This is a genomic window from uncultured Marixanthomonas sp. (assembly GCF_963974425.1).
Lineage (GTDB): Bacteria > Bacteroidota > Bacteroidia > Flavobacteriales > Flavobacteriaceae > Marixanthomonas.
On sequence record NZ_CAXBCK010000024.1, the window covers coordinates 1 to 52,174 of the forward strand.

54 protein-coding genes are annotated in these 52,174 nt (G+C 34.8%); 24 read left to right on the forward strand and 30 right to left on the reverse strand.

Annotated elements, in window-relative coordinates; translation table 11 throughout:
• The 21 genes from AACZ92_RS08505 to lptB form a co-directional block, all read left to right on the forward strand.
• The coding region (locus tag AACZ92_RS08505) for a DUF748 domain-containing protein (RefSeq protein WP_339699742.1) at positions 1–789 on the forward strand (789 nt) is incomplete at its 5' end.
• Positions 790–802: 13 nt separating this feature from the next.
• The gene (locus AACZ92_RS08510) at positions 803–1,243 is read left to right on the forward strand and encodes a GNAT family N-acetyltransferase (RefSeq protein WP_339699745.1); all 441 of its coding nucleotides are present in this window, start codon (positions 803–805) and stop codon (positions 1,241–1,243) included.
• 52 nt (positions 1,244–1,295) lie between these two features.
• Positions 1,296–1,973 (forward strand): tRNA (guanosine(37)-N1)-methyltransferase TrmD, encoded by a 678-nt coding sequence (gene trmD, locus AACZ92_RS08515; RefSeq protein ID WP_339699747.1) that lies wholly within the window; start codon positions 1,296–1,298, stop codon positions 1,971–1,973.
• Positions 1,974–2,077: 104 nt separating this feature from the next.
• The gene (locus AACZ92_RS08520) at positions 2,078–3,964 is read left to right on the forward strand and encodes a tetratricopeptide repeat protein (RefSeq protein WP_339699749.1); all 1,887 of its coding nucleotides are present in this window, start codon (positions 2,078–2,080) and stop codon (positions 3,962–3,964) included.
• The gene (locus AACZ92_RS08525) at positions 3,964–4,713 is read left to right on the forward strand and encodes a response regulator (protein ID WP_339699752.1); all 750 of its coding nucleotides are present in this window, start codon (positions 3,964–3,966) and stop codon (positions 4,711–4,713) included. The genes AACZ92_RS08520 and AACZ92_RS08525 overlap by 1 nt, the downstream gene beginning before the upstream one ends.
• A 197-nt stretch (positions 4,714–4,910) precedes the next feature.
• On the forward strand, positions 4,911–5,345 hold the full coding sequence (locus AACZ92_RS08530; RefSeq protein WP_339699755.1) for a hypothetical protein: 435 nt from the start codon (positions 4,911–4,913) through the stop codon (positions 5,343–5,345).
• A gap of 67 nt (positions 5,346–5,412) precedes the next feature.
• Positions 5,413–6,993, forward strand: coding sequence for a discoidin domain-containing protein (locus AACZ92_RS08535; protein WP_339699758.1), 1,581 nt, complete (start codon positions 5,413–5,415; stop codon positions 6,991–6,993).
• A 34-nt stretch (positions 6,994–7,027) separates the two neighbouring features.
• Entirely contained in the window at positions 7,028–7,582 is a 555-nt protein-coding gene (locus AACZ92_RS08540; RefSeq protein ID WP_339699761.1) for a nuclear transport factor 2 family protein, read from the forward strand.
• A 17-nt stretch (positions 7,583–7,599) separates the two neighbouring features.
• Positions 7,600–8,544 (forward strand): NAD-dependent epimerase/dehydratase family protein, encoded by a 945-nt coding sequence (locus tag AACZ92_RS08545; RefSeq protein ID WP_339699764.1) that lies wholly within the window; start codon positions 7,600–7,602, stop codon positions 8,542–8,544.
• Between the two features lie 62 nt (positions 8,545–8,606).
• Entirely contained in the window at positions 8,607–9,377 is a 771-nt protein-coding gene (locus tag AACZ92_RS08550; protein WP_339699767.1) for a hypothetical protein, read from the forward strand.
• Positions 9,378–9,474: 97 nt separating this feature from the next.
• Complete coding sequence (locus tag AACZ92_RS08555; protein WP_339699770.1) at positions 9,475–9,810, forward strand: hypothetical protein; 336 nt, start codon at positions 9,475–9,477, stop codon at positions 9,808–9,810.
• A 19-nt stretch (positions 9,811–9,829) separates the two neighbouring features.
• Complete coding sequence (locus AACZ92_RS08560; protein ID WP_339699773.1) at positions 9,830–10,345, forward strand: hypothetical protein; 516 nt, start codon at positions 9,830–9,832, stop codon at positions 10,343–10,345.
• Between the two features lie 29 nt (positions 10,346–10,374).
• Entirely contained in the window at positions 10,375–10,899 is a 525-nt protein-coding gene (locus tag AACZ92_RS08565) for a RidA family protein (protein WP_339699776.1), read from the forward strand.
• Positions 10,900–10,925: 26 nt separating this feature from the next.
• On the forward strand, positions 10,926–11,399 hold the full coding sequence (locus AACZ92_RS08570; protein ID WP_339699779.1) for a nuclear transport factor 2 family protein: 474 nt from the start codon (positions 10,926–10,928) through the stop codon (positions 11,397–11,399).
• A gap of 195 nt (positions 11,400–11,594) precedes the next feature.
• A complete protein-coding gene (locus AACZ92_RS08575) occupies positions 11,595–11,765 on the forward strand; it encodes a hypothetical protein (RefSeq protein ID WP_339699782.1) in 171 nt (56 codons plus the stop codon).
• 61 nt (positions 11,766–11,826) lie between these two features.
• Positions 11,827–12,570: a DUF6090 family protein gene (locus AACZ92_RS08580; RefSeq protein WP_339699785.1), complete on the forward strand. Its 744-nt coding sequence runs from the start codon at positions 11,827–11,829 to the stop codon at positions 12,568–12,570.
• 1 nt (position 12,571) lies between these two features.
• Entirely contained in the window at positions 12,572–13,321 is a 750-nt protein-coding gene (locus tag AACZ92_RS08585) for a DUF6090 family protein (protein WP_339699788.1), read from the forward strand.
• A 186-nt stretch (positions 13,322–13,507) separates the two neighbouring features.
• Positions 13,508–13,750, forward strand: a complete 243-nt coding sequence (locus tag AACZ92_RS08590) for a hypothetical protein (protein ID WP_339699791.1) — start codon at positions 13,508–13,510, stop codon at positions 13,748–13,750.
• Between the two features lie 46 nt (positions 13,751–13,796).
• Positions 13,797–14,681, forward strand: coding sequence for an APC family permease (locus tag AACZ92_RS08595; protein ID WP_339699794.1), 885 nt, complete (start codon positions 13,797–13,799; stop codon positions 14,679–14,681).
• A 162-nt stretch (positions 14,682–14,843) separates the two neighbouring features.
• Positions 14,844–15,194, forward strand: coding sequence for a 50S ribosomal protein L19 (gene rplS, locus AACZ92_RS08600; RefSeq protein WP_117159128.1), 351 nt, complete (start codon positions 14,844–14,846; stop codon positions 15,192–15,194).
• 724 nt (positions 15,195–15,918) lie between these two features.
• On the forward strand, positions 15,919–16,662 hold the full coding sequence (gene lptB / locus AACZ92_RS08605; RefSeq protein ID WP_339699802.1) for an LPS export ABC transporter ATP-binding protein: 744 nt from the start codon (positions 15,919–15,921) through the stop codon (positions 16,660–16,662).
• A gap of 129 nt (positions 16,663–16,791) precedes the next feature.
• On the opposite strand, the gene AACZ92_RS08610 is transcribed toward lptB, so the two are convergent.
• Complete coding sequence (locus tag AACZ92_RS08610) at positions 16,792–17,841, reverse strand: NAD(P)-dependent alcohol dehydrogenase (RefSeq protein ID WP_339699804.1); 1,050 nt, start codon at positions 17,839–17,841, stop codon at positions 16,792–16,794.
• Positions 17,842–17,976: 135 nt separating this feature from the next.
• Entirely contained in the window at positions 17,977–18,717 is a 741-nt protein-coding gene (locus tag AACZ92_RS08615; RefSeq protein WP_339699807.1) for a CDP-alcohol phosphatidyltransferase family protein, read from the reverse strand.
• 126 nt (positions 18,718–18,843) lie between these two features.
• On the opposite strand from AACZ92_RS08615, the gene AACZ92_RS08620 reads away from it, so the two are divergent.
• Positions 18,844–19,911, forward strand: coding sequence for a PorV/PorQ family protein (locus tag AACZ92_RS08620; RefSeq protein WP_339699809.1), 1,068 nt, complete (start codon positions 18,844–18,846; stop codon positions 19,909–19,911).
• A gap of 133 nt (positions 19,912–20,044) precedes the next feature.
• On the opposite strand, the gene AACZ92_RS08625 is transcribed toward AACZ92_RS08620, so the two are convergent.
• On the reverse strand, positions 20,045–20,191 hold the full coding sequence (locus AACZ92_RS08625; RefSeq protein WP_339699811.1) for a hypothetical protein: 147 nt from the start codon (positions 20,189–20,191) through the stop codon (positions 20,045–20,047).
• Positions 20,192–20,207: 16 nt separating this feature from the next.
• Between AACZ92_RS08625 and AACZ92_RS08630 the strand changes: the two genes are divergently transcribed.
• A complete protein-coding gene (locus AACZ92_RS08630) occupies positions 20,208–21,266 on the forward strand; it encodes a DUF4105 domain-containing protein (RefSeq protein ID WP_339699813.1) in 1,059 nt (352 codons plus the stop codon).
• A 585-nt stretch (positions 21,267–21,851) separates the two neighbouring features.
• Here the strand turns inward: AACZ92_RS08630 and AACZ92_RS08635 are convergent.
• From AACZ92_RS08635 to AACZ92_RS08705, 15 genes are all read right to left on the reverse strand, one after another.
• Positions 21,852–23,237, reverse strand: a complete 1,386-nt coding sequence (locus tag AACZ92_RS08635; protein ID WP_339699815.1) for a sugar transferase — start codon at positions 23,235–23,237, stop codon at positions 21,852–21,854.
• A gap of 92 nt (positions 23,238–23,329) precedes the next feature.
• A complete protein-coding gene (locus tag AACZ92_RS08640) occupies positions 23,330–24,274 on the reverse strand; it encodes a glycosyltransferase family 2 protein (RefSeq protein WP_339699817.1) in 945 nt (314 codons plus the stop codon).
• Positions 24,275–24,343: 69 nt separating this feature from the next.
• A complete protein-coding gene (locus AACZ92_RS08645) occupies positions 24,344–25,369 on the reverse strand; it encodes a glycosyltransferase family 4 protein (protein ID WP_339699819.1) in 1,026 nt (341 codons plus the stop codon).
• Positions 25,332–26,630, reverse strand: coding sequence for an O-antigen ligase family protein (locus AACZ92_RS08650; protein WP_339699822.1), 1,299 nt, complete (start codon positions 26,628–26,630; stop codon positions 25,332–25,334). Before AACZ92_RS08650 ends, AACZ92_RS08645 begins: the two co-directional genes overlap by 38 nt.
• Positions 26,631–26,692: 62 nt before the next feature.
• On the reverse strand, positions 26,693–27,841 hold the full coding sequence (locus tag AACZ92_RS08655; protein ID WP_339699825.1) for a glycosyltransferase: 1,149 nt from the start codon (positions 27,839–27,841) through the stop codon (positions 26,693–26,695).
• A complete protein-coding gene (locus AACZ92_RS08660; RefSeq protein WP_339699828.1) occupies positions 27,805–28,869 on the reverse strand; it encodes a glycosyltransferase in 1,065 nt (354 codons plus the stop codon). Before AACZ92_RS08660 ends, AACZ92_RS08655 begins: the two co-directional genes overlap by 37 nt.
• Positions 28,866–30,200 carry a glycosyltransferase family A protein gene (locus tag AACZ92_RS08665; protein ID WP_339699831.1) on the reverse strand — a complete coding sequence of 445 codons (1,335 nt, stop codon included), beginning with the start codon at positions 30,198–30,200 and terminating at the stop codon, positions 28,866–28,868. The genes AACZ92_RS08660 and AACZ92_RS08665 overlap by 4 nt, the downstream gene beginning before the upstream one ends.
• On the reverse strand, positions 30,201–31,286 hold the full coding sequence (locus tag AACZ92_RS08670; protein WP_339699833.1) for a glycosyltransferase: 1,086 nt from the start codon (positions 31,284–31,286) through the stop codon (positions 30,201–30,203).
• A 19-nt stretch (positions 31,287–31,305) separates the two neighbouring features.
• Complete coding sequence (locus tag AACZ92_RS08675; RefSeq protein WP_339699836.1) at positions 31,306–32,235, reverse strand: FkbM family methyltransferase; 930 nt, start codon at positions 32,233–32,235, stop codon at positions 31,306–31,308.
• Positions 32,236–32,295: 60 nt separating this feature from the next.
• A complete protein-coding gene (locus tag AACZ92_RS08680; protein ID WP_339699839.1) occupies positions 32,296–33,174 on the reverse strand; it encodes a hypothetical protein in 879 nt (292 codons plus the stop codon).
• Positions 33,174–34,490, reverse strand: a complete 1,317-nt coding sequence (locus tag AACZ92_RS08685; RefSeq protein ID WP_339699842.1) for an MBOAT family O-acyltransferase — start codon at positions 34,488–34,490, stop codon at positions 33,174–33,176. The genes AACZ92_RS08680 and AACZ92_RS08685 overlap by 1 nt, the downstream gene beginning before the upstream one ends.
• 127 nt (positions 34,491–34,617) lie before the next feature.
• Positions 34,618–35,631 carry an exostosin family protein gene (locus AACZ92_RS08690; RefSeq protein WP_339699845.1) on the reverse strand — a complete coding sequence of 338 codons (1,014 nt, stop codon included), beginning with the start codon at positions 35,629–35,631 and terminating at the stop codon, positions 34,618–34,620.
• A 175-nt stretch (positions 35,632–35,806) separates the two neighbouring features.
• On the reverse strand, positions 35,807–36,976 hold the full coding sequence (locus AACZ92_RS08695; RefSeq protein WP_339699848.1) for a glycosyltransferase family 4 protein: 1,170 nt from the start codon (positions 36,974–36,976) through the stop codon (positions 35,807–35,809).
• Position 36,977: 1 nt separating this feature from the next.
• Positions 36,978–38,030 carry a glycosyltransferase family 4 protein gene (locus tag AACZ92_RS08700; RefSeq protein WP_339699851.1) on the reverse strand — a complete coding sequence of 351 codons (1,053 nt, stop codon included), beginning with the start codon at positions 38,028–38,030 and terminating at the stop codon, positions 36,978–36,980.
• Positions 38,023–39,411, reverse strand: a complete 1,389-nt coding sequence (locus tag AACZ92_RS08705) for an asparagine synthase-related protein (RefSeq protein ID WP_339699853.1) — start codon at positions 39,409–39,411, stop codon at positions 38,023–38,025. Before AACZ92_RS08705 ends, AACZ92_RS08700 begins: the two co-directional genes overlap by 8 nt.
• A 354-nt stretch (positions 39,412–39,765) precedes the next feature.
• Between AACZ92_RS08705 and AACZ92_RS08710 the strand changes: the two genes are divergently transcribed.
• The gene (locus AACZ92_RS08710; protein WP_339699855.1) at positions 39,766–40,071 is read left to right on the forward strand and encodes a GIY-YIG nuclease family protein; all 306 of its coding nucleotides are present in this window, start codon (positions 39,766–39,768) and stop codon (positions 40,069–40,071) included.
• 488 nt (positions 40,072–40,559) lie between these two features.
• Here the strand turns inward: AACZ92_RS08710 and AACZ92_RS08715 are convergent, their stop codons facing one another.
• The 12 genes from AACZ92_RS08715 to AACZ92_RS08770 form a co-directional block, all read right to left on the reverse strand.
• Complete coding sequence (locus AACZ92_RS08715; protein WP_339699857.1) at positions 40,560–41,753, reverse strand: glycosyltransferase family 4 protein; 1,194 nt, start codon at positions 41,751–41,753, stop codon at positions 40,560–40,562.
• A 10-nt stretch (positions 41,754–41,763) separates the two neighbouring features.
• The gene (locus AACZ92_RS08720) at positions 41,764–42,582 is read right to left on the reverse strand and encodes a hypothetical protein (RefSeq protein ID WP_339699859.1); all 819 of its coding nucleotides are present in this window, start codon (positions 42,580–42,582) and stop codon (positions 41,764–41,766) included.
• A gap of 4 nt (positions 42,583–42,586) precedes the next feature.
• On the reverse strand, positions 42,587–43,606 hold the full coding sequence (locus AACZ92_RS08725) for a glycosyltransferase family 4 protein (RefSeq protein WP_339699861.1): 1,020 nt from the start codon (positions 43,604–43,606) through the stop codon (positions 42,587–42,589).
• Positions 43,607–43,608: 2 nt separating this feature from the next.
• A complete protein-coding gene (locus AACZ92_RS08730) occupies positions 43,609–44,754 on the reverse strand; it encodes a glycosyltransferase (RefSeq protein WP_339699863.1) in 1,146 nt (381 codons plus the stop codon).
• Entirely contained in the window at positions 44,744–45,880 is a 1,137-nt protein-coding gene (locus AACZ92_RS08735) for a glycosyltransferase family 4 protein (RefSeq protein ID WP_339699865.1), read from the reverse strand. The genes AACZ92_RS08730 and AACZ92_RS08735 overlap by 11 nt, the downstream gene beginning before the upstream one ends.
• 2 nt (positions 45,881–45,882) lie before the next feature.
• On the reverse strand, positions 45,883–47,001 hold the full coding sequence (locus tag AACZ92_RS08740; protein WP_339699867.1) for a polysaccharide pyruvyl transferase family protein: 1,119 nt from the start codon (positions 46,999–47,001) through the stop codon (positions 45,883–45,885).
• Positions 47,002–47,008: 7 nt separating this feature from the next.
• The gene (locus AACZ92_RS08745; protein ID WP_339699870.1) at positions 47,009–47,932 is read right to left on the reverse strand and encodes a DUF6625 family protein; all 924 of its coding nucleotides are present in this window, start codon (positions 47,930–47,932) and stop codon (positions 47,009–47,011) included.
• Between the two features lie 20 nt (positions 47,933–47,952).
• Positions 47,953–48,738, reverse strand: coding sequence for a glycosyltransferase (locus AACZ92_RS08750; RefSeq protein ID WP_339699873.1), 786 nt, complete (start codon positions 48,736–48,738; stop codon positions 47,953–47,955).
• Positions 48,738–49,496: an FkbM family methyltransferase gene (locus AACZ92_RS08755; RefSeq protein WP_339699876.1), complete on the reverse strand. Its 759-nt coding sequence runs from the start codon at positions 49,494–49,496 to the stop codon at positions 48,738–48,740. Before AACZ92_RS08755 ends, AACZ92_RS08750 begins: the two co-directional genes overlap by 1 nt.
• Positions 49,493–50,416 (reverse strand): glycosyltransferase family 2 protein, encoded by a 924-nt coding sequence (locus AACZ92_RS08760; protein ID WP_339699879.1) that lies wholly within the window; start codon positions 50,414–50,416, stop codon positions 49,493–49,495. The genes AACZ92_RS08755 and AACZ92_RS08760 overlap by 4 nt, the downstream gene beginning before the upstream one ends.
• Position 50,417: 1 nt before the next feature.
• On the reverse strand, positions 50,418–51,377 hold the full coding sequence (locus tag AACZ92_RS08765; RefSeq protein WP_339699882.1) for a glycosyltransferase family 2 protein: 960 nt from the start codon (positions 51,375–51,377) through the stop codon (positions 50,418–50,420).
• 126 nt (positions 51,378–51,503) lie between these two features.
• Positions 51,504–51,710: a hypothetical protein gene (locus AACZ92_RS08770; protein WP_339699885.1), complete on the reverse strand. Its 207-nt coding sequence runs from the start codon at positions 51,708–51,710 to the stop codon at positions 51,504–51,506.
• Positions 51,711–52,174 lie beyond the last annotated feature (464 nt).

Sequence of the window (52,174 nt, forward strand, 5' to 3'; positions counted from 1 at the left end):
CTAGAAATAAACAACTTTGAAGTGTACGATGGAAAATTGGCTTTTGTACAATTACAAGCAGACCCGAATATTGATTTACATATAAATCAGCTTAATCTAAAGGCTAAAAATCTTCGTAATGTGGTAGAAAAGGGACGAGTACTCCCCTCACCTATTACTGCCAGCGGAGTTTCTATAGGACAAGGTAAAGTATCCCTTGACGGAAATATGAACCTCATCAAGGAAATTCCCGACATGAATATTGAGTTTTCGCTAGAAGATGCTAATGCCACAGCACTCAATGATTTTACCCGTCATTATGCAGGTTTAGATTTTGATAAAGGAACGTTCGGCCTATATAGTGAAATCGCCATTGCAGATGGATATTTAAAAGGGTATGTTAAGCCGTTATTGACAGATGCCAAACTAATAGGAAAAGACGATGGGTTTCTTGGCGTTTTATGGGAAGGTTTTGTGGGTATTTTTAAATTTATCTTGAAAAATCAAGGTACCGATACCCTTGCCACACGAATACCTCTGGAAGGTAATTTAAATAATGTAGAGTCTGGAGTTTGGCCAACTGTGTTCAGTATTTTTGAAAACGCATGGATAAGTGCTTTTAAAGGTGAAATAGATGATGATATTGACTTTGAAGATGCGTTTAACGATCCAGATCTTACCAAAGAAGAGAAAAAAGAACTTCGTAAAAAAAGGAGAGAAAAGCGCCGTGAAGAACGAAAAAATGACACTACCGACGGTTTTTTAAAAAGGCTTTTCGATGGAAAAGAAAAAGAAGAGGATGACAATTAATTAATTTCATATAATGAAAATTCTAAAAGCAACCGAACAACAACTAGATCAGTTAGTACCGTTATTTAATGGATATCGTATATTTTACAAACAACCCGACAACTCCGAAAAAGCAAAAGCATTTTTAAAAGAGCGTTTCCGTCAAAACGATTCGGTTATATTTATGGCGTTTTCTTTAGATGATGAAGCCATTGGTTTTACACAATTGTATCCTATTTTTTCATCTGTTCGAGGAAAACGTGCTTATATTTTGAATGATCTTTTTGTTTCAGAAAAAAGCAGAGGAATGGGAACTGGCGAAGCATTGCTAAAACAGGCCGTGGCTTATGCAAAACAAGAAAACTGCATTGGACTTTCCCTTGAAACCGAAATAGATAATCCTGCACAACATTTATATGAAAAAATGGGTTGGGTAAAAGATGAACACAAGTTTCATTATTCCCTGAAGGTTTAATTCTTCATAATTTACTGTATTTTTGAAGTCATAAATAGCTAAAGTTTCAGAAATGCGTATCGATATCCTCACAGCAGTCCCAGATTTATTACGAAGTCCTTTTGAAGCCTCTATTCTACAGAGAGCTATTGATAAAAACATTGTTTCTGTACACTTGCATAACCTGCGAGACTACTCTAATAACAATTACAAACAAATTGATGATTACCAGTATGGCGGCGGTGCTGGAATGGTCATGATGATTGAACCTATTGATAAGTGTATTACCAAATTAAAAGCCGAACGAGAATACGATGAAGTGATTTACATGACACCCGATGGCACTACTTTTAATCAAAGCATCGCAAATGAATTGTCTTTGAAAGGAAACATCATTATCCTTTGTGGTCATTATAAAGGTGTTGATCAACGGGTTCGTGATCAATTTATCACGCGAGAAATTTCAGTAGGTGATTTTGTTTTAAGCGGTGGTGAGTTAGGAGCAGCTTTGGTGGCCGATGCAGTTATACGTCTTATTCCCGGTGTATTAGGCGATGAAACTTCCGCTCTAACCGATTCGTTTCAAGATAATCTCTTAGCGCCTCCTGTTTACACTCGCCCGGCAGAATATAAAGGCTGGAAAGTCCCCGATATTCTAACCAGCGGAAATACCCCAAAAATTGAACAATGGCGGGAAGACCAAGCGCTGCAACGTACACAAAAATTACGTCCAGATCTTTTGGATAAATAATTAAAGCCATTATTTTTTTATAGTATTCTGAAATTTAGGTGATTATACCTAGGGTAGTTTTTAAAAAGAAGCTATCTTTATAAGTAACTAACAATCACCATACAATGAAACCACTACTACTGTTCGCGGTATTAGCTTGCGTTTCTTGGAGAAGTCTCCCCCAGGATTCTTCCAAAACACAAGGGGATACAATTAACTTAAATATTGGCAATGGCGACATTCAAGTTCCCATTATCAGCGATTCCATTTTGGAATATGAATCTTTCCAGAAATCCATAGCGGTTTCAAAAAAGAACAACAATCCTAAAAAACTTGCACGTGCTTATATCGACTTGGCAACTTGGCACGAAAACCATACGGTACTCGATTCTTCCATAGCTTACCTTAATAAAGCCATTACAGTTTATAAAAAACAGGGGTTAGATAAAGAGCTAGCCGAAACCTATCTTTTACTAAAAGCGAATTATGGCAGTACTGCTGCCTACGAAAAAGCTTCAGAAGCTGTATATAAAGCTTTAGATCTTTATGAAAAAATGGACGATCAACAAGGTATAGCAAGGTGTTATACTTCTATCGGAGATCTATTTTATTATTCAAATAGGTATACAGAAGGAGCAGAATATTGTAAGAAAGCCATTGCAATACAAGAAAAATACGGCTATGAAAAAGATTTAGCTCTCTCCTACCGAAGGTTAGCAGAAAATCAATTGTTCCTTTCTAGCTTAGAAGAAAGTTTAAAAAACATGAACAAAGCTATACAAACCTATAAAAAGGTTGGTGAAACTGGTACTCCACTTTTAGCATGCTACAATGGGCGTGGAAACATTTATAAGTATCTAGAAGAATATGATAAAGCGATTGCAAACTACAACCTTTGTTATGAAGGCGCTAAAAAAATGGGGTTAGAGCAATACACCATGCCTCCTACAGCAAACATAGGTCATGTGTTTTTACTTCAAGGAAAGTACGCCGAAGCCTTGCCATACAACCTAAAAGCCATAGAAATAATGAAGCGTACTGGCAATACTAAAAACCTTTGGGAAAACTATATGCACGTTTCAAATATATACCGGCAGTTAGGTGATTATAAAAATGCTTTGGAGTATCATGAACTCTATGAACGAGGCCACGCTGATTATTTAACCTCAATCACATCCAGAATTGAAAGCGAACTTCACGTTAAATATGGAACAGCTCAAAATAGGATTGAAATTGAAAATCAAAAAATTAAAATTGAAAATCAGAAAAGAACACAAATTCTCTATGTAAGTCTTGCTGTTCTTCTTGCTATTATTCTCTTCGGAATGTATTTCACCATGAAAAATATTCGTAAAAAACGAAAAGCCCTTTCCCTTCTAAATGCCGAACTAGACACCAAAAACAAACAAAATGAACTCTTACTAAAAGAAATACACCATCGTGTAAAAAACAACCTAGAAATGGTAAAAAGTCTTATTGCTTTACAATCCGCTCAACTTACCGACAAGGCCAGTAAAGAAGCCATGTTAGCCAGTCAAAACCGAGTGCAAAGTATGGGAATAATTCATCAAAAACTGTATCAAGGTACAAACCTAGGTTCTATTGAAATGAAAGACTATTTTATCAATTTGAGTGAAGGGGTATTAGACACGTTTAACGCAGAGGATAAAGTAAAAATAGAATGTGCTATGGAGGAGTTGAACTTAGATGTAGATACCGCAGTACCCATTGGATTAATTGTAAACGAATTATTAACCAATGCGTTAAAATATGCTTTTCCAGAAGGAACTCAAGGAAAAATAAACATTAGTCTTAAAAAGGAAAACAATGATTTGCAGTTAAAGGTGTCAGACAACGGAATTGGTAAAACTGAAAGCTCAACACCTAAAGGAACTGGGTTTGGAACTCAATTAATACAGTTATTAACACAACAGCTCAATGGAACTCTTTCTGAAGAACACAAAAAAGGTACTACCGTTTTTTTTAACTTCAAAAATTATAAAACAGCCTAATGGCACAACCTGTTAAAATATTAATCGTCGAAGATGAAATGGTCATCGCAGCTAACATTTCGCTACAATTGAGTGATTTGGGTTACGAAGTAACAGGTATTTTACCCAGAGGAGAAGAAGCACTGCACCACATTCAAGAAGGAGTCCCCGATATTGTTTTAATGGATATACAGCTAAAAGGTGAATTAGATGGAATTGAGACCGCACTTTTAATGCAGGTGGAACACAATATACCCATCATTTATCTTACTGCAAATGCCGACGAAACCCATTTTAATCGTGCCAAAGAAACCCATCCTTACGGTTTCGTTTCAAAGCCTTTTAAAAAATTGGATCTACAACGTGTGATTGAATTAACGGTGGAACGTATTAATTATAAGAACCTCTCAGAAAATGGTCAAATTTCAGAAAAAAAACAACCTGATCCTTTTATTTTAAGCGACCGTATTTTTGTACGCCATCAAGAACGAATGGTAAAAATAGACACTAAAAATATTTACTATATTGAAGCCGATCGTAATTACTGTCGTATTTTTTCAAAAGACCGAGAATACCTTTTGGTGATGCCTTTAAAGGATGTAGACCAGAAACTTCCAGCAAAACACTTTTTGCGTATCCACAGATCCTACATCATCAACCTTACCTGCGTAGATGAAATTGCCGGCACCCACGTAGTCATTTCAAAAAAAGCCATCCCGATGAGCAAAGCCATGCGAACGGAACTACTAAAACGCTTGCAGACCCTATAAACAAAAGTACTCCATAATATTATAGTGTTTTATCTACAATATTTGCATTTTCTACTTCAAACATCATTTAGCTTCGGCAACTAAAAGCTTCCCTTCGGAAAGAAAAGAAGCCTCTTCGTCCTAACCCACTTGTTTTCAATGTATTTGTATCGTTACTTCGGTAAACAATTCAATACAAACCATATAAATCAAAAATTATGAAAACAACTAAACTACATGTAGCAATCTTTTTATTCATTGCTTGTTTTGCATGGCAAACCAATTATGCTCAAGAAGGTCCAGTTTACACAGTAACCACTTGGAAAGTAACGATTCCCGAAAGTGGCAGCAATGCAGAACTCAACACATTACTAAAAGAATTTCAACAAAAAATTTCGGTTCCAAACAGCAAGGTTGTGAGCGAACGTGTGCTGCGTCATCTGTCTGGCACAGATTCACGAGATCTTACATTCATTACCGAATATGCCAACTGGAACGATATTGATGAAGCTGCAACCATTCAGGGAGAACTCATGCAAAAGGCATGGCCAGATGAAGCTAGCCAAAAGGAATTCTTTAAAAAATTCAATAAATATTTCTTAATGCATTCCGATGAAATCTATGCCGGAATTCCTGAAATGGATAAAAATTAATTAACAAAATCAATTAGCCTCTCTGTTTTCATGAAATAGCAAATGGGGAGGTTTAAATAAAATAATCATGAAAAATATATTTCTCTTACAGTCAAAAGCAATTATTCTATTTGTTATTTTTTTGTGGATTCCCTTAACCCTTTTCGCTCAACAACAATGGACCTCTTTAGACCCTAGTAATATTGCCCAATTTAAACCCACCAAACAAAGTAGTGTTCATGATGGTGGAGCTGCAAACCGTGCGGTAGATGGCAATACTAATGGTAATTGGGGAGCTGTTTCTGTAACACATACCCAAGGAGAGGAAAACCCGTGGTGGGAGGTTAATCTCTTGGCAGAATATGAAATTTCTTCAATCACTATTTATAACCGAACGGATGGCTATTCAGATAGACTTAAAAATTTTACTATTAGAGTTTCAAACCAACCCTTTAGTGGGAATTATGGAGGCGAAGTATTTGCTAATGAAAACCAATGGTTCCAAAATAGCAAATCGTACACTGGCAATAAGACCGCGCAATATATTCGTATTCATTTAAACGGTCGTGATGCTCTCAGTTTGGCTGAAGTGGTAATAAGGGGCAAACCAATTTTAGAATTACGCGATGGTGAATGGGTAACTCCAGCCATTAGTAAAAACGATAACCTTGCACTCGGAAAAAGCACCAGACAATCCAGCACACACAACTTTGGGGTTTCAAGTAGAGCAAATGATGGTGTTACTGAGGGGCATTGGGCTTATGGATCGGTAACACATACCCAAGGAGAGCAACGACCTTTTTGGGAGGTAGATTTGGGTAAAAATTTCTTAATCGACGAAGTTGCCCTATATAATAGAACCGACTGTTGTAGCGATAGATTAAATAATTTTGATATATGGGTTAGTAATAGACCAAAGGATCAAACAACGAGAAGATTAAAACCTTTTGCTGAAGAACCTGAAAATTTTCTTCCTGAAAGAAATAAATCATACACTGGTAAGCAAGTGGGGCGTTATGTTAGAGTACAACTTAAAAATGCGAATGCTCTCAGTCTAGCCGAAGTAAAAGTTTTTGGAACTGAGATTGGAGATTTAAGTGAAGGGGATGCAGAATCTAACGTAATGTACAAGGTAAGTATATTTAGAAATGTACAACCTATGGAGAGTTCCATAAAATCATCTGTTACCACAAGTATTTCTGAAGGTATGAATTTTAGGCGTACCGTTAAAAAAGAAGATGAGACCCATTGGTCCTTATCTACAACGGCAAAAGCCGCACTCAATTATGCGATTGTATCTTTTGAGTTATCGGTAACAGCTGGAGGTGGCGGATCAACAAGAAATAGTGAAGAAAACTCCCAAGGCAATAATATAACGCAATCTTCAGAGCAGAGTACAGAAATTACTCAAACAGTTCCTGGAGGTTGTACACGGTATGAGTTCCACAAGTTTATAATTAATCAATCTCCTGTAAACTACAAGTTTAACAAACAAAACTATTCTTGGTTTAGAATTAATGATAAGGCTAAACCAGTGGGAGATATTACCGTGATGGTATTTCCAAATGATGTTAAGCCCGATTTAAAAGCCTCAGATGATAACTGGGTAATTGCTTCTAATTATGAAAAAGTATTACAAAGCCACCCAAATTATGTTCAAGCAGAATAGTCAATAAATAGTAATCAAATTAAAATTTTAAACTATGAAAAACATATTTCTTTTAGGATTTGCAATAGTCCTTATCACAAGCTGTGAAAGCAATGTAAAAGAACGCTACACTCAGCAATCACCTGAAATTGAAACTTATAAAAAAGTGATTTCAGATTATGAGAATCAAAACTGGGAAGCATTAGCAAGTCATTATGCCGATACAGCTAAAGTATTAAACAATGTAACTGAGGATGACGCCACGAGCGTTTCAGAAATGATAACGATAAACAAAGAAGATGCTTCTATTTTCAATTCTTGGGGTTTCATAGATAAAGAATCTGAATACGAAATGGTAATAACAGACGAAAACCAAACATGGGTAAACTTTTGGAGTGTTTGGGAAGGCACCTTAAAAGAAAATAATAAAACATATACCATTCCCGCTCACATAACAGCTCGTTTTGTAGATGGAAAAATTGTAAGAGAATTGGGCTATTGGGATATTTCTAAAATCGTAGCAGATATGATGCAATTAAAAGAGAAAGCTAATCAAGAAGCGATGAAAGATTCAACAATGAATGCAAAAACCAGTATGAAAGAAGAATAAATTTAATCTCAAAAATCATGAAAACAGTAGGAATCATAGGTGGGTCGGGATTTATAGGAAGTCACATCACCAAGAAATTTTTGCAAAAAGGTTTCAATGTAAAAGTATCGGTAACCGATATAAAAAAGAGTGAAAAGTACGAGCACTTATTCAATCTTGGAAATTCAGACAACCTCAACATAAGCCCATTAAAGGTCGAAAACCTAGAGGCTTTTGAAGATTTTATCAGTGACTGTGAGATTGTCATTCATGGCGGCACCCCTTTTCAGTTAGACGTTACAGATCCCCAGTCCGAACTTTTTGATCCCACTATTAAAGGAACCGAAAATTTTCTAGAAGCAATAAGTAAAACACCAGGGATTGAAAAAGTGGTTTTTATAGCTTCGGTAGCGGGATGGAATACAAACTTTCCTATGCCAGCTGGAACAAAAAGTTTTACAGAGCCTTTTGATGAAACAGAAAAACGATTTACTAGCTCAGAAAGCCACCCCTATGCACAAGCCAAGTTTATCGCCAACCAGACTGTAGAAAATTTTATGAAAAAAAATCAGTCTTTACATTTCGAAATCACTTCGGTTTCACCAGTTGCAGTTATGGGGAATTCACTAAGCAATCGCAAAGATTCCACCTCAACAGGTTTACAATTTTTGATAAAAAACAAACTTGCACCCAATGATTTCACACAAGCCCTTTACGACAACGATGTGCCTTTCGCCATCGTGGATGTGGAGGATGTAGCCAGCGCTATTTTTAAAGCAGCCACTACAAATGGATTACATGGCAAAGATTATTTATTAAGCAGCGAAACCTATAAAGTATCAGATATGCATGCTATGCTAAATCAAGAATTACCAAAAAACAAACCAAATATCATTTATAAAAACAATTTGGCAAAGACCGATTTGGGTATTCAGTTTAGACCAGTACAAGAAACATTGAATAATTATTCCGAACAACTATAGAAGATAATACCAAGTAAATCAATTTTAACCAGCTAACCATCCGTTGGCACAACACTAACATTATGAAGAAAATATTTTTTTTAATGCTTTTATTGCCACTATTGGCACTATCGCAAAACAATACAGAATACGGCGTATTCGAAAATGCACTTTTAACGCCAAACCCAACTCAAATTAATCAATTTGAAAAGGGGATTACAGCGCACAACAAAAAATATCATGGTGATGGTCCTCACGGCGTACGTGTGTATTGGATAGCCAATGGCCCCAATACTGGTAGCTATGTATGGGTTATGGGACCATTTCCTTGGAGCTCACTAGATAACGGACCCGCCCAAAAGGATGGTCACGACACCGATTGGAACACGAATATAGCCCCGTATATGATGCCTGGTAGTGGAGAACAATCATACTGGCGTGGACAAACGGAACTCTCTAGATTTCCAAAGGATTTTACCATTAAAAAAATGGCCGTGGATACTTGGGATATTAAAAGAGGTAAATACGAAGATGCGATGAAACTGGTAAAAAAAGTGCATGATGTCTATGCAGAAAAATCTCCTAATGAAACATTCGGTATCTACACCAATGAATTTGGGAGCACCAAGGAAGGTAAAGACTTATCTGTCATTTCATATTTTGAAAAATCAGCTTGGCTAGGCGAAGATCATAGCATAGCAAAAAAATATGACGAAATGTACGGCTCAGGAAGCTGGGGACAATTTTTAGAAGATTGGATGGAAATCACCAACGGTGGCGGAACCGAAATTTGGATTTATCGCGAAGACCTCAGTGGCATTAGTGGTGATGTAAAAGTTTCTGAAAGACAATAATTAAATGTCTATTCGAGAGTAGTCGAATCCTCTAAAAACACATCGGCTGCTCTCAATTAGACAAGCAAGTTAATTTTATTATTCAAAAATGAAAACCATGAAACCTGAACAAGAACAATGGAATAAGTTAGAACTTAAAACCTATATCCTGTTGCTCTGTGCAAAAGCAGATCAAGTGGAAGCAGAAGAAGAGCTTACTTTAATTAAATCAAAAACTTCTTCCAAAACATTCAATAAAATGTATAAAGAATTTTGCAAAGACGATGAAAATGAAAGTCTTGAAAAAACACAAGATGCAATTGCATACCTTGATTACTCTAACCAAGAATTGGCTACTCTAAAAATGGAAATCCAGCAAGTTTTTTCAACGGACAGCAATGTGAATATGAAAGAGCGAAATCTAGGTTGGGTTTTGGACAATATCCTCTATTGAAAATTGAATACTAAAAACCATGAAAACAAATACACATCTCTTTCTTCTCTTTTTTTTCTTCGGAATTGTTTCTGCAATCGCCCAAAACCCAGATCCACACGGAACTGATGAATCTGCTGTTACGGGAATGGTTTCTTTGCAATTGAGTCAAGAAAAATTAGTCCCCAATAACATTATTTATAAAACAGGAAATCCAGCTGATTGGCCTGCCGAACTGGATGCCGTTCTTGCCGCGCCCAGCAACCACAAAGTGGTATTGGAAAATGATAAGGTAAGAGTCTTGGAAGTTACACTTAAGCCAAATGAAATAGAGCCCTTGCACCACCATCGTTGGCCAAGTGTACTCTATATTCAGGAAGCCGGTGATTTTACAGATGCTGATTCTAATGGCAACATCATTTTTGATTCGCGAAAACTAGAAGAACCCTTAACATTTCCATTAACGATGTATAAAGAACCTGAAGCACCACATTCGGTTGTAAACTTAAGCGATACCAAACCTATAAGGCTTATTCGCGTTGAAATAAAGCAGTAAAAATTAGAAACCAAATAATTCAAATAAAAATGAAGACAACAAAGCTTTTAACATTAGGAATTGCTTTAGTAGCAGCAATTTCAATCTCCAGCTGCAATGAGAAAAGCAAAGCAGAAACAACAACAGTAGAAAAATCGGAACCCACCGAAACCGTTTTTGCAGATGAAACCCCAGATTATTTTCTATTGCGTCCAGAAGTTGAAAAAGCCTATGGCTATTCGCACGCTGTAAAAATTGGCAATGATATAAAAATCTCTGGCGCTGTGAGTATGGACGATGAAGGAAACCCAACAGCTGTTGGCGATTTTGAACAGCAAATGAAAAATTGTTATGCCGATTTGGAGAAAATACTGAAACACTACGGCTGCACTTTTGATGATGTAGTAGTAGAAAATATATTTACTACCAACATGCCTAAGTTTTTGGAGGTTGCCGCATATAGAGCTGAAATCTATAAAAACCATTTCCCTACAGGTTCCTGGCTGGGTGTAAAAGAATTAGCTATACCTGAGTTTATGATTGAAATTGAATTGGAAGTGCATAAAACAAAGTAAAAAATTAACCATTAAATAATAGCATTATGAAACATTTTAAAACCTCGTTAGTAATCTTACTCATTTTGAGTATTACATCCCTAACATTCCGCGCAACTGCCCAGGATAAAGCAGTAGAAAGCATGCATCAATTGTATACAACTATGATCAATACGGGGAATCCTACCAATCTAGATGCACTGTATGCACAAGATGCTACCATTAGAAATTCTGATGGAAGCATGGTCATGGGTCTAGAAAATATAAAAGGACAATACAAAAACACATTTTCATCTGGAAAATTCAACATCGTTTTAAAAACCAACGAAGTAACGACGTTAGGTAAAGATCACATGTTTGTCAGCGGTTCTTTTGTCTACAATAAAATAGACGAACCCAAAATGGGTTTGGTAGGTGAGTTTGTGAACACCCTAAAGAATGAAAAAGGAACCTGGAAAATTCAAAAAAGCTATCGCTACCTCACAAATAAAAATAATACTGCTGTTGTGAATGGATTATAGAAAGCTTTTGCTGTTGGTGATATTCCTGGAGCTTTAGGGGCAATGGACGCAAAGATTGTATGGAATGAAGCCGAAGGCAACGCCTTGGCTGCTGGCAATCCCTAAATTGGTCCAGATGCGGTCTTACAAGGTGTTTTTGCAAAGCTTCCTATAGATTTTGACGGTTTTAAACTCACCAATATAAAGCTACACGAAATGAGCAATAATCAAGTGTTAGCAACACTTCGGTATAACGCAACATCAAAACATAACGGTAAAAAGCTAGATGCGCAAGCAGCACATTTATGGACTGTGAAGGATGGAAAAATAATAGCTTTTCAGCAGTATGCAGATACCAAACAGCTGGATGAAATGCTGAAGAGATAGTGTGATTACTACCAAAGCCAACTTTCAACATTGGGAGTTGGCTTTTTAACTTTTATGAATTGTGATAAAACTCTTCCGAAACATCCGCCAAAACCTTCTTAATGAAGGTAAAACCACCAAATATTTAAAATACGCCATTGGCGAAATCATTCTCGTGGTTATTGGAATTTTGATTGCCTTAAGCATCAACAATTGGAATCAAAACAGATTAGATTCATTAGAAAGAAAAGCGTTGATTACGAAACTGCACGTAGAATTTAAAGAGAATAAAAAAGCAATTAATAACTACAGAATGGCTGAAGAGCAAGCTATGAATTCCAGCATAGCATTAATGAATTTAATAGGTCTCCCTGAAGAAGAGCTTTTAAAGCATAATCTAGATAGCCTACTCTTTCAATCGTTCCCATCAAACGAAATAGCTTTTGCCAATAATGCAGTCAATAATATTCTTCAAAATGGACGATTGAATCTTTTTAAGGACGACACCATAAGTACACTTCTCTATCAATGGAACTCCTTAGCAGAAATTCGAAAAATAAGATTTGAAAAACTTGATTCGTGGAATAACGACATCTTCTTACCCTATTTACTTCCTTTCATTTCCTTTAAAGAAATGGATGCAAATGCAAACCTCCGTTGGGGTGGAAAATCTAAGGTAAAACCTAATTATTATCCATTATTCCAAAATGTGGCATTTGAAAATTTATTAGATAATTCATTATGGTTACATAAAGAAGTTGTTGTAAGGCTTGAAGAAACCGATAGGTTGATAGATAAAATAATTGAAGCAACAAAGCCTGAATAATATGATTAAACTCTTCCGAAATATCCGCAAAAACCTCTTAGCACAAGGCAAAACCACTAAATACTTCAAATATGCTATTGGCGAAATAATACTTGTGGTCATTGGTATTTTGATTGCCTTGAGCATCAACAACTGGAATCAAGAACGGGTTAATAGGACCCAAAGCAATGAGCTGTTAAGAGGCATTAATAAAGATCTTGATCAAGATATTGCAGGCCTCAACCGATCCATCGATTTTACGGTGTCAAGGTTGGCCTTTTTAGAACGTCATATGCGGAAATCAGACTTCTCCACCACTGCCACAGACACCTTGTTCAAGCTATTCGATGGTACAGCACGTCCATTTACAATGACCGTCCTGAGTTATGAGAAAGCTAAGAATCTAGGTATCTCCGAATTGTGCTCGAATGATTCATTGGCATTTCGGATTAATAAGTACTACACCCATACCTTGGATTGGAGTACGCTCTTGTACAAAGTTCAATATGACGAGATGACATCGTTGAATGCTTATTGGGTGAAAGAGTTGGAAGGACTTGAGTTCGAGTTCAACATATCTTTTCCAATCCCCTACTTGCAGAACTCTGTTGAAAGAAGAAACAATGCAATAGCTGGCATTATGAGCCCAAAAGGAAGAAATCATATCCGGTTAGAGTGCAATTCACATGAGATTGTGATTAGAAACCATAGGAAGTACCTTGAAATAGCTCAAGGATTAAGAAAGGACATTAAAGATTATTTAGCTCAATAAAATGGCTGTTTCATGATTAAATTTTTCAGACATATAAGACAACGTATCATAAAAGCGAATGAAACTAAATAAAATCAATCAGTATGAAAACCATATTTAACATTCCTCTTTTCAAAAACTTATTTCGCAGGATTGATAAAATTTATAAAAGATGTGGATAATGGTTCTTTCAAATAAAGAGAAATTATGATTAAAAAAGACGAAGGTTTAAAAAGAAGGGTTGGGGTATTCGGTCTTTCGGCCAACATCATTAACATTATCATTGGCTCAGGTATTTTTGTACTGCCTGCAATTGTAGCCAGCTATTTGGGAGCATCCAGTATAATTGCTTATCTTTTTTGTGGTTTGTTAATGGCAATGGTTATGCTTTGCTTTGCCGAAGCTGGTAGTAAAGTTAAATGTTATTGCTTCGGCATACCCAGTACTTGAAAACGGATGGCCTCGCTTTTTATTTTTATTTATTCTTTTTTATGGCTTGGTTTACATCAATGTGATTGGCTTAAAACAAGGGATGGGCTTGGTAAAGTTCAATACAATTGTTAAGCTAATACCATTGCTTTTACTCATCGCTATCGGCTTCAAGTATGTTTCCTTGAGTAATCTGTATTTTGAACATTTTCCGAGCGTTAAAACTTTAGGTGAAACGTCACTTATTTTATTTTTTGCTTTTCAGGGTTGTGAAACGGGCATTATTGTTGGTGGAGAAGTTGTTAATCCAAAACGTACAATTCCTAGAGCTATTTTAATAAGTATTACAGCAGTTGTAGTTGTTTACGTTTTAATTCAAACAATTTCTCAAGGTGTATTAGAAGATACGTTACCAAATTTTAAAGCGGCTCCCCTAGCTGAAACTGCCAAAGTGGTTTTTGGCAATTTTGGATACGCACTTTTAATTATTGGCGCCGTTATCTCTATGTTTGGATATATGAGCGGCACCATACTTAATAGTCCAAGAATAGTTTATGCACTTGCCAGAGATAAGGTAATCCCTATAAAGGCACTTTCTAAAATTCACAAATCATTTGCTACGCCACATATAGCCATCATTATATATGCAACTATCGGTTTTATTCTAGCTGTTTCCGGCAGTTTTGAACAATTAGCAGTCATCGCTAGTAGTTCGATGTTAATTCTTTATTTAGGGGTCGCACTATCAGTAATGAAGCTGCGCAAATCTCAAAAAGATTACGCTGGCGGATTCAAAATTCCAGGAGGTTGGGCTATCCCCATTATAGCTATTGCTATAATTCTATATTTTTTATCAAGTCTTTCGGCACATGAAATGATTGGAACGGTTGTTTTCATCGGAATTTTAACCTTGGTATTTGGGCTTATTAAGTTTTTGAAAAAAAGAAAATAATGATAAAAATCTTTAGAAACGTCCTTAAAAACCTGACCAATAATAAAAAACCACAAAAGCATTGTCTCATAAAGAATTTTACTTAATTTTGCACCCACTTAATCCAACCTCTGGCGAAAACCGTGTATGTTGTTTTAAACAAGAACTATAGAAAGCAAAACAATGGAATCGTTAATTAAGTTTGTTCAGGACGAATTTGTAACTAAAAAAGAATTTCCGAAATTCGGTGCTGGTGATACAATCACTGTGTATTATGAAATTCGTGAAGGTGATAAAACAAGAACTCAGTTTTTTAGAGGGGTTGTTATCCAAATTAAAGGTACAGGTACTTCTCAAACATTCACCATTAGAAAAATGTCTGGTACAGTTGGTGTAGAGCGTATCTTCCCAATGAACTTACCTGCACTACAAAAAATTGAGATCAACAAAACAGGTAGCGTACGTAGAAAACGTATTTACTACTTTAGAGGTCTTACTGGTAAAAAAGCAAGAATTAGAGAAAAGCGTAGCTAATCTCTCTTTTTTCAGAAGAACTAAAAAGCGACCTATTTCAGGTCGTTTTTTTATAAACAAATGTTAACAACCCAAGTTTATAAACTGTTTATATTAAACTATTTATATTTATTGTTTAATTAAAAAAGCGTTTTATATTTACGGTATCAAAATGATGTAACAGTCATTGCGAAAACATAAAGTAACGTTCTTTATACATCTTTTTTTAATTGTTCGAAAAGCTAACAATCTCACGAAAGTTAGTTTTGAGATTAAAAAAAGTAGAGGCAAATTTTAGGTTTACAGTGTATTTATACATTTTAAAACCGCTCTAACAAATTTGTTCTCGACTGTTGAAATTGTGTCACAACTGCAAGGGTTTAATAAACTTGCTTCGCATTGTAAAAAATGAGTTGGCAACGACAGGTTTCACAAGGAGCCATATCAAGGTAGCAATACGATGATATGGCTTTTCTTGTATATAGATGTGAGACTTTAGATTTGAGACGCTACGCTTTTAGAGGTAAGACTAAATTAGGAGTTAACTTCAAATTATTTTCTTTTTATAATAAAGTCAGTCAAAGTATTATCTTAAAAAAAACGCCAACACTTCGAAGTCAAGCGTTTTACAATTTTTATGGTAGCTAATCTAAGTTATAATAGTTTCTTCAGAAAAAATCACCTATTATATTCTTCACTTTAATTTTAAGTATCTTTACAAAAAATTGAAATCACATAGCAGCTTATGAAGCTAAGAGCCGATAATCTTGTTAAGTCGTACAAAGGACGTAAAGTAGTAAAAGGAATTACCGTTGAAGTAAATCAAGGGGAAATTGTGGGTTTATTAGGCCCTAATGGTGCTGGAAAAACTACTTCGTTCTATATGATTGTGGGATTGATAAAGCCAAATGGCGGTCAAATTTTTCTAGAAGGAACCAATATCACCAAATTCCCTATGTACAAAAGGGCGCAAAACGGAATAGGCTATTTGGCACAAGAAGCTTCTGTTTTTAGAAAGCTAAGCATTGAAGATAATATTTTAAGTGTGTTGCAATTGACTAAACTCTCTAAAAAGGAGCAACTCATGAAAATGGAGTCACTTATTGAAGAGTTTGGATTAGGGCATATTCGAAAAAGCCGTGGCGATTTATTGAGTGGTGGTGAACGTCGTCGTACCGAAATTGCTCGTGCCTTAGCTACTGATCCTCATTTTATTTTACTGGACGAACCTTTTGCTGGGGTTGACCCTGTCGCCGTAGAAGACATCCAACGAATTGTAGCCCAACTGAAAAACAAAAATATCGGTATTCTTATTACCGATCACAACGTACAGGAAACCTTAGCCATTACTGACAGAACCTACCTAATGTTTGAAGGTAGTATTTTAAAACACGGCGAGCCGGAAGACCTTGCCAATGACGAAATGGTTCGTAAAGTATATTTAGGCCAAAACTTTGAACTTCGGAAGAAAAAGTTGTTTCAAGATTAATCATAAAAAGTGGCTTCCTAAAAAGTCAAAACCACCAACTTTGTCAGGTTGAGCGCAGTCGAAACCTTGATAGATTATCAATTAGTTAAAAACTTCGACTGCGCTCAGTTTGACAGCTCAAATTACTTTTTAATTTTTTAAAGACTTCATATCAATTACAAATCGGTATTTCACATCAGAGTTTACAACTCGTTCGTATGCATCGTTGATGTTTTGAATATCAATCATTTCTACATCGCAAGTAATGTTGTGCTCACCACAGAAATCTAACATTTCTTGGGTTTCTTTTATTCCGCCAATTACAGATCCTGCAACGCTTTTTCTACCTATAATCAAGCCTCCACCGTGAATTGGGTCTAACGGCTCAATGGCTCCAACCATCACCATAGTTGCATCTCTTTTTAACAAGGCTATATATGGATTGGTATCGTGCCCAACCGGTACGGTATTCAGTAGAAAATCGAACGAGTTGGCATGCTCTTCCATTTGTTTTTCATCTTTCGAAATCAAAACGGAATCAGCCCCTAAACTTTTGGCATCATCACTTTTAGACGGTGACGTAGTAATCATAACTACATGGGCTCCCATAGCGCTAGCAAATTTTACGCCCATATGGCCTAAACCACCTAAACCAATGACCCCTACTTTGTCACCTTTTTTCACATTCCAGTGTTGTAAAGGAGACCAAGTGGTTATTCCAGCACACAATAAAGGCGCGGTTGCTTTAATGTCGATATTTTCAGGAATGGATAGTACAAATTCTTTATCCACTATTATTTTTTCAGAATAACCTCCAAAGGTATGACCGCCCAAATGCTCGTCTTTACCATCATAAGTCATCACAGCTCCATTTTCGCAGTATTGTTCTAATCCTTCTTTACAAGAGTCACACGTTTGGCAAGAATCTACCATACACCCTACTCCTACTAAATCGCCTTCTTTAAAGTTTTTTACTTGATCGCCTACTTTTAATACGCGGCCTACAATTTCGTGTCCGGGAACAACGGGATATTTGGCTCCGCCCCAATCGTCATTTACTGTATGGATATCACTATGGCAAACGCCACAGTATAAAATATCGATTTCAACATCGGTCGGTTTTACATCTCGCCTTTCAATATCTAAAGGTTTTAGATTTTCTTTTTCAGCGTATGCTGCATATGCTTTTACTTCGCTCATAGTATTTTTCATTTGTTTTGAAATAAAATACTAAAACCCTTGTCAAAACACACCATTTTTGAAGTGTTTAACCTAAGTTTATCATATAGCAATTTTTAGATTTATAATAATATTTCCGAAGAAAGAAGGACGTAATTATTTATTGTTAGATAAAAGAGAGAGTATAATATAAATCCCAATAATAACAGGAATGGCTATAAATTTTAAAACCAATACAGCGAGTAAACAAATTGCAATAAAAACATAACGCAAGAGATTGCTTTTAACATCCCATGTTTTGAACTTGAGTGCAAACAACGGAATTTCTGCATTTAAAAGAACACAACTGAATAATGTTAGCCCTATTAAAACCCACGGATTCAAAATGACAGCTTCTACTCCTTCAAAATATTGAAAGTGCAGTATAAGCGGTAAACTTAAAATTAGCAAAGCATTTGCCGGGGTAGGAAGACCTATAAAACTGCTGGTCTGTCTAGTATCCACATTGAATTTTGCCAAACGATAGGCTGAAGCCACTGCAATGAGCAACCCGACAAAAGGAATATAGGCATGGAAACCACTGTTCCAACTATCTTCCGCAAAAATATCGGTGATAATCAAGCTGTGACCTAGGGTAGCTTCTGATAATAATTGAACCATTACAATTGCAGGTGCCAATCCGCTGGTTATCATATCGGCTAACGAATCTAATTCTAGCCCAACCTCACTTTGTGCGTTGAACACCCGCGCGGCAAGCCCATCAAAAAAGTCGAAGAAGATTCCGAAGAACACAAAAAACGAAGCGGTTATCAAATCGCCCGAAACGGCAAAAAGCACGGCAACACTTCCGCAAAGTAAGTTTAAGGAAGTGATGATGTTAGGTATCTGTTTTATCATATTAAGGGTGTCTGTTTGTAAAAATAGCAAAGTATTTTCGTCTAACCGAGTATAAATACAATATGTAGCTAAAATTATAGTTTACTATTGTGTAAAATAGTAGGATATTTGCCCAAAATTATAAGCTTGAAGAAGAATTTATTTTTACTCTTTTTAGTAATTACATTGGCAGCCCAATCACAAACCACGAGAAAATACTCGAATGAGTTTATGAATATTGGGGTGGATGCCGCCGCGTTTGGTATGGCCAATGCCGTTACAGCCTCTACAGCCGATGTCAATTCTGGCTATTGGAACCCGGCAGGTTTGGTTGCTTTAGAAGACAACCAACTTTCCTTAATGCACGCCTCCTACTTCGCCAATATTGCCAATTACGATTATGGTGCTTTTGCGATGCCATTGGACGACCGAAGTGTGGTGGCTTTATCGGTTATTCGTTTTGGAGTAGATGATATTTTAAACACGACGCAACTTATTGACGATCAAGGAAACATTGATTACAACCGTATTAGTCTATTTTCCACCGCAGATTATGGTGTTACCTTTTCATACGCCAGAGCGTTGCCGTTAGATGGCTTGAATGTTGGAGTGAATGCAAAAGTGATTAGAAGAATCATAGGTGACTTTGCTTCCTCTTGGGGATTTGGCTTTGATGCCGGACTTCAATTTAATACAGGAGATTGGAAGTTTGGTTTAATGGCGCGTGATATTACTACTACTTTTAATGCTTGGAGCATTGATGAGGACGAATTTGAAACCATACAAGGTGCTGTGGAAGGACAAAATCAGGAATTACCTGAAACTACTGAAATCACCATCCCCAAACTACAATTAGGAGTTTCTAGAAAGTTTGTGTTTCATTATGATTTTTCACTCCTAGCCGAAGTAGATTTTAATTTCCGATTTGCCCAAACCAATGATATTTTTTCAACGTCTTTTACAAGTATGACACCCGCTGCCGGACTTCAGTTTGGCTACATCGATTTGGTGTTTGTACGTGCAGGTGTGGGTAATTTCCAGAATATTCAACAATTGGACGGAAGTGATTCGGTAGGTTTTCAACCCAATATTGGCGTAGGTTTTAAGTACAAAGGTATTCAAGTAGATTATGCCTTGACCGATATTGGTGACCAAAGTGCCGCCCTTTACTCTAATGTCTTTTCATTGAAATTAGATTGGAGCGTTTTTAGATAGGTCTCGAGGTCTCGATACTATTTTACTTAACCTCTCGATCAATTAAAATCACTCGACCTGACTTGTTGATTTATATTCATCTTCTTATAATTTCTTGAAATATATAAAGAAAGCTTATTTTTGAAGTAGTCATTTAAAAATCTACTGTTCTGAACACAAAACTTTTCTTTTCCAAACCACTATATCTCTTTGCCATTGTACTATTCTTTTTTCTGAATACTACAGCAAAAGCACAATATACGTCTCTTTCAGAAAGTGCCGAAGTAAGTATTTTAACCATCGGTCCTGGCGATCAGTTGTATGATAAGTTTGGTCATAGTGCTTTTCGTGTAGAAGATAAAAGCAAGAATCTAGACATTGTATTTAATTATGGGGTGTATGATTTTAATACACCAAATTTCTACACCAAATTTGCAAGAGGAAAATTGTTATACCAATTAGGAGTAAGCTATTACCAGCCATTTTATAATAGCTACGTAGCACAAAATCGATGGGTAAAACAGCAAACCTTAAACCTAACCTATTCTGAAAAACAAGCTGTTTTTAATTTTCTTCAGAACAACGCCAAACCCGAAAACCGAAAGTACAAATACGACTTTTTCTATGACAATTGCGCTACGAAAATTCGTGATGTACTTAAAGAAGTGTTGGGTGATGACCTTCAATATAATGATGATTTTGTAGAAGAAGAACAAACTTTTAGAGAGTTGATTCAAAAAAACTTACATTGGAACACTTGGGGAAGCTTAGGGATAGACGTAGCCTTAGGCGCTGTAATCGATAAACAAGCGACCGCTTGGGAATATCAATTTCTGCCAGACTACATTTTTAAAGCTGCGGAAACAGCTGCCATTACACGAAACGGTGGTAATGAGAAATTAGTAGGCAACACCACTATCCTATTTAAAAATAATCCTACTGAAGAAAATCCTTTCTTTTTAACGAGTCCGTTATTTATTTTTGGAATACTGGGATTAGTAATTGTGTTTATCACCTTTAAAGACCGAAAAAACAACACCAGAAGTCGTTTCTTGGATGCGACTATTTTTTTCATTACCGGCTTAATTGGTGTGTTCTTATTGTTACTTTGGGTAGCAACAGACCATACGGCTACGGCCAATAATTATAATTTATTGTGGGCTTTTCCATTAAGCTTGTTACTAATAGCGATTATTGCGAAGCGGTTTCCTAAACAATGGGCACGAAAATATGTGTTCTTTTTAATCGTACTATTAGGGTTGTTAACTGTCCATTGGATAACGGGAGTGCAGGTTTTTGCAATAGCGCTAATTCCTTTATTGGTTGCTTTGGCTATTCGTTATATTTTTTTGGTCGGGTATTTGAAGCGACAATAAAACCGGGGGCTTCGATACATCCCGTGATGCGGGACACTCAACAACCTTACATTGGTCTTTTTAGCCGAATAGCTACTCACGGCGGTTGAGTGAATTCGGAAGACTGATAAGGATTACGAATTAGTATCGAAACCAATACTGGACACTGCGCACTAAACACGGTAGCTTCGATACACTTTTCGTTTTATATTATTTCGTTTATCATTTTAATACGGTAAAAATGAAAAGCACTCAGCAACCATCTAAACAACTACTCCCAACTACGTAACGGTGGTTGAGTAAATTCGAAAACCTCCAAAGTATTTTGAATTAGTATCGAAACCAATACTGAACACGGTAGCTTCGATACACTTTTCGTTTTATATTATTTCGTTTATCATTTTAATATGGTAAAAACGAAAAGCACTCAGCAACCATCTAAATAACTACTTCCAACAACGTAACGGTGGTTGAGTGAATTCGAAAGACTGACAAGGATTACGAATTTGTATCGAAACCACTACTGACTACTTGCCTACTGCCTACTGCATATTGCCTGAAGCCTACTGCCTACTGCCTAAAGCCTACTCCTTAAAGCCAACTAAATCACTGTCCTCTAAAAAAGATAATGGTACTTAGAGTTTTTAGCACAATTTTACTATCCAAAAAGAAACTTCGGCGTTTAATGTAATAGAGATCATATTGTAGTTTTTCCATGGCATCTTCTTGGGTCATACCGTATTTCGCATTTACTTGTGCCCAACCCGTAACACCAGGCTTTACTAGGTGTCTTATTTCGTAAAAGGGAATTTGTTCTGATAAACTTTCAACAAACATAGGGCGTTCTGGTCGAGGGCCAATCACGCTCATTTCCCCTTTAATAACGTTTATAAATTGGGGGATTTCGTCAATACGGGTTCGTCTTAAAAAGGTTCCGAAGTAGGTAATACGTGTATCCTTTTTCTTTGCATATTGAGCACCATCCTTTTCAGCGTCAATCACCATGCTTCGCAGTTTATATATTTTAAAATGTTTTCCATTTTTCCCAACCCGTTCTTGCTTGTAAAAAAGTGGCCCTTTATTTGCCAAGATATTTCCTACAATTATAAAAGGAGAAATCAATATTCCAAATAACAGTCCGATTATGGAAAGAATGAGATCCATCAATCGGTGAAAAAACAAGTATAATTTATTCTGGTTACTTCGGCTAAAGGGAAAATAACGATAAAAGTCTTCTGCGATATACTGTACGGGCACTTTACGGTTTAATTCTTCATAGACATGAGTGTATTCCCGAATAGGCATCCCTTTCTCTAACAGTCTAATGAGCTGGTTATTTAAAGGAATGGTCATTTCTTCAGACTTTGATAGCGCGACTACTATTTCAGAAATTGTATGTTTTTTTATGGCTTCCGAAAGTAATTCATTCTCAAATTCGATTAACTTTTCAGTTTGATAGGATTTATTTCCTGTATTAACATAACCGATTACTCGATAATTAGGATCTGATGTTTCCAACGATGTTACGATCGATTCAATTTCCTCTGAATTACCAATAAGCATAATATGTTTAAAAAATCTGGGGGCAGAAATAAAGGTTATATAAGCATAGCGCCATAGAAATAACGCGACGTTAATAGCCAAGAAAAAATAAACGATTTGCAATCGGTTTTCGGGTAGTGTAGGTGTATAGAAAGGGGTTAACAAATAAAATAAAACCGTTACGGAAGCAGTAAGAATTATGTTTTGAATTACGATTTCCAACTTACTGGCCTTTTGTAAGTCATACAGTTCAAAAATGGTAGCAAAAACAGTGAGATAGACAGCCAATACGATAGACCATACCCAATGTTGGGCGTTTATTTTAAAGTAATCAAAGTCAAACACCTCCCCTATAAGGTACAAAAGTGCCAAGACACTTACTATATCGAAAATGCGTAATAGGATTTTCCGTTCGGAAATTTCAAAATGAATACCTCCTTTTTGGGTCATTGGCTGGGGATTATAGTCGTAAAAGTAGAAAAAATTAGGAATTTAAGAGCATTATCCATTTTTGTTTTACTTTTTTAGCCTTAATCCAACACCTATTTTTCTTTTGGAGTGTTTAAAATATCAAATTGTATGGCCTGCAACAGCAATTGAAAACCTAAAATAATTAATAAAGTACTTATCATTATCGTCCCAACGGGCGTTAAAATATCCTTGCTCGCATAGTGGTACCAATTAATTCCTCCATAAATTATTCCAGCAAAGAACAATAAATGACCAAATACGATATACAATGTTCCTATATTAAAATCAAACACAAAGTAAGATTTCCATATTCGACTTATAAATTTTTTAAGCAGATTAATACTAAATAAAAAAGGCATTTGAAAAACTTTCATATTAGAAGTTTCTTCCCCATATATTGCTGGCATCGCAATTTCTTTAATGTTAGCTTTTTGATAATACAACTCAGCAATTAACGAAGTTTCAAAAAAGTAATTGTTAGCTACTTTATTAGAATCTATCAATTTTAAACTATTTTTTGAAATGGCAAAGAACCCATTATTAAAGTCGAAACAATTCCAATAGCCCGTTGCCACTTTACTTAAAAAAGAAAGGAAAAGATTACCAAAACGCCTTGACCAAGGCATATTTTTAAGTGCCCTAAAATCACGAAAGCGGTTTCCTTTTACAAAACTATATCCCTCTTGTTCTATAGGTTCAACCAACTGTGGAATATATGCCGTATCCATTTGATCATCCGCATCCAATTTTATAATAATTTTTATATCGGGTAGGGATTGGAGATGTAAAAATCCTTTCTTCGTCGCTCCACCGACTCCTAGGTTTTCACTTTCATTTAAAACGGTTACTGTATTTTTAAATTGGTGTAGCCTTTCTGGAAGTACTTCAGGGCTTTTATCATCTACTATAACAATAGTATTACTATGCTGTAAAGCTTTTTGTACTACAGCTTCAATATGCTTGCTGGCATTAAAATAGGGTATTACAATACCTATTTGTTGTTTGTTGAGACCCATACTTCTTTTTGGAAAATTAAATCATTTAAAACTGCAATTAGCTACTAAATGAAGTAAATTTAAAAATCTTTACTTCTGTAGCGTTGAAATCCAGTGTTTTTTTACTTCTTTCCAATCAAATTTTTCTACCGAATTTCTTGCTTTAATAGTCATGGCAGTTGTTTTATCGGGATTTTGAAGTATCTGCTTAATGGCTGCAACAAAATTTTCTATTGAATTAGGAGGCACAAGTATTCCTGTGTCATTTTGCGTCAATAAATAAGGTATACCCCCTACATTTGTTGAAATAACTGGCAATCCAAGCGCCATAGCCTCAATTACACTAACAGGTGTGTTATCTACGTGTGTTGTATTAATAAAAATATCATACCCTTTCGATTGCTGTAACCATTCTTCCTTAACAAGTCCCCCAGTAAATGTAACGGGTAAGTTCTTTTGTATTGCGTATGCTTTGCATTGAGCCATAGAACCATCTTTATCGGGTCCTATCATACACAGTTCCGCTTCCGTATAACCATCTTTTATTAAATGTTCGAGTACGCGCAAAGCAAGCATGGGATTATACAGTTCGGCAAAGGAGCGTACCCATAAGAGTTTGGGCTTTGGGTGTTCCCGGAGTGAAAAAGGATATTTTTCAATCTGTATTGTATTAGGGATATGGGTAAGATTACTATACCCTTCTTCTTTAAAAGCCGCTAGCAAATAATGGGACGGTGCCACATTGGTGGTTGCGTTACCAAATAGTTTTCTGCTTTGTTTTTTACTTTTTTGGAGTCGAGTTGGTAGATTGCCACCATGTAAAATAGGTATATACGCAATAGTAAACCAACGGCATACGGTAGCCACCCAAACAGCATACTGAAAGTTTAAGGTACTATAGGTATCGATTAAAACCAAGTCAGCCCATTTTCTGTATTTCCATACACTATATAGCATATGGATCATTCTAAGCGGTTTATTGACCACAGCAGACGCACTAGTAACAGTAAAACCTTCTTCTTGCAGTTTACGGCTTAGACTTTCAATAGTACTAAGAGTACTTCCTTTTGCAGCCAGTTTATTCCCTATGTACAATAGGTTTCTTTTTCTTTTCATAGGTAATGTTTAATAATGCCAAGCCATATATAAATGCGGGAGCTGCGATACGCATTGAAGAGTGGTTGATCGTTAAAAACCAAAAGGCTAAGAAAGCAAATAAATAGGGATTACTTTGATTAGCAAACCAAAATAGTACGGGAGTAATCAATAGTATTATAATAGCTAAAAAACCAAAAACTCCATGTTCAGAAAGCAAGCGACTTAATTCATTATGTGTAGCTGACAAAACTCCTGTTTTATTTTGACGGTATTCTTTTACTTTACCCACTCCTATTCCTGTTATAGGATATTCATAAAAGGCTTCTAATTCGGATGCTATCAATTTGCTTCTACCTGTTGTTATATCTTCTTTAAGTTCTCCAGCAGCGTTTTCATTTGAATATCTTTTATCAATTAGTCCTAATGTCGTTATAGAGGAAACAACCCAAATTCCAAAAATCACACATGCTGTTACACCTACCTTTACTGCTATATTTCTTTTAGACTCCGTTTTATTAAAAAAATAAAGAAAGATTAAAAAAACAAGTGCACATATTGCAGCTGTGATAATTCCTCCTCTTGAAAAAGTAACAATACCTCTATAGCTTACTAAAGCCAATAAGAGTAAGTCTATGATATTAATAAAGGCTTTATTTATAGTTAATAATCGAGCAAAAAGAATAAACATCCCCAAGCCTAAAACGGTAGCGACTTGATTAGGACCATAGCCACCAGAAGCCGCAAAATTGGAAGCGGTGCCTTCTAAAGCATCTCGAATACTTGGGGTATAAAAATATAAATATATAGTTATACTAATAATTGGCAATATTAATACATGTAAAATAGACGCGAATCGTTCTTTAGGTATTTTCCGGTTATAACAATATAATGCTGAAATCCCCAAACATACAGGGCCGCTTAAATTAAATCCAATGGCATTTCCTACATCAGTATTATAATTTAAATTGATTGCTGAGAATAAAACACCCGGTATTAATAAAAATAAATAAAACACATAAGGCCATGAGGTTCGTGTAAACCCCCTGTAAAACATGCCGAGCACTAAAAACCCAATAACTGCATATTTTGCGAACTCATATGTGAATGCACCGCCTGTCATTCTAGAAAGAACTTCAAACCCTGTAACATAAGCAGCACCAAATAACACCTCATCATTTTTATTTCCGTTCTTGATAATTCGATATAAAAAGAAGCAAATTGCCCCCAGTAAAATGAATTTTGATGTTGCCCCGGAGACGTAAATAGTATAGCCTATCACTATATGCAATAGCAATAAATGAAAATAGGTGTATTTTTTATTTAATTTTATAGTAACTGTAATTATGGGTTTTTAAAAATATCTTTTTCTATTCTTTCTAAATAATGAGTATATGTAAAACGCTCAGCGAGTTTATAGTTTAAATTAATGATGTTTTTAAATTTTTCTTCTGAAACAGAAAAGCTTTTTTGCAACGCCTTTTTAGTTTCTACTTCATTAACTGGGGTTATTAAAAAACCCGTCTTATCGGTCTCAATGTATTGGCCAATACAAGATATATCTGAAACTATAGGTATGCACCCAAAATTCATGGCCTCCCCAATAACCTTAGGAAACCCTTCACTTTTAGAGGGTAATACAATAAAGTGACATTTTTTATAAACTTCATGAACTTGCTTTTTAGACAAAGAACCATGCAACTTTATTTTATGGTTTAACCCTGACACTTTGGAGGATACCACGTGCTCCAGGTTACCATCCCCAACTATATGTAGTTCACCAAACTCTTCGTTTATTATTGTCTTAAGGGCTTCTAACAATAAAAGTATTCCTTTATTTTGGTTTAATCCCCCTACAAAACAATACTTCTTTTGCTTAGTATATAATTTACCTTGTACTGTTACCTCCCCCTCTTTTCTGTGACTTTCAGTTAAGCAAGGATTTTCGAATGCCAGTACCTTTTCAGACTGATTATCCCATGTACCATTAACAGTAATTAGAGTATTTTTATTCAATTTTTTTAACAAATCTCGTTGTAATCTATAAAAATAAGGCGCTTTTCCTACCCAGTTGCCGGCATATTTAAACCAAAAACGTTTTTTAGGATATTTTTTAGAAAGATGCATTGCTATAAATGCAGGGTTTGACGGGGCACGGCAATGTATATACGTATGCTTTTTTATTTCAGAATTAATTATTTTCCACATGGAAGGATACTGTTTTATAATTGAAACTTTGTCCCTAAGTGTTGTACCCCCAACATGCTGTAAAGGTATAACCTTAACCCTTTCTGAAGATATTAGAAGAGAAGATTTATTATAAGCTTGTGCTTGACGATTAAAACCAATCCAAGTTATTTCTTTAAACAAATGTAACATGGCATCTATCTCCTTAACAACTGGGCCAAAGCCATAAGCCTTTCCATCTCTTTTTAAAACTGTCGTGTCTGATATTACTAAGAGTGTAGTATATTTTGGTAAATCTCCATACATGTGGATATATATTTTTTTTCTGAAAAACTGGTGCTGTAAAGTAACCTTATTTCTTTTTTTAGCCGTTCAAAATAGCTTTTATTCTGTAAAACGCTCTCTATTTTTTCAGACCACTTCTCGGCATGAAAGGTATCCATAATCAAGTCATATTTATGCTCCTTTAATTTCTTTGCAACAGACCCGGTATTAAACATGATAAATGGAATATGCTGAGACATATATTCAATAGCAACAAGAGGTCCTGTTTCGGATGCAGCACAATGAACAGCCATTTTATAATTTATTAATAAAGCCGTAATATTCGTTTCATTTTCAATTATATTAATCTGGTTTGAAAGCCCTAAGTTCCTAACTTGTTCTACTATTTTTTCATAATACTCGCGATCAACAATTGCTCCGTAAAGATCCATTGAAACATTCACGGGCAACTTTTCAAGAATTGACATTAAAAACTCGTAATTTTTTTGTTCTCTAAAATTACCAACAACTATAATTTCACTTTTAGTATTAATTTTTTTTACACTTTTTTTCTCTCTAACAATATTCTCTAATAAATAAATGGAATTATTTAGCCTTTTCTTTTCGGCCCAAGCAACCAATTTATCGCTAACTCCTATATAAGCATTGCAATTTTTAATACATTTTTTTAAATAATAGGAAATCGTTTTGTCCATTTCAATGTTTCCGTAGTGATCGTGAAAAACAACTTTATACTTTCGTAAAAAGGTAGGAATAAAAAAAGTTAGTCCAACATACCTTAAAACATGGCGAGAATGAACATGAATTACCGAATAGGTATTTAAAAGAAAGAATAGCTTTAGCAACAGAAAAGGGTTGTACTTATTTTTTCTATTAAGATAGGTTACGTGTATATTATTTTTTTTAAGCTCTTTATCAAGTTGTGCAGGTTGTAAAAGGTTTAAAAAATCAATATCAACATCTTCATTTTTAAGCAAAATTGATAGGTCTATCGCAACCCGCTCTGCACCCCCCGCCTGTAATTGATCTATGACCTGTAGTACTTTCACGAATCCAGCTTTTTAATTATACTTCCTTCTTTTATTTTTTTTGAAGCTAGACTCCACGATCTAATTACTTGTATTAATATTACAGGAAACAATACAATCGATATAAAACTACCCAGTACCATCATGGATTTATTTTTTTTGAATCGGTACGGCATAATTGACGGTGGAACGGTTTTTAATAAAGCAAATAGACTTCTTTTTTTTCCAAAATACCTACGTAAAAAGTAGAGCACACTGGGAACTGGTCGAGGAGCAAATATATTTTTAGGCCGAAACGCATCCCAACTTCCCATTTGTCGTAATCCCCCCGTTGCCACTTTTAAATGCAACCGATCTGCATATGGGTTAGAAATATTTAAATACCCTTCTAAATAGGCCCGTAGCCCAAACTCTCCATCGCCCATGCGCTGTTTTTCAAATTGTCGATCAAATAGTCCTAGTTTTCTAAATACTTCTCTTTTTATTAAAACATTACCAGTATCCAACTGGCTAGAGATCTTAAAAAAAGAATAATGCAGTGGAACCTCTGCTCCAATGGTAGAAATAGAAACTCCTGATGAAATATCCGCATCAAAAAAAGAAAGGCATTTCAAATGATTGGAAATCCAGTATTTATTTATTCGACTATCATCATCAAATAATAGCAGAAAATCGCTTTTTGCCTTTTCAATGGCAGTATTTCGTGCCAACCAAAGGGCTTTTTCTTTTTGATGAATAACATGTAATTGTAACGAAAACTGATCATAAAATGTTTCTTCAAAGGGTTCAGATTGGTCTACTACTATCAATTCAAAGTTTTTATAATCTTGCTTTTCCAAATCTTTTAGAACATCTTTTAAATATTTATAACGATTTAAAGTAGGGATTATAACACTGACTAAAGGCTTATCTATTATAAACCCATCATTGAAGTTTTTCCACTCAGAATATGTAATAGGTTCCTTTAAATAGTTACTTCTAACAGCTATTCTGCTTTTCCACCAAGCTGAGATTTCATGAAAAGGGTTTTTAAAAGTTAATAATCTGATTAATAGAACATAGAATGACCAAATAACATTAAAATAAGTACGCACAAAAGTATATTCATCTTGTATTGGTAATTTTTTAAAGTTTGTATATTTTTCGGTATCTCCTAAATATCCTTTATGAAGTGCTTGCCAAGATATATCGTATTGCCGTGCTAGCTCAGATTTATAATTTTTATTAATTTTTATCTGTAATTTTACAGATTCGGGCAGTTTATCAGGAATTGGAAAAGCATACTTTCCCTTTTTGTTAGGGAGTACAAAAGTATAGGTTGGTTGTAAATAAAATAAAAAAGAAAATGGCATTTATGAAAATTTTGCTTTTAAATAGTCCCTATGATTGTCTATTAGTTCTTCAAGGTCATATAGATTATTAAACATTCTTTTAGAATTATCCGAATAATCTTTCCAATTATCCAAAACAATTGCAATTGCCTTGGTAAGTGAGTTTATATCATCTAGAGAAAAAAAGAATCCGTTTTCTCCTTCTTTAATTATATCTAATGCCCCTGCAGATTTTGTAGCAATTACAGGGGTTCCCTCTCGCATTGATTCTATGTTTACAAAACCAAATGCTTCATTTAGACTTGAAGAAATATGAATAAGTGATTTTGAAAAATATTGAGCCATTTTAACATAGGCTACTTTCCCTAAAAATTTAACATTTTTATCTAAATCTAATTCAGAAACCTGTTTTAGTAATCGATCTTTTTCCAACCCAGAGCCTATAATCAATAATTTTAAATCAGGATATTCCTCAATTGTTTTTGCAAATTGTCTCAGTAAATAAAAATGCCCTTTAATTTTTATAAGGTTTCCCACTATAATTATTTGATTTTTTCTTTTCTCTTTTCCTTGGTACGGAATTGAGGTATTTTGAATAAGGTTTGGCAATGTGATAAAATTCTTTTTTAGTCCATAATAGTTCTTAATATCTTTCTCAACACCCGAAGAGTTTACAACTAATAAAGTTGCCTTTTTATAAACTATAGATTTTCTTTTTTTAAAAAAATTATATTTGAGTAAACTTAATCTCGTTGATTTTCTATTAAAAAGTTCACTTACAGATAAAATATAATTAACCCTATTATTTATACCAGCTAGATATCCACAAACATTCATGATATTTACAGAACCAAATGAAGATATTAAAACCTCTGGTTTAAATTTTTTAATTAATGCTCTCAAAAAAATAAAATCTTTGTAATTAGTAGGTCTTTTGCTAGGCCATTTTTTATACAAGATAGCATTATGTTCAGGAAGAATTTTTGGACTTCCATCCATAATTATTACAACTCGATAGCCATCTCTCGTAAAAGAATTGCCCAATGCATGAAAATAATCAGGTCTAGCTTTTCCTGGAGGCGAAGTCGATATAAAAACAGTTTTCATGAACTTAGAAAGTTTAATTCTATGATAAAGGGGCTAAACAATACCAAGGAATAAAGGCCCTTAACAATAAATCGTTTTTAATTTTAGTTATAATTTGGCTATTTTCATTTGGTACACAAAACCAATTAGAAGCATTTTTTAAGTCTAAATCCTTCGGAGAAACCTTTTGTATTGAATATCTTTTTATAATAAAACAAGTGTAATCTATTTCTTGAAAATATCTATGTATATTTTTAGATTCAGAATTTGCATATTTTTTTAATAATTTCGGGCTTACTTCAATTATAATTGCTGGTCTAAATTTTTGTATAGTTTTTTTAGCCCCTTCTAGCACAAAAGGTTCATGCCCCTCTGTATCTATAGATACAATACAAGGGTTGCTAAAAACATGTGTTAAACGATCTAATGGGATTGAGTCAATTATTATAGTTTTTTGCTTAGTACCTATTATTTGATGATCTACTATTTTTCCTGTGCCAGATGTATTCTCTGGGGGGATTTGAAAATTAATCTTGGCTGTTTTGTTAGATATGGCATTTGAATAAACCAATAAGTTATTAGTATTTTGTGCTAGACTCTCTAAAGCTATCAAATTTTTCGGCAAGGGTTCAAAAGCATGAACATTTCCTTTTCCTGCAATTAAATCGCAAAAAGAAATGGTTTCTGTACCGACATTAGCACCAATTTCTATTATATCCCCTTTATATTTTTTAATGTACCGATGAGCTATTATAGTGTTTCTCCAATCAAAAAAACCATGTATTGCAAACCTATATGAATGATCATCAGCAGTATTACCACGAAATATACTTCCTGTAATCGCCTTTTTTGAAAAATCAATTTTTAAACTTTGTGCTTTACTCATTGGAAAAATAATATTTCTAATACTTTGCGATACTATCGGAGGAAACAAGCTACAGATAAAGGCATATATTTTTATTTGTTTCATTTAATTAAATTCAACTAGAAAATAGTAGTTAATATGTAAAGCAAAATAACACATATATCACTAGTATCTGTATTCTTTAGAAAAAAAAGTATCTATAAATTGTTGTGTAAAAAGCTTAGCACCTTCTGGATTTAAATGGGTATGATCACTAAAATATCTTTTTTTTTGAATTGTTTTTGATAAATTAGAATAATTAGGAACATTTGATTCCAAAACTGAAAAATCTTCTGCGGGTCTATATACAGGGGCTGTAAAAAAATAAAGTGCTACTTGTTTCTTTTTTGCTAAAGAAATAATTTCATCAATATGCTTATTTGTTTTTTGCTCCAACGTATAGGGATAGGGTGTGTCTTCTTGTAAAGTCCCCCATCTGTTTTTAAATCCATTATCAGTTAGAAAATCAGGGGTTTTCCCTAAAGCGCTCAAGGTAACATTCCGAAAGCCTAAACTTCCATCGAATATTAAATATCGATACATTGGGATTTGTTTATATGTTTTATACGTATTACCATACGATTTAAAGTGTTCAAATATATCTTTTTCCTTTATATAGGGTAGCCAAACCAATTGCCCAATACTATCGGGGGCGGCCATGTAATATGTGTAATCTACCTGTACAAAAATACGTTTTGCGAAGGTATGCTCAAAAAACTCCTTCACGGCCAGCTGTACTTCAAATGGACCGGATGCGTTCATTCCTAAATTAACTCCTTTTTGTTGGGTTTGTTGTGCTATTACAGTAGGATTAACAGTATATTTAGCCCGTGAAGACCCAAAAATAGCATAGTTTAAGGTGTCGGGTTGCATATCGCGTATCCACATCACTTTATTTCTATACGATCCTGAATTATAAACATGAGTATAGGTAGCATCCAAAATAAACATCAGTAGCGTTGTAGCTAACAAAAGAAGTACACTATATGTTATAAATTGCTTCATTAAAATTGAAAATAGATAAAATCCTGTAAGGTCGAAAAACTACCAAATACTAGTATCATAATCACTATTCCTATTGTTTTTATATACTCATACCGTGGAGAACACAATGGAAATTCCTGTTTTCTGCAAAACCACTCTATACTTATCAATATGATCAATAATGGAAGCATTTCAACCGTATATCGCCCTATGTTCAGTAATTCAAAATGGAAATCAAAATTGAATATTCCTTTAAGATATCCCAATGCTTGAGAAAGCGTTTCCGACCTAAAAAAGACCCACCCCACCAAAACTACCATAAAAGTGGACAACATTTGCACTCCTTCTTTCAAACTTGGCAATACAGTATGTTGCGCCACGGTGTCTTTGTGTACGCTATACTTTTTATAAAACACTAATGGTATAAAAAACAATGCATTTAAGACGCCCCAAACTATAAAATTCCAGTTGGCCCCATGCCAGAGCCCCCCAATACTGAAAACCACAAATAGATTTACCATGTGCTGTGCTTTGGACCCCCGGCTCCCGCCTAACGGAATGTATATATAATCACGAAACCAGGTAGATAATGAAATATGCCACCGTCGCCAAAACTCAGCTATATCCCTTGAAAAATAAGGATACCTAAAATTAGGTAACAACTTAATATTAAATAATCGAGCCGTACCAATGGCTATATCACTATAGCCTGAAAAATCGCCGTATATTTGGAACGCAAAATAGACAACCCCTAGAATAAGTGTGCTGGAAGAAGCTGTTTCGTAAGTAGCGAAAATTTCATTTGCATATTGTGCGCACGAATCGGCTATTACTATTTTTTTAAAGAGCCCCCATATTACTTGTTTTATCCCCGTGACAGCATTATTGGCATTAAACCTTCTTTTTTCTGAAAACTGTGGCAATAACTGTGTAGCCCGTTCAATAGGTCCTGCTACCAGCTGCGGAAAAAAGGAAACAAACGTAGCAAAGCTTACAAAATCGCTCGTAGGCTTTAGCTTTTTTCGATATATATCAATGGTATAACTAAGTGTTTGAAATGTATAGAACGAAATTCCTACCGGGAGAATAATATTTAACGTATTTGGTTGAATACTGCCACCAAAAAAAGTAAAGGCAGTGGTAAAGTTTTCAATAAAAAAATTATAATATTTAAAGAAGCCCAATAACCCTAGATTAACAGCCAGACTAATAAACAAAAGAAGTTTGCGATGGTTTGCCCGGTTTGTTTTTTTTAACTGTAGCCCTACGGTATAATCTACAACCGTACTAATTAACAATAGGGATAAAAACCGCCAATCCCACCAACCATAAAACACATAACTCGCTACTAAGATTAAAAGATTTTGATGCCTCTTGCTTTTCCTACATAACCCCCAGTACAGTATAAATACTAACGGTAAAAAAATAGCGAAATCAAGGGAATTAAATAACACTTATACTCTTTTATTTGGTTGTAAGGTAGTGTTGAAGAAAAGTTTTAAAAAACCCTCCCAACGTCAAATAATCTTTCCATAGGTTTCTATTGGCTTGCTGTAAAGCTATAAAATCCGTTTCGGATAATGCTTGATGAAACTCGGTTACTTTTTGGGCTACCTGATGACGTTCCCGGTACTCCACCCAAACCACATGTTCTTTCCACGGAATTACTTCATCTAAAGGCAATGAGCAATCGGTATTGATAAACACAGGGATGCGTCCCAAGGCTAAGGTTTCATAAAAACGAACAGAAAAATTACCCGCCCCTCGTACGCATACTATATAGTCTGATTGGTTGATGTTGTTATAAAACTCTAAGGTAGTTTTGTGTTTATCCTTATTACGTTTTACTCCCGCCCTATATTTTTTCCGAAGGATAAAGCTGGTTTTTACCATTGCAGATTGCTGCAACTTCTTTAAAACGGAAGCCCTTAAAAAGGAAGTCGATATGATATTTTGCGGTTCCTCTTTTGAATGCCCAACTCTGGTTTTTAAATTACGCCCTGCTGTTGTAACCAGTTCTTTGATGGCATTTAACCGGGAACCATTCGCTTGCCCACAAAAACCTATTAAGGGTTGGTTTTGGTATGAACGTTCAAAAATTCTATCGGAATCAAAATATTTTTGTAAAGGATCTGTAATAAAAGGGGGAAGCGTATGGTCATGTGCTGAAAACTGAGAGCGATAGCCTCCTGCATTATATGCTAAAACTTTTTTCTGTGATGTATCGCATTGTTTTACAAAGTCAATTGCCTTTTGCTCCGTAGCAGTTTTTACATAATAATTCCACGCCATAGGTAATATAGCTGCGTCGGCTTTTTCCAATGTATCTGTAAATTCAAAATCTTGTTTTGAAACCCCATATACAGCTATTCTTTGCTGATCAGTAAAGTTATCCCCTTTTATAAACGGTTTTAACAAAGGGAAAAGAAGTCCTCGTTGAGCATTGTCGTAATGCGATTTTGGATAATAGAGTTTCATTGGAGTAAATATACAGTTTCCTTAAATTAAAAAAAGTGATTGTTAAATTGTTCTCGATACTTTTCTACATCGCTACGCGCTGTAAAAAAACTCGAACTGACACCCGAATGCCAACTGTCAGGTCGAGTGAATTTGAAGGCGCGGCAGCAGTGTTCAAATTTGTATCGAGACCACATTATGAATAAAAATCAATAAATTCCTGTTGTTGGTTCTCAATAGTAAACTCCTGTTTCACCCGTTCTACAGCTTGCCGGCTTATTTTCTTTTTTTCTTCTTTTTTTAAAGATAGCACCTCAATAATTTTAGTAGATAAAGCATCAGCGGAAATGGCTTCTACTAAAAAACCTGTTTGACCATTTTTTATATTTTCCAGTAATCCTCCGGTTGCAAATGCAATGGGAATAGTGCCACACGCCTGAGCTTCTAATACGGCATTGCAAAACCCCTCCGTCAAACTGGTCTGTACATATACATCTGAATGGGCTATTGCCTTTACGGCTTCTTGATGGGGTTGTTTTCCGGTAAAATGAACCCTATTTTCTAACCCTAATTGATACCGATGGTATAGATACCGTTCCGTATCTTGTTTAGTCCCTTCACCAATCACTTCCCACGTAAAATTCACTTCTTTTTCTCGCAATAAGGCAGCCGTTTCCAATAGTCCGTCAATCCCTTTAATATAATGCAGCCTAGCCACAGTTATAATTTTTATTGGGTTGTTGTTTTTTGAAACTTTTTTGTTAGGTATATGTCGCAAGGCTACAGCTGGATTAATAATTTTAAATGGGGTTTCTTTAGGTAACCCTAAGACATAAGCCTTTTCGAGTAAAAATATTGAAATACTATGTACTTTATCTATTTGCTTCCATACGTCACCATATACATTCGGATATTTTATCGGATATACATTGACATCAAAACCTCTAAAACTTACTGCCATCTTGGCTCCTATTGCTTCGGCAACAGTCTCACTACCCAACGCCTGAGTAGCAAACCCAAAGTGCAACCAATCTAGTTTTGCTTTTAGCAAATGTGCATTTAGGTATATTTTTTTTACAAGCCGTAGGAAGCCGGTTCCCTCTTTTCGCTCTAATTTACTATAGTGTAGTAACATTTTAAAAAAAGGTACGAGCAACAGGAACTCTTTTATAAAGTAAACACCCTGTAATAAAGGGTTTGAAGTTACCTTTGCTGCAATAATTACGGGACAAAGGTCAAAACCATCATTTTTATTCTGACAATATAAGCGTACATGGACCCCTTGCTCTTGTAATCCTTTAATTTTTGATCTAAAAAAGGTTTCGGAATATCTTGGGGTATTGGGTATAACAATGCCTACTTTCATTTTAATCAATTATGGTCTTATAAATATTCTCATAAGAATTTACTTCATTTATTAAAGTATAATTTCTATGAATAGTCTGAATACCTTGGTTTATTATCATATTTTTTTTAACATTCTCTAACTGATAAATTTTTAAAATCTTTTCAATAAGTTCTTCTGGATTTTTTAATGAAAAAATATATTTTGAATCCAATAAATGACGGCTTCCCCCACCCGAATCTGAGCTTAAGACAGGAACGCCTGAAGCCATAGCTTCTAAAATAGAAACTGGCAGACCTTCATTAATGGAAGGCAGAACAAACAAATCTAATGTATTTAAAATCTTTGAAATTTTATTATTTTCGATAAATCCATGAAACTGGACACGACTCTCTAGCTCATACTCTTGTATATATTTATTTAACATGTGCCTATATTCTTTTTCTTCATTACCATATAAATGCAACACAACATTTTTAGGAAGGGATTTTATTATCTTGATTAAGAATAACTGATTTTTATTTGAGTTTATATTTCCTATACAACCTAAATTAAAAGTGTCACGAGACTTACTTGGAAAAGGTTTAAAAACAGTTGTATCTATACCGTGAGGTATAAACGAAGTTTTATTGTGAAATAATAGAGAACTAAAAAAACGCTTTTTCATTTCTGGGTTATTGTATATAATATGGTTTGACAGAATACTTTTTAGCATCCATCTTTTAGACCAAGCGTTATTTTTTTTTGTATACAGATATTTGACTCCTGCAAAGCGACAAGCCAATGGTTCTCTATAATTAGATTTATAATCCCATGAATGAACCATATCGATAGCATGTGCTTTCAACTTCTTACGGAACCGTCGTATATCTTGTTTTAAATGATTAGAGAATTGAAATGTAAGCCGACGGTCAATGGGAATTTCTTCTGGTATCAATTCAGGGTAGCTTTCAACACAAACATATGGATCAAATTTTGTTTTATCTAATCTATTAAATAAGGACAATAATACGTATTGGCTCCCAGCTGTTTTAAAGTTTGGTATCGTATATAAAACCTTGATACGTTTATCCATTTCTTTGGTTTTTATTCCACATCGCCAAAGTAAGCAACATACTAACTGAATGTGAATACTGTACCGCATCCCGTGTTTTAAAAGCATTATAAAATCTTGCCACTAAGGGTTTTGAGATAAAAGCGTTAAATTGTGAATTAAAAATATGATCCTGCAACTGCTCATCGTTTTCCATCCCTAAAAATTGCAGTTCCCAGTTGCGTTGTATATATGGGTTTCCCAATTTGCTTTTTACCGTTCTTTTCAATTTATTACTTATTCTATACGGTAAATTGTTTGGTGCTTTATTTTTTTCAAAGTTATACAAATTAAACGGCCGTTGCGCTTGCCAAGTTATAGCTGCCAATTCCGGGTTTTGCTGCTTAATATAGGCTATTTGCAACCTTCGGTCTGCCAGGTATGCTTCAGGAACCGAACAGATAAATTGACACATACGATCATCGTAATAGGGCAACGTTATAGGATGCGCAGCCTCGAACACCGAAAGATTTACCGACGTCCACCGAGGTGCCCAATACAAGCTTTTAAAAGCACGGACTTTCGCGCTGGGGTTTTCTATATCAATTTTTTGGAGTAACGTACCGATTCTTTTCGTTAGGTAGTTCTCAAAATTACCTTCCAACCCCCATTCCTTCCAAAGTGCCGTGGCGAACTCCATCCCTCCTTTTTTTATTATTTTTTTTAGCATCAATTCAGGAAGTTCTTTTTCACTTGTTCCTTCAGGGGCTCCTCGATCAAACAAAACATCACCCCAATGCCCTAAAGAGAACACTCCTTTCATTTTTTTTAATTCATCCAAAATTGCCATTTGGCGAGGATGCGTAAAATCGGAATAACACTTATTTAAAGTGGCCAGTTCCTCAATATTAGACCACAAGTAACCAGGTTTAATCGTAAAATCCTTAAAATCAAATCCGCTTGCAACAGCTATCTGTTTTGCTATCTTACTCTCAGGATATCCCCCTTTAAAGGAATAGCTATAAGAGGTTACTGGATTATTCATTTTTGATAGGGCCACTGCTTGTGTCCTACTATCTAAACCACCCGAAAGTGGTAATATAACAGGTTTATCCTTTGCTTGCTCTGTAACAATCTGTTCAAAAAGAGAAGTAAACTCCTGTAACGCTGTCTCAAAAGAAATATTCTTAGGACTATAATGCCATTTAAAATAGGGGGTACTTTCTACCAAATAGTTATCCGCATCAAATATATGTTTTGAAGCGGAAGGTAGCACCTTTTTGTTTTTCCAATAGGTATCGGTATCTAAAAAGAATCCAGTAGCTGCAAAAATACAGATGGCTTTTTTGTCCAATTCCTTAGGCGCATCCGTGTTGACGAATTGCTGACGAGTAGGAAGTATGGGTGTTTTAACAGTGTGCATAGCGATTTCGAAGATAGGAAAAATTGATCATTTGACAATCATTTGTAAAACATGTCATTCTGAACGTAGCACAGCCCCTCTGTCATTCTGAACGCAGCACAGCGGAGTGAAGAATCTCTCAGGCCAAAAGTAGATTCCTCAGTCGTGCCTCCTTCGAAATGACAGGTTGCCTTTGTCATTCTGAACGCAGCGCAGTGGAGTGAAGAATCTTTTGTACTTAGGTTATTGCAGTGGAGAAGAGGAAAAGAGATTCCTCAGTCGTGCCTTCTTCGGAATGACATGATGCTTTGTCATTCTGAACGTAGCGCAGCGGAGTGAAGAATCTTTGTGCTATAAATTAATTATCTTAACAAGATGAAAACTAAAGGCTCTCATAACTACTTTGTTTACATGCTAACTAATAAAAATAAAACTGTTCTCTATACAGGTGTAACAAACAATTTAAAGCAACGCTTATATCATCATAAAAATCCACTTCCATTTTCAAAGAGCTTTACAGCAAAATACAAATGCTTTTACTTAATCTATTTTGAACAGTTTTATGAAATTGATACTGCTATTAAAAGAGAAAAACAAATCAAGGGGTATCGAAGAGAGAAAAAGGAAGCTTTAATTTCAGGGTTTAATGCGAATTGGGAGTTCTTAAATGATACGGTGTAAAGATTCCTCGTCGTGCCTCCTTCGGAATGACAAGGGGCGTGGCCTTCTTCGGAATGACACGGGATTGTCATTCTGAACGCAGTGCAACGAAGCCAACTGTCATTCTGAACGCAGCGTAGCGAAGTGAAGAATCTTTTGAGTTAAATCATTGCAATTCGGGGAGGGATAGATTCCTCAGTCGTGCCTCCTTCGGAATGACAAGGGATTGTCATTTTGAACGCAGTGCAACGGAGTGAAGAATCTCTTCTCCCACTTTCAAGCTATTTCATAATTTAATACTCTAACAATCTACAAATAGATTCCTCAGTCGTAACCTCCTTCGGAATGACATGTTGCCTTGTCATTCTGAACGCAGCAAAGCGGAGTGAAGAATCTTTTGTACTTAGGTTATTGCAATGGAGAAAAGGAAAAGAGATTCCTCAGTCGTGCCTCCTTCGGAATGACAAAGGCTCTGTCATCCTGAACGTAGCGCAACGGAGTGAAGAATCTCATCCTTCCAGATTCATAGGTTTCGTCGCTCTTTCCACCACCATGCTATAGAACCCTACCATGTCTTTAATCATCTGCGCTTCATTGTGTTGTTTTTCTATTTTTTTACGAGCTGCTCTTCTAACTGATTCAATTTCATTCTCAGACAAGTTGGTAAAATTTAGAATTCCTTCGGCCATCGCTGTAGGATTTCGTATAGGAATCATCCAACCATTAACACCATGTTCTATTAATTCTGGTACGCCCCCACAGTTTGTGCTGAGTACCGGCAACCCCACAGCCATGGCCTCTACCAACACATTGGGCAACCCTTCTTCTAGACTGGGCATTAGGAGTAATGAAGCATTGCGCATATTTTTAAAGACAGCCGTTTGTGGTAATCTATTTTCAAGGGTAACGCTATTTTGCAGTCCCAAATCGTGAATTAAAAACTGTAACTCTTCATCTCCCTTTCCTCCAATGATAGTATAATGAAAAGCTAGCCCTTGTTCTTTTAATAATTTACATGCCTGTAAAGCATAATCATACCCTTTCACCCAATGGGGTCTCCCTATAGAAAGCAACTGGATAGGTTGTAATACCTTATATGTTGAATGAAAGCTAATTTGGTTTATTGCTACACCCGTATAGATAATACTATCAATTTTATTTGGGGATTCCCAAACTTTATCCCCATTAATAGAAATGGCTTTTGAAACGGAATGAAAACCAGTAATATATGGAAACCAAGTTTTTAAGTAGTTAAAATTCTCTTGATCTACAAAAGGGCGCACATTACTGTGAAACCCTCTTTGACTCAAGACCACGGGTATTTTTTTTTCTAATAATATGGATTCAAACCAAGGAATAACAGAAGGCCATTGCAAATGGATTACATCCGGTGCAATCGTTTGTATAGTCAAATCTAAGTTTTGTTGCTGTAATGCTTTTCGTTTTCCCAGTGCCAATCTTTTTATAGTGGGTAACAAAAAGCTCATTTTTTTTGAGCATAATACCTTGCTTAAGGTAGTCGTTACAAATCGTAATTTGTTTTGATTGCTTCCCAATGAAATATAGTGTACCCCCGGTATGGGCCGAGATAGCCTTTCATTATATCCCAAAACAAAGACTTGATGCTCTTGCACCAATCCTTTCATCAAACGATTAATAAAAGGCGTTGTTTTAAAACTACCGTCGAAAATCAATATTTTCATACTGGAAGATTTATCTATTTTTCGACACCCGTTTATAACCTAATCTCTTTTTAATATAAAGAATTATATTTGAAGGACTCCATCTATATGAGATGAGCCCTACTTTAGGAATATATAGTCTTTTATGTTCCACCTTATTTATTTTTTTTGCAAACGCATCCATCGCTTTGAAACTCATAAAATGAGGTGTGATTATACCTTTTTTATATCCCAACCTTTCATGAATTACTTTAACTTTCTGACGTAAAATTAACATAGTAGAAAATCCGTGTTCATTGTAACAATCAGGTAAAATTGAAAACCGGATAGTATTAAAATTTTTTAAAACTGCTTCCCGAAGTCCTGGCATATCATTTTTTATTTTAGAGTCGACACAAAAGTTAAACCAATCTTTTAAAACTTTCTTCATTTGTAGATTATTTCTATAAACTATTACGCCACTATTAAATTCTGGAAAAATAGTTTTGTAAGAGAGTCCTTTTATATTGGTGGTATGCAAATTTTGTTCTGCTGTAGTAGCAAAATCTACCAAGTCTAGTATATCAAATAATTCTGAAATTTTATCTGTAATAAAAGTATCAGAATCTAAGAAAATAGTTTTCTCAAAAGGAGTTTCTTGCATTCCTATTACTTTTGACAGATAAGTATGCCGATTAATCTCCTTTAGTATTATAACCTTATCAAAAATTTCCTTCACCTTTTCGGAATATAATTCATCTGTGCAAACAATAGCGATGGGTTCAGTATTGAACCTTTTAACTGATTGAGCTGATATTATAGCTTCATCAATAAACTTTTGGCGATTTGCGATATATAAAAAACCTTTCATTTCGTTATAGTATATTATAAAAATCTAAAATAGAATTTGATGTAACCTCCCAATTTATAGCTATCGCTTTTTTTCTAGAAGAACACTCCATTGTTTCTAATCGGGTTGGGGTTTCAATAACTTGTTTTACCTTAAGTACAAGCATATCTAACCTGTCGGAAGTAATCAAAATATTAGATGTATCCTTTAAATATTCTTCATTCCCTCCTACTTTACTCGTAATAATCGGCAGTCCACATGCCATAGCCTCTAGAATAGAATTACAGGCCGTACTATCTACCATGGGTAAGTATAAGGCAGTTGCTTCTTGATATAATGTTCGCAAGGTTTTATCTTTTATATTTGTTAAAACCTCTATACAATCATGGGGCTCAATCTTGCTTGCATAAGCTGGATGAACTACTGCCTGAATGTTTAGGTTTTTTATGTTTTCATTCAGTTTCGGAACCGTTTTATTAAATGTTTCAAAATCCCGAAGGTGCTGCCCTACGAACAATAGCGTATTTTTCTTTTTTTTAGATGAATCTGGTACAAAAAAATGGGTGTCAACGCCATGTGGAATATATTTTACGTTCTCTAACTGTAACCACTCTTTTAAGAAATCTACTTGGTTTATACCCACCGCAATAGCACCATCGAGATTCCTTAGTGCCGTTGCATTTGCAATGGTTTTTTTAAGTATTTCCGGTGGTTTATGGAAGGTAGCGCAAAATATTGTATTCGGAAAGTGTCGCTTTAAGAATCCCAAGTGCCGTATATCCCGTTCCCCATTTAAATAATGGACCACATTCTTTTCTTTTTTATGCTTTTGAAGCAACTGAAACAATTCAATGGACTTTAATACACTACCTACATTGTAATTTCCTTTCTTGTGGGAATGTAAACTTGCCACTACCTTTGCAATTCTAAAAGGAAAATTAGTGTTTCCATAAATCACTTTGGCATCCATATAATCAATCAATCTCCCATACCCTGAATTTTCAGCGTGGTGTGGGGAACGGTGATGGATTAGAAATATATTCACAATTATGATAAGGGTTTTTGTAACATGTGTTCTAAGATACGTTTTGTATTTTGAACGGGATGCACATGCTTTTCAAAATAGGTGCGGGCATTTTTTGAAAGACGAGTTGCAAGCACCTTATCGTCCATAACCGTTTTAATTTTCTCAATAAGCTCTGCGTCGTTTTGAAAATATAAAAGTTCTTTTCCTTCAATAAGTGGTACAGGTAATTCGGCCGTTAATGGCTCTGCGATAATCACTTTTCCTTGCGATAGGTATTCTGCCATCTTCCAAGCCGGGGAATTGGCTAGGCCCCGAGTATATATTACAATTTTAGCTTTTTTCATGGCATTTAAATACGCTTCGGGCTCGACAGGAACATTGGTCAATGCATCATCGTATTTTTCGATCACTATTTTAGAAGGTATGAAGCCTCCTAAAAATTGGTTGGGAAACTGTGTACGTAACAGTTTAATAATACGATAGCGTTGTTGATGGATTTGCTGTACATCTATATCATTTTCGTGCAGAAAACAACGGGTTTGAAACAGAATCGTTTTTTCCTTTGGCGTTTCATAAGCTTCAAACCGGGTTATCCTCCGTGATGTATTTATAAATTGCCAATGTTTTTTTTGTCTTTTATAAGTGTAAATTATTCGTTTTATAAAAGCACGGTCCCATTTCATAGCGAGCCGTAAGTTTGTTAAAAATAAACCGGTATAAAACTTAAAGGCTCCTTGCTTAAATTCTGAATGCGTACCGAAGGTGATTCCTAACTTACAAATAGTTGCATGTGCTTCTTTTTGTGCAGCTTTTACAAACCTACTTTCAAAGTTTCGTTTAAAATAATAATCACAGGTATCTAATGCCGTTTTCGAAAAATGCTCCGCATGGTCATATAAATCGGTTGCAAAGGCGATCTTTTGCTGGGTCGTGTTATCAATTAGTGTATAAAAGGATGTTTTAGGAAATGCATGAGGTGTTTCTGAAATGGTTTTATCACGACCTATTGTTAGCCTGCCTTTATTCTTTTTTAATGATAGCGCTACTTTCACCGCTATCACCCCCTGTCGTTGCAATTCAAATAATGCTGTTTGAATATAGGAGGAGTGGTTGAGTTCCTGTGGAGTATGAATTTGAACTGTATATGTAGGTTTTTTATTTCCCATAAAAGGCAGAATCTATCGACTTCTTTAAAACCTTGTAAGTAGCGTCAATACTATAATTTCTTAAAGCTTTTTGACGAGCCTCCTTTTCTATTTCAGGGATACTATTTTTATTTCTAAAATACTCAATTATGGTTTGGCTATAATTCTCCGGAGAAGATAACAAGCCATCTTTTTGATGGGTAATAACATCAGCAGGGCCACCTGGACAATCTATTCCGGCAACTGGAGTTCCACAGGCCATTGCCTCGATCATAACCATCCCAAAAGTTTCTTTATCACTAGGTAGTGTAAAAAGGTTTGCTTCCTGAAAGTATTTGGGAAGTTCCGCATGTTCTTTATGACCTAGAAATTCTATATTATTTTGCAAGCCTTTTTCTTTAATCAAATTCAATAATCTATCTAAATAACCTTGCGAGCTTATTGGACCTATTATTTTTAAAGTGGCGCCTGGAAAACCATTTTCCTTCAATACGGCTATTGCTTCAATTGCTAAATGAATTCTTTTCCACTCTACAATTCTTCCTACATATAATAATTTCGGTGAGGTATTTGTTTTTTGTTTAGGGGTAAATACTGTGCAGTCTACGCCCAAAGGAAACACTCGAATATCCAAATGCTGAAAAAGCTCCATTTCTTCCATTTGTTTTTTTTGTAAATGTGTATGAACAAGTATATGGTTAGCCCCTTTATAATATGCTCTATTACGATCATTATCGGTATAATGTTGTCCCCCTAACATAGCTATATATTGTTTTTTATTTTTTAAAATTACTTTTGAAAGTTCATACGAGAAAGGACTGGAATGGCCGGACATATTAATGATGGTAACATCTGGTGTGTTTTTATTGTATACTTTTAAGCATTTTTTTGAAGTTTGTTTTTTCCACTTTTTATGATCTCCGTTCCACGTAAAATTTACTGGATAAAAATTATATACTACTTCATTATGTCTATACCCATAGTATCTACGTTTTAGTGTAAAGTACTCCATTTTACACGTAGTTTCCTCTAACACTGTTAACTTTTCCAAAGCTTTTAAATGAGGCTGACTATGATAGGTGGCAACACTTTTTTCAACGACACCGGCTGCTTGGGGAGTAAAAGGATGAAGAAGGGAAATTTTCATTATCAATGATTATTAAGGAATTTATTCAAACATTTATATTGTTGCTCTTTTGCCTTTACAATCTTTCTATTTAAATTGAATTGTTCATAGTCAATATTTAAATAAATTTCCTTTATCTTATTAAATATTGTTTTTATATCTAGTTTATCTATTTGCTCTTTATAATCAAGCATATCAATTGTTTCTAAAAAATCACTGGTTTTAGGCTCATACTCCAATGCGAAAAAAGGAGTTGAAACTGTTGCTGAAAAAATAACTGAATGTAACCGTTGACCAACAAACACATCCATAGATTCTAAAAAACTCAAAGATTGCTCAATGTTTGTATAATTTCTATAAATATTTATTTCAAGAAAATTCTTTAAACCTATACTGTTTAACATATAGTCCATATCGGTTTTTGTTGTAGGGTAAAGAAATATAGTCCATCCATTTTTCTGAAGAATATTTACAATACCAATTGCAAACTCTTTGATTAAATCTTGATTTTTACCAAAAATACGATTTCCTATATCAGCAAAATTTAAAGCTATTCTTTTTTCTTTTTTCTTTTTCTTAAAATCCTTCTTAGTGAACCAAACGGCAGGATCATGAAAAATATAAACATCTTTTTCTATTTGCCATGACTTTAATCGTTCTTGTGAACGAACTCCTCTGACAGCTATAAAACTCGCGATATTTAAAAAAGCTTTCCAACCCTCAATGTCTATCGGAAATCCAATAAAGTCAGCAAAATTAGGTTCTGAAACACCTGGCCCTAAGATAGCCGTGTTAGCATTTGGCCATCTCAAAACTGAATCGTTCAAAATTTTTAAATAACTTTCATTTGATCCTTTTTTAATTATTGTACCCCCGCCAAGGATAATATAATCAGGGTTTTTGATTAGAAACCTCCTTAAGTATTTGCCTGCTGATGGTTTCGCATAAGATATTTCATATACATTAAAATTTGATTTGAGCATTAAATGTATTGCTTCAAATATAGCTTCATCCCCCAAATTCCCTTGTCCTGTACAACCAATGTAAATTGCTTTTTTCTTTTTTGAGAAGAAATAAGCTAAGTTCTTGGGTAAATAATTAACCTCTGCTTTAAATTGGGATATATAATATTTAAGGTTCACCAACTGTTTATTTTAACCGTTTTTTTATCTTCTTTAATATATGCTTTCGAGAAAGTATCGCATAATACCCATTAAACAAATTCTTAATTCCATTTAAAGCCTTTGAAAAACCTGAATGGGGTATATAGTGTATACCCTTGTAGCTTATATAAAAACTATTGGGATTATCCTTATAGTTCACCTGAGAATATTTCATGGTGCGTTTCCAATTGATAAAGTGGAGGTACATTACTTCATTTACGGGCTTTCCATTTTTAAGCTCCAACATCTTGCCATCTTTCCATAGCCATGTATCCAAATAATATTCTTGGTGTGAATCACGACCGTTTTCTTGATTGCAAAGTATAGAATCCCATTTAATTTGGAAAGTTTGTTTTGAAGGATGATTAATTTTTTGCCATAAGTATTCAGTTAAAATTTCTTCGTCCATCCGTTGAAGCTGTACTGTTTCAAGTTTGCTTTTGTAATCTGGAATTGATTTATAAAGCGTATTTAATTGTTTTTGGTTTTTAAAAATGGTGAAATGACCCGATGTATTATGTTTTCTACTTGAGATAATATCATATGTAGATAATACATCCTCGGTAATAAACGTACGAATATCTCCCCAAATTATATCCATATCACAGATGCCCCAAAAATCATATTCTTTTATTTCTTCTTGAAAAATGTCACCATATGCAAGTTTTAAATCACAAAGTTTCCTGTAGGTTAAAGGCACCTCTGCCAATACGGCTTGGTTTATACGTGTATTTAACTTGGACAAGGTTGTGGGTAAGAATTTAATATTTGGAGGATGGTTTTTGGGTATTTCACAGTCAGTAGGGCACAACCAATGAATATCAGAATTTGCAGCTATAGAAACCAAATGAGCATCAAACCACAACGGCCACTTACCAAAATAAGATATAATAAGTACAATACTTTTCACTTACATTATTTTATAAAAAATTACTTAAAGGCATTTTTTGTTAAAACAGCATCTTTGAAAGCGACTATTATTTTTTTAAGATAAGTATAATTGAATTTTCTCTCTTTAAAAATAGATTTAATTATTCTTTTAAATGCCTTCTTATATTCTTTGCGCCGTAACAACATTAATTCATTATAGTTATGCCATGACCCCTCCCATAAATGTACCCCATATGATTTAGGAGTAAGGTACTTTTTGTATTTATGAATATCAAATAGCTTTTGATAAGGTAAGGCATAAAAATATTCGGGTTTAAAAATAGTGAGTCCTTCTTCATAAATAGTCTCATCAAATTTTTTATCTGCGTTATATACTTCTAAATACGTATTGGTTACTCTTTCTGGACTCGTTGATAATATAACTTCCTCTGCATAATACGTATCTAAACATTTTTTAATAAAGGCATTGTTTTTTTCGGCACCAAAGATACCTACACCAATACTAAGATTGTGCTCCGCTACAAAAAAACAATCATGATTCAAAAAACTGTCTAAAGATCTTAATAACAGCATATCGGTATCCATATAAATACCACCATAATCATAAACTGATTTAATGCGAACAAAGTCTGCAACAAAAGCCCATTTCTTTGCAGCATATGCGGTTTTTATAAAGTCACAATCAAATACTGTATTTTCTTCATTCCATAAAATAAAGGTATAATCAGGTAGAAGTTTTTTCCAACTCTTAATACAATATTGCAAACGGTTGGGTATGGGGTTAGTTCCAAACCAACAATAATGTATAGTTTTTGGTATTGCCATTATAATTTTATGGTATTTAAATCCATCCCAACGATATCCAACCCTTCAAAAAAGAAAAAATAACCATTTTCTTTTAATTTTTTTTTCATTTTTTTCTTTTCTTCAAGTTTCAAGTTAATATATTCAGCCTTTATCATTCTAGGCTTATATTTTGAAAAATCAAATAGGTCAACTACATGATAATCATACCCTTCGGTATCTACTTGAAAATAATCAATTTTTGGTATACTGATTCGTTCAATAATGTTCATAAGAGGTTCGGCTAATACTTTTTCCTCTATAATATGTTCTCTGTCTATAGATTCAAACTTCGTTAAATGTTCTACGTTAAAAGAGGCAATCCCTTTCACCCAATCTGGATATAAGTATGTTTTATTTTTATCAATTTTATAAATAATAATGCTTTTTTCACTTCTGTGGATGGCACTGTTTATTTTTATAATGGCCGGCACTGTTTTATAATTTTCGCATAACTCATCAAAATAATCTTTAACGGGTTCTACAACTATTCCGCTGCTCTTACGTTTCATTACAAAAGAGTGTAGAAAATCAAAACTAACCCCATCGTTCGCTCCTATTTGTAAAAAACTAAAATCATCGTCAGCCGGAAAATTTAATTCGAGAATCCTCCTGGCTGAAAATAACTTTTTCCGAAAATACTTTCCTTTTCCCAAGGTTTTGGAAGTCCTAGCTAAAAAGATAAAGTAGTAATTTTTTAGTAGCATAACGTATGGCAGGTTGGGGAATAAAAAATTCATTTAGTTACATTCTTCTTAGGTTTTATAACATCAAATCCGGATTTTGTTATAAAATTATAGATAATAAATAGCATAAAAACAAAAGTTGATTTATGATGAGACTTTCTAAAAAAATTAAAATGTTTAAAAATTAAACTTAATTGCTTTTTTAAGACTAAATTCTTGTAAGTTTTACGTCCTTGATACTTAGCTTTTGCAACTATTAAAGGAAAAGATGTATATAACCCTTGTATTTTTTTTGAAAGATAGATTAAAGATTCCGACTGTTTGGATGAAATAGAAATAGAATCAGGTGATATTTCATATTTTGTTAATACTACATCACAAAAGCAATAGGTAAGGTTTTGTTGAAAAACTCTGGCAAAAAACTCATACTCCTCCCCTTTCCATAGTATTTCATCAAATCGTTCTTTCTTGATGCAACTTCTTTTCAGCATAACATCATTGGTGATGACAGGATATTTTCCCAATAAATAATCAATATAAAAATCACTTGAAGTAAAACACTCTATATTAAAATTTGATATTTTAATATAGTCGTTGGAGCCATGGTTATCTACAATTACATCAGCCCCCTTTTCTATTGCTACCTCTATCTTTGTTTTCAATTTTTCAGGGTGCATCAAATCATCGCTGTCAAACCATTGTATGTATTCGCCATTACTCTGCTCGTAACCAAAGTTTCTACAGGCACTTGGACCTTTGGGAATATACTTGGGTCGCTTGAAATACTGAAAACGACTCTCCTTTTTTAAATAGGAAAAAACCAAGTCTTGGGTATTATCAGTACTGCCATCATCAATAACAATACACTCCCAATTTCGGTAGGTTTGATTAACTACAGAGTCCAAGGTTTCTCCAAGAACATTAGCTCTATTGAAAGTAGGAATTATTATCGATATAAGAGGAAAGGTCTCCATGTTAATTATAGGTTATTCCTGTTTTTTCGTACTTCTTTGCTATTACCTTTCTAAAGTAATATCCTTTTTTAAAATGTGTATTCAAAAACCGCATACAAAGAAAACTGATACTGGACCAAACACCAAATTCCCTAAACACTGTCTTAGCCAAAGCACCAGTATGGGGGAACTTAATTTTTGGACACTTGTATAGCATATCAATACACCGCATTAGTAAGCCTTTTCTTATTCGTGGACTCGCATCCGCATGTATATCTTTATAAGTATACCAACAAGATGTATAGGCGCTGACCATAACTAAATTTTTATTAGGCAGGGTTCCTCTAATAGAGTCGTCATGAACCCGCCGAAGAGTAAGATATTTTTCGATAAATACAGTATCTACAGATTTTAAAACCAACTTTGAAAAATAATTAAACTCTTGCCCGGAACGGAGAGACTCATTAAAGTCTATGGATTTTGCAAGATCAGCCTTTATACATGCATCATAGGTAAGCCAACTTAACTGTTGAAGAATAAACTTTTCTGCTGTGACCCCATTTCTAACACCTTCATACATTCGTTCTATCCAGGGATCAAGCGAATTAAAAAATTTAGTTTTGGCAATCACATAATCGCAAGACTGTTTTAACAGCGCTTCAATCTTTACCTGAATATGGTCAAGAGTCATTAAGTCATCACTGTCAAAAAATATTACATAAGTGCCCGTAGCTTGTTCCAATCCATAATTCCTTGCGCCATTTCCCCCGGGTAAATGAATTTTAGGGCGGTGATAATACTGAAACCGGTTATCTTTTTCTATATATGCTGCCATAATCGTATCGGTATCATCGGTACTGCCATCGTCCACAATGACACACTCCCAGTTTTGGTAGGTTTGCGCTATAATGCTATCTAAGGTCTCCCCTATCAAGTGAGCACGGTTGTAGGTGGGAATGATGATGCTGACCAGCGGTTGCATGGGGTAACTGATTTTGGTGGCTAAGATATGGAATTTTTTGGGAGTTTTGGGTGGTGAGTAGTGAGTAGTGAGTAGTGAGTAGTGAGTAGTGAGTAGGATAAATTATTTTTGATTGTAGAAAAAATATTAAGATGCTTTTTTGTGTGCATTGACTTCGTTGAGCACGTCCTCGTACTCTAAGCCCATGTACTCAGAGAATTCGCGGATGGACACGGGTATTTGTTTGTCCTTACCGACGGCTTTTTTTATTTTTCTAATGACTTTACGGGCATGACCAGGGCTAACCGCCATTAATACCTGTACATCTTCTGGATAAATTACTAATCGTCTCATGGACTTTTCTTTTGTCTCTGCGGTGCCTTACCATCTGATGGTGGACACCTGAATTCTTCACTTGTTTCATGTTACTTGGTTTTAAACATTTAGTTACTAATTGATTTACAATGTTAAAATTAACATTTTACTTCTTTATTCAGCTTAAAAACTATTAACATTTTAGCAAAGTTTTTAACATTTAACCAAGTTTAGTACGCTTTTACTATTTACTTTAAAAAACACAACTCCTTCTTTAATTTTACTACTACAAACATAAAACAAGGGTTTGAGAATGGTTGTGACACCTTTTTTTAGCACTTACTTGTATGTTGTATTCAGTCAGGTATCTAGTGTTCGAATTATTTTGGCAATGTTCAGTACGGGCTATTTATATTGTCTTATAAGGGTTCTAAATCACTCGGTTCTCGATATTATTCCATTTGTCCTTTCAGGACATCTGAAATCACTCGAACTTACAAGAT

Coding starts and splice junctions, on each gene's coding strand:
- AACZ92_RS08610 (WP_339699804.1), bottom strand. CDS start 17,841: ATGAGCGAAGTAAAAGCATATGCAGCATACGCTGAAAAAGAAAATCTA.
- AACZ92_RS08680 (WP_339699839.1), bottom strand. CDS start 33,174: ATGAAGCAATTTATAACATATAGTGTACTTCTTTTGTTAGCTACAACG.
- AACZ92_RS08720 (WP_339699859.1), bottom strand. CDS start 42,582: ATGAAAGGTTTTTTATATATCGCAAATCGCCAAAAGTTTATTGATGAA.
- AACZ92_RS08670 (WP_339699833.1), bottom strand. CDS start 31,286: ATGAAAACTGTTTTTATATCGACTTCGCCTCCAGGAAAAGCTAGACCT.
- AACZ92_RS08625 (WP_339699811.1), bottom strand. CDS start 20,191: ATGGTTAAAATACTTACTTCGGCACTTTCTGAAAGAGACGTATATTGT.
- AACZ92_RS08755 (WP_339699876.1), bottom strand. CDS start 49,496: ATGAATTTTTTATTCCCCAACCTGCCATACGTTATGCTACTAAAAAAT.
- AACZ92_RS08655 (WP_339699825.1), bottom strand. CDS start 27,841: ATGTATGGAGATTTACCAAAATATACTACACTCTTAGTAATATCAGAC.
- AACZ92_RS08770 (WP_339699885.1), bottom strand. CDS start 51,710: ATGAGACGATTAGTAATTTATCCAGAAGATGTACAGGTATTAATGGCG.
- AACZ92_RS08665 (WP_339699831.1), bottom strand. CDS start 30,200: ATGCCATTTTCTTTTTTATTTTATTTACAACCAACCTATACTTTTGTA.
- AACZ92_RS08590 (WP_339699791.1), top strand. CDS start 13,508: ATGATTAAAAAAGACGAAGGTTTAAAAAGAAGGGTTGGGGTATTCGGT.
- AACZ92_RS08555 (WP_339699770.1), top strand. CDS start 9,475: ATGAAACCTGAACAAGAACAATGGAATAAGTTAGAACTTAAAACCTAT.
- AACZ92_RS08695 (WP_339699848.1), bottom strand. CDS start 36,976: ATGAAAGTAGGCATTGTTATACCCAATACCCCAAGATATTCCGAAACC.
- AACZ92_RS08760 (WP_339699879.1), bottom strand. CDS start 50,416: ATGGAGACCTTTCCTCTTATATCGATAATAATTCCTACTTTCAATAGA.
- AACZ92_RS08675 (WP_339699836.1), bottom strand. CDS start 32,235: ATGAAACAAATAAAAATATATGCCTTTATCTGTAGCTTGTTTCCTCCG.
- AACZ92_RS08550 (WP_339699767.1), top strand. CDS start 8,607: ATGAAGAAAATATTTTTTTTAATGCTTTTATTGCCACTATTGGCACTA.
- AACZ92_RS08710 (WP_339699855.1), top strand. CDS start 39,766: ATGAAAACTAAAGGCTCTCATAACTACTTTGTTTACATGCTAACTAAT.
- AACZ92_RS08565 (WP_339699776.1), top strand. CDS start 10,375: ATGAAGACAACAAAGCTTTTAACATTAGGAATTGCTTTAGTAGCAGCA.
- AACZ92_RS08705 (WP_339699853.1), bottom strand. CDS start 39,411: ATGCACACTGTTAAAACACCCATACTTCCTACTCGTCAGCAATTCGTC.
- AACZ92_RS08520 (WP_339699749.1), top strand. CDS start 2,078: ATGAAACCACTACTACTGTTCGCGGTATTAGCTTGCGTTTCTTGGAGA.
- AACZ92_RS08635 (WP_339699815.1), bottom strand. CDS start 23,237: ATGACCCAAAAAGGAGGTATTCATTTTGAAATTTCCGAACGGAAAATC.
- AACZ92_RS08750 (WP_339699873.1), bottom strand. CDS start 48,738: ATGGCAATACCAAAAACTATACATTATTGTTGGTTTGGAACTAACCCC.
- lptB (WP_339699802.1), top strand. CDS start 15,919: ATGAAGCTAAGAGCCGATAATCTTGTTAAGTCGTACAAAGGACGTAAA.
- AACZ92_RS08545 (WP_339699764.1), top strand. CDS start 7,600: ATGAAAACAGTAGGAATCATAGGTGGGTCGGGATTTATAGGAAGTCAC.
- AACZ92_RS08510 (WP_339699745.1), top strand. CDS start 803: ATGAAAATTCTAAAAGCAACCGAACAACAACTAGATCAGTTAGTACCG.
- AACZ92_RS08715 (WP_339699857.1), bottom strand. CDS start 41,753: ATGAAAATATTGATTTTCGACGGTAGTTTTAAAACAACGCCTTTTATT.
- AACZ92_RS08645 (WP_339699819.1), bottom strand. CDS start 25,369: ATGAAAAGAAAAAGAAACCTATTGTACATAGGGAATAAACTGGCTGCA.
- AACZ92_RS08765 (WP_339699882.1), bottom strand. CDS start 51,377: ATGCAACCGCTGGTCAGCATCATCATTCCCACCTACAACCGTGCTCAC.
- trmD (WP_339699747.1), top strand. CDS start 1,296: ATGCGTATCGATATCCTCACAGCAGTCCCAGATTTATTACGAAGTCCT.
- AACZ92_RS08615 (WP_339699807.1), bottom strand. CDS start 18,717: ATGATAAAACAGATACCTAACATCATCACTTCCTTAAACTTACTTTGC.
- AACZ92_RS08735 (WP_339699865.1), bottom strand. CDS start 45,880: ATGAAAATTTCCCTTCTTCATCCTTTTACTCCCCAAGCAGCCGGTGTC.
- AACZ92_RS08640 (WP_339699817.1), bottom strand. CDS start 24,274: ATGGGTCTCAACAAACAACAAATAGGTATTGTAATACCCTATTTTAAT.
- AACZ92_RS08530 (WP_339699755.1), top strand. CDS start 4,911: ATGAAAACAACTAAACTACATGTAGCAATCTTTTTATTCATTGCTTGT.
- AACZ92_RS08575 (WP_339699782.1), top strand. CDS start 11,595: ATGAGCAATAATCAAGTGTTAGCAACACTTCGGTATAACGCAACATCA.
- AACZ92_RS08570 (WP_339699779.1), top strand. CDS start 10,926: ATGAAACATTTTAAAACCTCGTTAGTAATCTTACTCATTTTGAGTATT.
- AACZ92_RS08700 (WP_339699851.1), bottom strand. CDS start 38,030: ATGGATAAACGTATCAAGGTTTTATATACGATACCAAACTTTAAAACA.
- AACZ92_RS08535 (WP_339699758.1), top strand. CDS start 5,413: ATGAAAAATATATTTCTCTTACAGTCAAAAGCAATTATTCTATTTGTT.
- AACZ92_RS08525 (WP_339699752.1), top strand. CDS start 3,964: ATGGCACAACCTGTTAAAATATTAATCGTCGAAGATGAAATGGTCATC.
- rplS (WP_117159128.1), top strand. CDS start 14,844: ATGGAATCGTTAATTAAGTTTGTTCAGGACGAATTTGTAACTAAAAAA.
- AACZ92_RS08730 (WP_339699863.1), bottom strand. CDS start 44,754: ATGGGAAATAAAAAACCTACATATACAGTTCAAATTCATACTCCACAG.
- AACZ92_RS08690 (WP_339699845.1), bottom strand. CDS start 35,631: ATGAAACTCTATTATCCAAAATCGCATTACGACAATGCTCAACGAGGA.
- AACZ92_RS08560 (WP_339699773.1), top strand. CDS start 9,830: ATGAAAACAAATACACATCTCTTTCTTCTCTTTTTTTTCTTCGGAATT.
- AACZ92_RS08540 (WP_339699761.1), top strand. CDS start 7,028: ATGAAAAACATATTTCTTTTAGGATTTGCAATAGTCCTTATCACAAGC.
- AACZ92_RS08585 (WP_339699788.1), top strand. CDS start 12,572: ATGATTAAACTCTTCCGAAATATCCGCAAAAACCTCTTAGCACAAGGC.